The sequence below is a fragment of the Pseudomonas sp. F01002 genome, from assembly GCF_004402115.1.
Lineage (GTDB): Bacteria > Pseudomonadota > Gammaproteobacteria > Pseudomonadales > Pseudomonadaceae > Aquipseudomonas > Aquipseudomonas frigoris.
Window position 1 is genome coordinate 113,586 of sequence record NZ_SOPU01000032.1, and the last position, 56,211, is coordinate 169,796.

Sequence of the window (56,211 nt, forward strand, 5' to 3'; positions counted from 1 at the left end):
CCAGCTGCGCTTCCGCCACCGGGACGGCAAATGGCGGCGTTTCGACATCCGCGAACAGGCGCTGGCGCGGGACAAGCATGATCAGGTCACGCGGATCATCGGCGTGGCCAAGGACATCACCGATCAGATCGAAGCCAGTGAGTCCCTGCGCGACAGCGAGCAGCGTTACCGGATGCTCGCCGAAAGCATCAGCGATGTGATTTTCTCAACCGACAGCAAGTTGGCGCTCAACTACGTCAGCCCGTCGGTGCAAGCTGTGCTGGGCTACGACGCCGACTGGATTTTCCAGAACGGCTGGCAATCAACCATCGCCAACCCGCAACAGCTGACCGGTATTTACAACCTGATGGACCGGGTCAGCAAAGCGCTGAACAAACCCGACCAACTGGCGCTGTTGCGCAGTCAGGTGCAGACCCAGCTGTTTTTGTTCGACTGCCTGCGGGCCGACGGGCGCAAGATCCCTATCGAACTGCGGCTGGTGCTGGTCTGGGACGAACACGGTGCGTTCGAAGGCGTGCTGGGCGTCGGTCGTGACATCAGCCAGCAACGCCGGGCCGAAAAAGACCTGCGCATGGCCGCAACCGTATTTGAGCACTCGACTTCTGCGATCCTGATTACCGACCCGGCCGGCTACATCGTCCAGGCCAACGAAGCCTTCAGCCGTGTCAGCGGTTATGCGGTGGAGCAGGTGCTCGACCAGTTACCGAACATGCTGACCGTCGACGATCAGCAGGAAGCCCATCTGCGTTACGTGCTCAAGCAATTGCATCAGCACAGCACGTGGGAAGGCGAAGTCTGGCTCAAGCGCCGCAATGGCGAGCATTACCCGGCCTGGGTCGGGATCACGGCGGTGCTGGATGACGAAGGCGACCTGGCCAGCTACGTGTGCTTCTTCAGCGACATCAGCGAACGCAAGGCCAGTGAGCAGCGGATTCACCGCCTCGCCTATTACGACGCCCTGACCCACCTGCCCAACCGCACACTGTTCCAGGATCGCCTGCACACGGCGCTGCAATCGGCCGAACGGCAGAAGTCCTGGGTCGTGCTGATGTTCCTCGACCTGGACCGCTTCAAACCGATCAACGACTCCCTGGGCCACGCCGCCGGCGATCGCATGCTCAAGGAAATGGCCACGCGCCTGCTCGGCTGTGTCGATGATGACGACACCGTGGCGCGCATGGGCGGCGATGAATTCACCTTGCTGCTGCAACCGCGGGCCAACCGTGAAATTGCCTTGAACCGGGCGATTCATGTGGCCGAACAGATTCTCGCCAGCCTGGTGAAACCGTTCGTGCTTGAAGGCCGCGAGTTCTTCGTCACCGCCAGTATCGGCATCGCCCTGAGCCCTCAGGACGGTAACGAACTCAGCCAGCTGATGAAAAACGCCGACACCGCGATGTATCACGCCAAGGAGCGTGGCAAGAACAACTTCCAGTTCTATCAGGCCGATATGAACGCCAGCGCCCTGGAGCGTCTGGAGCTGGAAAGCGACTTACGACACGCCCTGGAGCAGGACGAGTTCGTGTTGTACTACCAACCGCAGTTCAGCGGCGATGGCAAACGCCTGACCGGCGCCGAAGCCTTGCTGCGCTGGCGCCATCCGCGACGCGGTCTGGTGCCGCCGGGAGACTTCATACCGGTGCTCGAAGAGCTCGGGCTGGTGGTGGATGTCGGCGACTGGGTAATCAGTGAGGCCTGCCGTCAGCTCAAGACCTGGCATCAAGCCAAGGTCCGGGTGCCGAAGGTGTCGGTGAACATTTCGGCCCGGCAATTCTCCGACGGCCAACTCGGGACGCGGATCGCCACCATCCTCAAGGAAACCGGCCTGCCGCCGGCGTGCCTGGAGCTGGAGCTGACCGAAAGTATCCTGATGCGCGAAGTCAGCGAAGCGATGCAGATTCTCGCCGGGCTGAAAAATCTCGGCCTGAGCATTGCGGTCGACGACTTCGGCACCGGTTACTCATCGCTCAACTACCTCAAGCAGTTCCCCATCGACGTGCTGAAAATCGACCGCACCTTCGTCGACGGCCTGCCGTCGGGTGAGCAGGATGCGCAGATTGCCCGCGCGATCATTGCCATGGCCCACAGTCTCAATCTGGCGGTGATCGCCGAGGGCGTGGAAACACACGAGCAACTCGACTTCCTGCGTGAGCATGGTTGCGATGAGGTTCAGGGGTATCTGTTCGGCCGGCCGATGCCGGCGAACCGGTTTGAGGCGCAGTTCAGCAATGATGCGTTGTTCATGTTCGACTGAGACTTTGTAGTGATGCAGGCGGCCTCTTCGCGAGCAAGCCCGCTCCCACAGGGGAACGCATTCCAAATGTGGGAGCGGGCTTGCTCGCGAAGAGGCCCTTCCAGGCGCCACATATCTGGTCATGAAGCCCACTTGTCTGCGACATGATGTCCTTTCATATGCCATCTAAAACCCATTGGGTTAGAATGCCCCCCTTTTCTGCCCCGATCCTTGAGGACCGCCATGTTCAGCCGTGATTTGACTATTGCCAAGTACGACGCCGATCTCTTTGCCGCCATGGAGCAAGAAGCTCAGCGCCAGGAAGAGCACATTGAGCTGATCGCTTCGGAAAACTACACCAGCCCTGCGGTCATGGAAGCTCAAGGCTCGGTACTGACCAACAAGTACGCCGAAGGCTACCCGGGCAAGCGCTACTACGGTGGTTGCGAGTTCGTCGACGTGGTCGAGCAACTGGCCATCGACCGTGCAAAAGAACTGTTTGGCGCTGATTACGCCAACGTTCAGCCGCACGCCGGTTCGCAAGCCAACAGCGCCGTTTACCTGGCCCTGCTGCAAGCGGGCGACACCATCCTGGGCATGAGCCTGGCGCACGGCGGTCACCTGACCCACGGTGCCAGCGTTTCCTCCTCCGGCAAGCTGTACAACGCCGTTCAGTACGGTATCGACGGCAACGGCCTGATCGACTACGACGAAGTCGAGCGTCTGGCTGTTGAACACAAGCCGAAAATGATCGTGGCCGGTTTCTCTGCCTACTCGCAGATCCTGGACTTCCCGCGCTTTCGCGAGATCGCTGACAAAGTCGGCGCTTATCTCTTTGTTGATATGGCTCACGTTGCGGGGCTGGTCGCCGCTGGCGTCTACCCGAACCCGGTGCCTTTCGCTGACGTCGTGACCACCACCACGCACAAGACCCTGCGCGGTCCCCGTGGCGGCCTGATCCTGGCTCGCGCCAACGCCGACATCGAGAAGAAGCTCAACTCCGCGGTATTCCCGGGCGCCCAGGGTGGCCCGCTGGAGCACGTGATCGCCGCCAAAGCGATCTGCTTCAAGGAAGCACTGCAGCCTGAGTTCAAGACTTACCAGCAACAAGTGGTGAAGAACGCCAAGGCCATGGCCGGCGTGTTCATCGAGCGCGGTTTCGACGTGGTCTCGGGCGGTACTGAAAACCACCTGTTCCTGCTGTCGCTGATCAAGCAGGAAATCTCCGGTAAAGACGCCGACGCCGCTCTGGGCAAAGCGTTCATCACTGTGAACAAGAACTCCGTGCCAAACGATCCACGCTCCCCGTTCGTCACCTCCGGTCTGCGCTTCGGTACTCCGGCTGTGACCACTCGTGGCTTCAAGGAAGCAGAGTGCAAAGAGCTGGCCGGCTGGATCTGCGACATCCTGGCGGACCTGAACAACGAAGCGGTGATCGACGCCGTTCGTGAGAAGGTCAAGGCCATCTGCAAGAAGCTGCCGGTATACGGCGCCTAATCAGCCCGCAGAACCGCAGCAATGAAAAAACCGGTCAGTGATGGCCGGTTTTTTTATGCCTGAACGTTCATGACGACCGGTGTAGGTGCTGCCGAAGGCTGCGATCTTTTGATTTTAGCGTCCGACAGACCGATGAAGAGCAAGATCAAAAGATCGCAGCCTTCGGCAGCTCCTACGGAGGACCCGCACCACTGGTCAGACCGGTCATGCCAATTTTGCTATTTTTACTTGTCATCCTGAAAAAACCCAGCGTAGACTGCGCCTGCACTGGACATACCGGTAAGACCACAATAATTAAGTCCTGAATCTGATGCGCGAAGCGCACGGCAGCCAGGACACCGACCAGGATTCCTCCCATGCTCAGATGGTGCTCGCGCTCAATCTTCCTCCAAGTGGTTCTCGGACTGGTGCTCGGCATCGTCTGTGGGCTGGCCCTTCCTGAATACTCCGCCCAGCTCAAACCTCTCGGCGATGGATTCATCAAACTGATCAAGATGCTCATCGGTCTGATCGTGTTCTGCGTAGTGGTCAGCGGCATCAGCGGTGCCGGCGACCTGAAGAAGGTCGGACGCATCGGCCTGAAATCCGTGATCTACTTCGAAATCCTGACCACCATCGCTTTGGTGATCGGTCTGGTGTTCGCCTTCAGCACCGGCATCGGCAGCGGCGCGAACATTCATCTGGATCAGCTTTCCGCTGCCGACATGGGCGACATCGCTCAGCGCGGTCAGCACATGCAAACCACCTCCCAGTTCCTGATGAACCTGATCCCGACCTCGGTAATCGGCGCCTTCGCGGAGAACAACATTCTGCAAGTCCTGCTGTTTTCGGTGCTGTTCGGCAGTGCGCTGAACCTGGTGGGCGAAGCAGCATCGGGTATTTCCCGGCTGATCAATGAGCTGAGCCACGTGATCTTCCGCATCATGGGCATGATCGTGCGCCTGGCGCCGATCGGCGTGTTCGGCGCCATCGCTTTCACCACCAGCAAATATGGCCTGGATTCGCTGCAGCACCTGGGCAGCCTGGTCGGCCTGTTTTACCTGACCTGCGTGGCGTTTGTGACATTGATTCTCGGCCTGGTGATGCGCCTTTCGGGCCTGAAGATGTGGCCGCTGCTCAAGTCCCTGCGCGAAGAACTGCTGATCGTCATGGGCACCGCCTCCTCCGACGCCGTGCTGCCACAAATCATGCGCAAGCTTGAGCATCTGGGCATTGGCAGTTCGACGGTCGGGTTGGTCATTCCTACCGGTTACTCGTTCAACCTGGACGGTTTCTCGATCTACCTGACCCTCGCCATCGTGTTCATCGCCAATGCCACCGGCACGCCGCTGGCCATGACCGACCTGCTGACGATTCTGCTGGTGTCGTTGATCACCTCTAAAGGCGCCCACGGGATTCCCGGCTCGGCGCTGGTGATTCTAGCGGCAACACTGACGGCGATCCCGGCGATTCCGGTAGTTGGCCTGGTGCTGGTGTTGGCAGTGGACTGGTTCATGGGCATCGGCCGAGCGCTGACCAACCTGATCGGCAACTGCGTCGCCACCGTGGCCATCGCGCGCTGGGAAAAGGACATCGATATTCAACGGGCGAACAAAGTACTTTCTGGCCAGGTGGGTTATACCTTCCAGCCGAGAAAGCCTGTCGGCCCGGCACATCAGCAGGAATTCTGAATAATCGCCGTGCCTGCCCACGGGCAGGCACGGTCATCAATCATTTTGGATGCTCATGGAGCGAACAGTGATCACCTCGTCAACCGTCGTCAATTCAGTCGTAGAGAAACTTCGGGCCGCTTTGGCCCGTGGTCAGTGGCGCTCCGGCGAGATGCTGCCGGGGCAGCGTGAGCTGGCCGAACAACTGGGCATCAGCCGCCCGAGCCTGCGTGAAGCGGTCATCGTGCTGGAAACTCTCGGCCTGGTGCGCTCCATGCCGGGTAAAGGCGTGGTGGTGCTGGAGGCCAATCTCAGCGACAGCCAAAGCCACGACAGCGCAGTCGCCGGTGCGAGCCTGGAAGACGTGTTGCAACTGCGCTACACCCTCGAGCCGTTCATTGTCGGCCTGGTGGCGCAGTCGATCAGCAGCAAGGAAGTCGGGCAACTGCGCCTGACCCTGATGGACATGCGCGAAGCACTGGAAGCCAACGACAGTGAAGCCGGCGTGAACGCCTACATCGCCTTCCACGAAGAACTGTTCACGCTGACGTCGAACCCGATTTTCCAGAGTGTGGTGCAACAGACCAGCAACGCCCTCAAGCAAAGCGCCGACGTGCTGCGCAACTCCCCGGAGCATTTGGCTGAGCGCCTTGAGGAGAACGAAGCCGTGGTGCGCGCTATTCGCAGCAAAAACAGCGCCCAGGCCAGCGCCGAGATGCGTCGGCACATCCTTCGGGAAGGCCAGCGGATGGGCATCGAATTGAATATTCCGGACGACAACCTCGTCAGTTGAGTCCGCTTCGAACTGGAGACAAGCCATGAACAGCTTCGCCTCACCGCAAACACTCACTGCCCTGCCATTCCCGCACCGGGAGGATGATCTCTATTCGCAGATCTTCGACGCTATTCTCGAACAGCGCATTGATGCGGCCAGTCGCTTTACTGAAGAAAGCCTGGCGCAGATGTTCAACGCTCGACGGAGTGACGTTCGCGGCGTACTGACGCGACTGTCCCATCAGCAGATCATCGTCCTTCGGGTCAACCATCGTCCGCGCGTCGCCGCGCTCGATAGCGAACAGACCCGGCAAACACTGCATGCACGGCGGCTGACCGAAATCACCTTGGTGCGGTTGGCCTGTCAGCGACCATGTCCGCAAGACTTGAAACACCTGCGTGCCTTGATCGACAGCGAGCGCCTGAGTGCAGAGCGTGGCCCGGCGATTCGGTTATCGGGGGATTTCCACTTGCACTTGGCTGAAATGGCGGGGAATGCCCCGTTGGCGCATTTTCTTGGCAGTTTGGTACCGCTGATATCGTTAGCGATTGCGCAGTTTGATGCGCTGGTGGAGGATTATTGCGTGTGGCAGGTGCACCAAGGAATTCTGGAGGCTGTGGAGCGTGGGGATGCCAAGAAGGCCGAGACATTGCTAAACCAGCACCTGGATTTTCTTGAAGAGACTTTACTGAACGCAGGACCGGTTCTGAGCCAGAATCGTGCTGCCGTTTAGATCGCCTTCGCGAGCAAGCCCGCTCCCACATTTGAAATGCATTTCCCTGTGGGAGCGGCGGTGCGACGATTCGACTTGCTCGCGAAAGCGCACTCAAGTGCACTGATAATCTCTGACTTTATTCAGCCGCCACTCGGGCAAACCCCTCACGGATTTTCTCTTCCGGCAAATCATCGGCAATGAACACGATCACGCTTTCGCGCGTTTCATCGTCGGCCCACTCCGTGTCCCAATCGAATCCGTATAACTTCAACACGCCCTGAAACACCATGCGCCGTGGCTCGCCAAGGATGTTCAACACGCCTTTGTAGCGCAGCAATTGCTTGCCATGATGTTCCAGCAGTTCGTTCATGAACTCGCTGAGTTTGTCGATATCCAGCGGCTTGTCGGTGCGCAGCACCAGACTCGAAATGCGGTCGATGGACGGCGCTTTGCTCACCGGGCGCAGGCTGACGCCGCCGCCAAGGTCGGCATTGAGATTGAAACCGCGCACGTCGAGCAATTCGGCCAGATCGATCTTGCCGTGCTCGACCACGCGGATCGGTGCGCGACGGTTGATCCGGGTCAGGCGCTCGCTCAGCGCAGTAAAGGTCGCCTCGTCCACCAGATCGCGCTTGCTCACCAGCAAGCGGTCGGCGAAACCGATTTGCGCCTGGGCGATGGTTTGAGTCAGGTGAGTGTCGGCGTGCGCCGCATCGACCAGGGTGATGATGCCGTCGAGGATGTAGCGCTCGCGCAGCTCTTCATCGATGAAGAACGTTTGCGCCACCGGTGCCGGATCGGCCAGGCCAGTGCATTCGATCACCAGACGATCGAAGGCGATTTCGCCGCTGTCCAGGCGCTCGAGCAGCAAGTACAAAGCCTTGGTCAGGTCGGTGTGAATGGTGCAGCAAACGCAGCCGTTGGACAGCGTCATCACTTGCACCGGTTCGTCGCCCAACAGTTGGGTGTCGATACCGGCGTCGCTGAATTCGTTCTCGATCACGGCGATTTTCAGGCCGTGTTCGGCTTTGAGCAGGTAGCGCAACAGCGTGGTTTTTCCCGCGCCGAGAAAGCCACTGAGGATCGTGACTGGGATGGGAGAGGACAACTGGAGTCTCCTGTTTCACAAAATTAGAAAGCAACACAAAACAAATGTGGGAGCGGGCTTGCTCGCGAAAGCGGTGTGTCATTCAACGTTAATGTCGACTGACACGACCTCTTCGCGAGCAAGCCCGCTCCCACAGGGATTGCATCAGCCAGGCTGTTGCATCAACAGCACTTCGGCCCACCCTTGCCACCGTAACGAGCTTCCTGGCGTTCCCGGAAGAACATCTCGTAGGTCATCACCGGTTTGTCCGGGTGTTTGGTTTGCATATGCTCGACGTAATTGTCGTAGTCGGGCATCCCGACCATCAGGCGCGCGGCCTGACCGAGGTATTTACCGAGGCGACTCAGGTCATTGAACATGCTGCAATCCTCGATTACGCATCCGGCAGCGCCTGGAATGGCGCTTCTTTATCCGTACGTTCTTTGCTGCCCCAGGCGGAAATACCGACCTTGAGCGCATAGAACAGGATACTGAATACCACGAACAGGAACAGCGCCGTCAGCGTTGCGTTGGTGTAGGCGTTGAAGATCACGTGCTGCATCTGCGTAATGTCCTTGGCCGGCGCGAGGATCTGACCGTTGGCCAGCGCATCGCTGTACTTCTTGGCCAGCGACAGGAAGCCGATCGCCGGGTTGGCATCGAACAGCTTGATGAAGCCGGCGGTGGTGGTGCAGATCAGCAGCCACACGGCGGGCAGCATGGTGACCCAGACGTAGCGCTGGCGTTTCATTTTGATCAGCACAACGGTGCCAAGCATCAGTGCGATACCGGCGAGCATCTGGTTGGAGATACCGAACAACGGCCACAAGGTGTTGATGCCACCCAGCGGATCGATCACGCCCTGGTACAGCAACCAACCCCACATCGCCACGCAACCGGCGGTTGCGATCAGGTTGGCGGTCCAGGATTCAGTGCGTTTCAGCGCTGGCACGAAGGAACCGAGCAAGTCCTGCAGCATGAAACGGCCGGCACGGGTACCGGCATCCACAGCCGTCAGGATGAACAGCGCTTCGAACAGGATCGCGAAGTGGTACCAGAACGCCATGGTGTTTTCACCCGGCAGGACACTGTGCAGGATCTGCGCGATACCAACCGCCAGGGTCGGCGCACCGCCGGCGCGGGCCAGCACGGTGGTTTCACCAATGTCCTTGGCCACCGCTAGCAGGGCTTCTGGCGTAATCGCGAAACCCCAGCTGCTGACGGTTTGTGCCACGGCCACTACGTCACCGCCGACGATCGCCGCCGGGCTGTTCATGGCGAAATACACGCCTGGCTCGATCACCGAAGCAGCAACCATGGCCATGATGGCCACGAAGGATTCCATCAGCATGCCGCCGTAACCGATGTAACGGGCATGGCTTTCGCTGGCCAACAGTTTCGGTGTGGTCCCGGAAGCGATCAGCGCATGGAACCCGGACACTGCACCGCAGGCAATGGTGATGAACAGGAACGGGAACAGACCGCCCTTCCACACCGGGCCAGTGCCGTCGATGAACTGGGTCAGCGCCGGCATTTTCAGCTCGGGCATGGTGATCAGGATGCCGATCGCCAACGCCACGATGGTGCCGATTTTCAGGAACGTCGACAGGTAGTCACGCGGCGCCAGAATCAGCCAGACCGGTAACGAGGCGGCCACGAAACCGTAACCGACCAGCATCCACGTAATCTGCACGCCAGTGAAGCTGAACGCCTTGGCCCAGACCGGATCAGCGGCAATCTGCCCGCCCAGCCAAATCGAACCCAGCAGCAATAGCACACCGACGATGGAGATTTCACCGATGCGGCCCGGGCGGATGTAGCGCATGTAGATGCCCATGAACATCGCGATCGGGATAGTCGCCATCACCGTGAAAATACCCCACGGGCTTTCAGCCAGGGCCTTGACCACGATCAGCGCCAGCACCGCGAGGATGATGATCATGATCAGGAAGCAGCCAAACAGCGCGATGGTCCCGGGGATGCGGCCCATTTCTTCACGGACTATGTCGCCCAGGGAACGACCGTTGCGGCGGGTGGACATGAACAGAACCATGAAGTCCTGAACGGCACCGGCCAGCACCACGCCGGCAATCAGCCACAGCGTACCGGGCAGGTAACCCATCTGCGCCGCCAGGACCGGACCGACCAGCGGCCCCGCGCCAGCGATGGCCGCGAAGTGGTGGCCGAAGAGGATATGTTTGTTGGTCGGCACGTAGTCCAGACCATCATTGTTGAGCACGGCGGGGGTGGCCCGTCGTGGGTCGAGCTGCATCACCTTGGTGGCGATGAACAGACTGTAGTAACGATACGCAACCAGATAGATGGCCACGGCGGCGACCACAATCCACAAGGCGTTGATCGCCTCGCCACGGCGCAATGCCACTACACCTAGGGCGCACGCCCCCAGGATTGCCAGCAGCAGCCAGGGTAGGTGGCGTAGCAGGCTATTATTATTTTTCATTTTATGATTCCAGCCAGGGTGGACAAGAAAGACAGCCATCTCGAGTTTAGCGCTAACGGCTGCAAAGGCCATCCCCCGACATGGGTTGAGCCATCACTTTGCTGGCAGCCTTTGACAATGCGGGTCTATAGTCAGCGAACATTTACGAGGATTGCGCCATGAGCGAGCACCCTGCCGATCGCCGCCGCTTCAAACGTATTGCGTTCGATGCCCGAACCGAGCTGAGCCAAGGTGAATTCGTCTGGCCGGTGAAGTTGATCGACCTGTCACTGAAGGGCCTGTTGATCGAAAAGCCCGAACCGTGGCTGGGGAATCGGGAGTGGCATTTCCTGGTCGATATTCATCTCAACGAGGACGTCGAGATCAAGATGGATGTGATGTTGACCCACGATGACCATGGCCAGCTCGGTTTTGTCTGCAAACACATCAGCCTGGAATCCATCGAGCGTTTGCGGCGGTTGATCGAACTCAACCTGGGCGACCCCGAGGAACTGGAGCGCGAGCTGGGAGCGCTGATCGAAGTCTGATGACTGGCACCATTTCAATGTGGGAGCGGGCTTGCTCGCGAAGGCGGTGTGTCAGACAACATCATTACTGAATGTCAGTCCGACTTCGCGAGCAAGCCCGCTCCCACAAGGAATGCATTTCACCCTGTTGCTATTCGAACAACGCGTCCAGCGCCTGTTCCAGACGTGTTACGGCAACAATCTGCAACCCCGGCGGCGCTTCTTTAGGCGCATTGCCTTTGGGCACGATGGCGCGTTTGAAGCCGTGCTTGGCGGCTTCTTTCAACCGTTCCTGGCCACTCGGCACCGGGCGTACTTCGCCGGAAAGCCCGACTTCGCCGAATACCAGCAGATCATGAGGCAGTGGCCGGTTGCGCAAACTTGACATGACCGCCGCCATCAGCGCCAGATCGGAGGCTGTTTCCAGCACCTTCACCCCGCCAACCACGTTGAGAAACACATCCTGATCGTGGGTCGGAATGCCGCCGTGACGGTGCAGCACCGCCAGCAACATCGCCAGACGATTCTGGTCCAGACCCAGCGTTACCCGACGTGGATTGGCCAGGTGACTGTCGTCCACCAGCGCCTGGACTTCCACCAGCATCGGCCGCGTCCCTTCCCACGTCGCCATGACCACACTGCCCGGCACTTCTTCTTGCGCACGGGTGAGAAAAATCGCCGAAGGGTTGGAGACTTCTTTCAGCCCCTTGTCGGTCATACCGAATACGCCCAGTTCGTTGACGGCGCCGAAACGATTCTTCACCGCCCGCAGCAAACGCAAGCGCCCATCGGATTCGCCTTCGAAATACAGCACCGTGTCGACCATGTGCTCCAGCACCCGCGGCCCAGCCAATGCACCTTCTTTCGTCACGTGACCGACCAGGAAAATGGCCGTGCCGCTCTGCTTGGCATAGCGCACCAGCAATGCAGCGCTTTCCCTGACCTGGGACACGCCGCCCGGCGCCGATTGCAGTTGCTCGGTGAAGATCGTCTGAATCGAGTCGATCACCATCACCTTGGGTTTTTCCTGCCGGGCGGTGGCGATGATGGTTTCGATGCAGGTTTCGGTCATCACCCGCAGTTGATCCTGAGGCAAGCCGAGACGGCGGGCGCGCATGGCGACTTGCTGCTGGGATTCTTCGCCGGTGACGTACAGCGCCGGCATGACTTTGGCGAGGTTGCACAAGGTTTGCAGCAGAATGGTCGATTTGCCGATGCCCGGATCACCGCCGATCAGCACCACCGAGCCGTCTACCAGACCACCGCCCAGCACCCGATCGAGCTCGCTGGAAGCTGTGGAAAAACGCGGGATTTCTTCGACGCTGACTTCGGCCAGGGTTTTGATTTGTGCCTGTTGACCGGTCCAGCCGGTGCGACCGCTGGGGGCTGCGGCACCACCGCTCTCCACCATGGTTTCGGTCAGGGTGTTCCAGGCCCCGCACTCACCGCACTGGCCAGCCCACTTGGGGAAGGTTGAGCCGCACTCGGTGCAGCCATACATGCGCTTGGCCTTGGCCATCTGAGCTCCCGGCAAAAACCGCGATGATAGCTCAGCTGGTGCGGATCAGCGCGGCTGAAGTTACCCAGCGGATCTTCAGTAGCAACTTGTTTAGCCCCTGGAATATATTCACCGCATCACTAATCATAAAAACTTGTACAACTTCCACCCCGACATATCCAACCAAATACTAGTCTTGCCTAGTAAAACAAAAATCGAAACCTGTACAAGTCTTAGCCATTTAAAACCCGAACGTACAACCCAACTATTAAGCCAACCTTATAATATGAACAGCCAAGCCAATGGCAATATAATGGCCTTCTGAAATTTAGCACAGCTAATTTGTTTGAGGAGCAAGTCTTTATACCCTGCAAACCAATCATATAAAAACTTCATGTACTGCATATTGCCTTGCATCAATCCAGTGATGCGAATACCCCTACTCTCTATAGTTTTATCCTGCACCTCCCTCCACTCGGCAGAGGCGAGTGATCGACGGATAAAATGTTCAGCGGGCGCGCTGAAGGCCTTAGTCCAAAGCGGCTATCCCGAGCAGAGTGATGGCAATTTCAAACTTTCTACCGCTGAGAAGGTCGGTAGCAGGCAAGCTCTGTAAGCAGGTGTTTCGAGCAGGATGCATCATGCTGATTTACACTGCGCTCACCAACCTCATCTGTAACAAGGAAATAACCTATGGGCGTGATAACTGAGTTCAAGGCCTTCGCGGTCAAAGGTAACGTGGTCGACATGGCCGTCGGTATTATCATCGGCGCCGCCTTCGGCAAGATCGTTTCATCATTTGTCGGCGACGTGGTGATGCCACCCATTGGCCTGCTGATCGGGGGGGTGGACTTCAGTGACCTGGCCGTCACGCTCAAAGCAGCCAACGGAGATATCCCGGCGGTAGTGATGGCGTACGGCAAATTCATCCAGAGCCTGATTGACTTCATCATCGTCGCCTTCGCGATCTTCATGGGCGTCAAAGCCATCAACCGCCTGAAACGCGAAGAGGCCGTTGCGCCAACGCTGCCGCCGGTTCCGACCAAGGAAGAAGAGCTGCTGGAAGAGATCCGCGATCTGCTCAAGGCTCAGAACAATCGGCCCTCAACAGGTCAGTAAAACAAGCGACGGCGCCCTTGAGACGCCGTTTTTTTTACCAGTAGTTTTCCACCGCCACTTGCCCGGGTCGTCGACTGAGGCTCAAGTGCATGTGGCGCTGTTTGAGCAATTTGCGCGTGTCATCGATCATCTGCGGATTGCCGCAGAGCATGACCCTTGAGTACTCGGCCGTCAGCGCCACGCCTGCCGCCCGCTCCAGCTCGCCATTTTCGATCAACGCAGTGATCCGGCCACTCAGCGCGCCATGATGCTGCTCGCGAGTGACGGTGGTGATGAACTGTAGCTTGTGCGCAAACTCCGCTAAATAGTCGCGCTGCGCCAACCCGCTGATGAGTTCCTGATAAGCCAGTTCCCGGGCTTCGCGCACGCTGTAGACCAGGACGATTCGTTCGAATTTCTCCCAGACCTCGAAGTCCTGCAGGATCGACAGAAACGGCGCCAGGCCGGTGCCTGTGGATAACAACCAGAGATCACGGCCGTCGACAAAGCGATCCAGCGTCAGGTAACCAAAGGCCTGACGTTCGACCAGCAGCTTATCGCCGACGCCCAGCCGACTCAGCTCACTGGTGAACTCCCCCCCAGGCACCACAATGGAAAAGAATTCGAGGAACTCGTCATAGGGCGACGACACCATGGAATAGGCCCGCCATACGGTGCTGCCGTCAGCCTTGGTAACGCCCAGCCGGGCGAATTGCCCTGCACGAAAACGAAAACCCGGATCCCGGGTGGTCCGCAGGGTAAACAGACTGGGGGTCAGCGACTGGACGTCGAGCAAGGTCTGGCGAGTGAATTTTTCTGCACTGGCGGTCATGGGGTGCTCCATTCAACAGATAGCCACAGTGTCCCGCAAAGCGGAGGGCTTAAACACCGGTGATTTGTAGTGGCTTTAGCCAGGGACTCATTCGCATTAATTTCATAGTACGACTTAACATTAACCACCCAGTTAACACACAAATCCAAAGCTGATTATTGTAAGCACGACATTTCGTTATCTATGCCAGTACTCCCTAAACGTTAGAACCAGATACTTGTTTAAAAATCGTAAACAAAGCCAAAAATTCTCAACACATACACAGGAAACATCCTACACTCGGTTCGTGCCGGATCTTGGATCCAAAAACGGCACCCCCAAGGAACGCCACACATGGAGAGACACTATGGAGAGGTGGAAGGAATCACAACTCAACCAATTATCGCGGGCAACGGAGATTGATATTGCCTACCGGATTTCACTGGGTTTCGCGAAAAATATAGGTTTTAAATTTTTCGCCTTTTCAACAACATACCCAACAAAAACTGACCACTTTAATACAGTCCAGCTCAACAACTACCCTACGGACTGGAACATTGAATATGAACAAAAAAATTTCAGCGCAATAGACCCAGTAGTGGCTCACTGCAATCACTCCAGATTGCCTGTCCTATGGAGCGAAGAACTTTTTTCCAAGACCCCGTGCTTGTGGGATGCGCTTGAGAAACAAGGATTGCAGCACGGCTGGTCACAATCGGTCCATGACGAGGACAGTGGTGTTTCCAGCATTCTGAGCCTGGCCAGAAGCCATTGCCCGATCACTGCGTTTGAACTGTATGAAAATCTCGGTTTTTCAGTGTTCATCGGGCGCCATCTGCATGCGTTGGTCACACAAACGCTGCCGAGGAAATCGACGAAGCCACCCGTGCCGCATTTGTCCCCCCGCGAGATCGACGTATTGAAACTGGCGGCTGACGGCAAGACTGCGTATGAGAGTGCCAGAATCCTTAACCTCAGCGCACGCACGGTCAATTTTCATGTGCAAAGCGCCATTCTGAAGCTCGGGGTCAATAACAAGATTTCGGCAGTCATCGCCGCAACCAAGGACGGTATTCTCAACAGCAGCGCGATACGCTGACCCAAAAAACCTGCAAGTAATCCAAAAGAAAAAAACGTACCATTTGCGGTCCTTCTTGAGTGATGACGTGTGAACCTTCACGACGCAGTACACTCGGACGGTCTCGCCCGCTACAACGCCCTTGGGCCGCGGGACACCTGTTGATGACCCCGTTGATTACCCAGAGCCCCGCCTCATGCCCTTGCTCGAAACACCCTTCGCCCGACTCGACCTGATCCGCCAGCCCGAGCAGCAGAACGAACCGTTGCAGGCGTTTGATGCCGCAGACGAATACCTGCTCACCCATCTGGCTGACCAACAGCCCACGGCCGACACTCGGGTTTTGGTGCTCAACGACAGCTTTGGCGCATTGGCCGCCAGCCTTGTGGGCAAGGTTCAAGTGACCAGCAGCGGTGACTCGTTCCTGGCCTTTCAGGGACTGGAAAAAAATCTGATCCGTAACGGCCAGGTATTTGATGCAGTGCCAAGCGTACCTGCCAGTGAAGCCTTTTCAGGCCCCTTTGACCGGGTACTGATCCGGGTGCCAAAAACCCTCTCCTTGCTGGAAGAACAATTGATTCGTTTGCAGGGTCAACTGGCGCCGGGGGCTCAGGTGATTGCTGCGGCGATGATCAAGCATTTGCCCCGCGCCGCGGGCGATCTGCTGGAACGCTACATCGGCCCGGTGCAAGCCTCGTTGGCGGTGAAGAAGGCTCGGCTATTGATCGCGACCGCTGAGGTCAAAGCACCCGTCGTGTCCCCCTACCCGACCCGTTATCGACTCGACGCCCCTGATATCGAACTGCTCAATCACGCCAATGTGTTCTGCCGCGAAGGGCTGGATATCGGCACGCGAGCGTTTTTGCCGCACCTGCCAAAGAACCTCGGCTCAGCGCGGGTTGCCGACCTCGGTTGCGGCAACGGGGTGTTGGCCATCGCCAGCGCCCTGCAAAACCCCGAGGCTCACTACACCCTCGTGGACGAGTCGTTCATGGCCGTGCAATCAGCAGCCGAAAACTGGCGCGCGGCGCTGGGTGACCGGGAAGTGGTTGTACGTGCCGGCGATGGGTTGGCGGGTCAGGAACCTCAGTCGCTGGACGTCGTGCTGTGCAACCCGCCGTTTCACCAACAACAAGTCGTCGGCGACTTCCTGGCCTGGCGCATGTTCCAGCAGGCCCGAGAGTCTCTGGTGGTAGGCGGCGCGTTGTACATCGTCGGCAACCGTCATCTGGGGTATCACAGCAAGCTCGCGCGGCTGTTCCGCGGCGTCGAGCAAGTGGCGGCCACACCTAAATTCGTGATCCTTAAAGCCCGCAAATAAGGGGCAAAAAATCAGTGGGTCGTCAGGCCCGCGGCATTCATGAACATGCGCATCAGGCTGGCCACGATGAACAGCGCCACAACGCTGCCGGTCCAGATCATCGCCAGCCAGCCGAGGCGCTGCCAGAGCGGCTTTTTCTCTGCTGCTTCGATTTCCTGCAAGGAATGTTTACCCGCCTTCATCGCAATCTCCTCTGAAGAAATGGCGCAGGTCTCAGCCCAGCGCCATTGTCGCGTGCTCTAGTGATAGCCATCTTCGTGGGTGACCTTGCCGCGGAACACGTAGTAGCTCCAGAAGGTGTAACCCAGGATGAACGGGATGATGAACAGCGTGCCCACCAGCATGAAGCCCTGACTTTGCGGCGGTGCGGCGGCGTCCCAGATCGAGATCGACGGCGGCACGATGTTCGGCCACAGGCTGATACCCAAACCGCTGTAGCCGAGGAAGATCAGCACCAGCGTCAGCAGGAATGGCGTGTAGTTCGCATTGCGAGCCACCGCGCGGATCAGACCGTACATGGTCACCAGCACCAGGATCGGCACCGGCAGGAACCAGAACAGGTTTGGCAGGGTGAACCAGCGAGCGGCAATCTCGGCATGGGCCAGCGGGGTCCAGATACTGACGATACCGATCACTGCCAACACCACGAAAGCCAGCGGTCGAGCCAGGTCATGCATCTGCTCCTGCAACTTGCCTTCGGTCTTCATGATCAGCCAGGTGCAACCGAGCAGCGCATAAGCCACCACTAGCGCCACGCCGCAGAACAGGGTGAATGGCGTCAACCAGTCCAGTGAGCCACCGGCAAATTGGCGATTGACCACCGGCAACCCATCAATGAACGCACCCAACGCAACGCCCTGGAAAAAGGTGGCGGCGACCGAGCCACCGATGAACGCCTTGTCCCAGAGATGGCGCTTGTCGTCCCTGGCCTTGAAGCGGAACTCGAAGGCCACGCCGCGGAAGATCAGTCCGATCAGCATAAAAATCAGCGGCAGGTACAACGCCGAGAGCACCACCGAATAGGCCAGCGGGAAGGCCCCGAACAACGCTGCGCCACCCAGTACCAGCCAGGTTTCGTTACCGTCCCAGACCGGCGCGACGGTGTTCATCATGACGTCACGATCGGTCTTACCCGGAATGAACGGGAAGAGAATCCCGATCCCCAAATCGAAACCGTCCATGACCACGTACATCATGATGCCGAAGATGATGATCACGGCCCAGATCAGCGGAAGATCAATACCCATGAGTCAAATCTCCTTTGTCAGGCTGGGGCTGTGGTCGCCGTCACCGTTGTCATCGGCGGCGGACAGCGGCCGGGCCGGTGTGCGTTTCTTGCCTGGACCGCCCTCGGGCGTTTCCTTGCCTTCGTCGATCTTCGGCCCTTTGCGCACCAGGCGCATCATGTAGCCCAGACCGGCACCGAACAGCGCGAAATAGACCACGACGAACATGATCAACGTGATGCTCATCTGCATGAAGCTGTGATTGGAGGACGCATCCGCCGTGCGCATCAGGCCATAGACGACCCACGGCTGACGGCCGATTTCAGTGGTGAACCAACCGGCGAGGATCGCGATCAGGCCGGATGGCCCCATCCACAACGCCAGGTACAGGAACGGCCGCGAGGTATAGAGCTTGTCGCGTTTACGCAGCCACAGGCTCCACAGACCGGTGAAGATCATCAGCATGCCCAGACCCACCATGATCCGGAACGACCAGAACACAATGGTCGAATTCGGCCGGTCTTCAGGCGGGAATTCCTTGAGTGCCGGGACCTGTTTGTCCAGCGAGTGCGTGAGGATCAGGCTGCCCAGGTACGGAATCTCTACCGCGAATTTGGTCTTCTCGGCTTTCATGTCCGGCCAGCCGAACAGGATTAGCGGAGTCGGTTCATCACCGACGTTTTCCCAGTGGCCTTCAATCGCGGCGATTTTCGCCGGCTGATGCTCAAGCGTATTCAGCCCGTGGAAGTCACCGATGACGGCCTGAATCGGCGCCACGATCAAGGCCATCCACATGGCCATCGAGAGCATGGTGCGGATCGCCGGGTTGTCCTTGCCGCGCAGCAAATGCCAGGCCGCCGAGGAGCCGACGAAGAAGGCAGTCGCGACGAACGCTGCCGTGGCCATGTGCATCAGGCGGTACGGGAACGACGGGTTGAAGATTACTGCCAGCCAGTCCACCGGAATGACCTGGCCGTTGACGATTTCGTAGCCTTGCGGCGTCTGCATCCAGCTGTTGGAAGCGAGAATCCAGAAGGTTGAGATCAGTGTGCCGATGGCGACCATGACCGTGGCGAAGAAGTGCAGATTGCGCCCGACCTTGTTCCAGCCGAACAGCATGACACCGAGGAAACCGGCTTCGAGGAAGAAAGCGGTGAGTACTTCGTACGTCAGCAGTGGCCCGGTCACGGAGCCGGCGAAGTCCGAGAAGCGGCTCCAGTTGGTGCCGAACTGATAGGCCATGACGAGCCCGGAGACCACGCCCATGCCGAAGTTGACCGCAAAGATCTTCGACCAGAAGTGGTACAGATCGCGGTACGTGTCGTTATGGGTTTTCAGCCACAGGCCTTCGAGCACCGCCAGGTAACTCGCCAGGCCAATGGTGATGGCGGGAAATAGAATGTGAAACGAAATGGTGAACGCAAACTGCATCCGGGCGAGATCAAGTGCCTCCAAACCGAACATAAGTCTTCCTCTGTCAGGTAATACCGGCTGAAGGCTTGCGGCCTACACCCACTGCCCCCACGGATATGGAGTGTGGCGAATTTGAATTCGTTCTTTTTTTACAAACATCACAACGTAGGGAGTCTGGCCAACAGGCCTCCGGATCATTTCCACGGACGGTCTTGATCTGGATCAAGCAACGTTAAAAGAGTAGTCCCATTTTTGACGATGGACGGTGTGGTCTTTTGCCGCGTGACAGGTTGCCTCACCGCTACGGTCATAGGCAGAAACACATACCTCTGTGGGAGCGAGCTTGCTCGCGAAGCGGTGTGTCAGGCGACAGATGAGTGACTGATACGCCGCCATCGCGAGCAAGCTCGCTCCCACAGGGGGATTTCCGCGTTTTCGAGATCGGTGTCTAGCTAACGAAATTTCCCAGCCCTGCAACTTTTGGTTACAGCTTGGTGATAATCTCGACCCTCTCCTCGCTCAAGACCTGCCCTCAGATGCCCAGCCAAGCGCCCTTGCTGTTACGTCATCACCGCCCTTTTATCGCGTTCTGGCTGGCTCGGGTGTTTACCGCCAGCGGCTTTCAGATGCTCACGGTGGCCATTGGCTGGAACCTCTACCAACTGACCGGCAATGTGCTCGACCTGGGCCTGGTCGGTCTGGTGGAATTCGCCCCGCGAGTGCTGTTCATGCTGCACACCGGGCATGTCGCGGACCGCTATGACCGGCGCAAGGTCGCGGCAATCTGTCAGTCCCTGCAAGCGTTGATCGCCCTGTCGCTGGCCATCGGTAGCGCGACCGACAATGTCACCCGGGAGATGATCTTCATCCTCGCGTTCCTGCTCGGTGCCGCCCGCTCCTTCGAAATGCCGACCACTCAGGCTCTGTTGCCGAGCATCGTGCCCAGCGCGCTGTTCCCCCGCGCGGTCGCCGCCGCCCAATCCGCACAGCAATCGGCGACTATCGTTGCCCCGGCCCTCGGTGGGTTGCTTTACGCCTTCGGCGGCGTCTGGGTCTATGGCCCGACGGTAATCCTCTACATCATCGCCTGCCTGCTGATGCTCAACCTGCCTGCACGGCAGACACCGCTGAACAAGGGCAAGGCGACGCTGGAATCGTTGCTGGCGGGCATCCGCTTCATTCGCAGTCGTCCGGACATTCTCGGGGCGATTTCTCTGGATCTGTTTGCCGTCCTGCTCGGTGGCGCGACGGCGTTGCTGCCGGTGTTCGCCAAGGACATTCTGCTGACCGGCCCTTGGGGCTTGGGCCTGCTGCGTTCAGCGCCGGCAGTCGGCGCGCTGCTGATGTCGCTGTACCTGGCGAGATTTGCCGTGGAACGCAAAGTCGGACAGGTCATGTTCACCGCCGTGGGCGTGTTCGGTGTCGCGACCATTGCGTTCGGCCTGTCGACCTCATTCTGGTTTTCCCTGGCGGTGTTGGTGGTGTTGGGCGCGGCGGACATGATCAGCATGGTGATCCGCGCCTCCTTCGTGCAACTGGAAACCCCGGATGAAATGCGTGGCCGGGTCAGTGCCGTGAACGGTTTGTTCATCGGTGCTTCGAACCAGTTGGGCGAGTTTGAATCCGGCTTGACCGCCCACTGGTTCGGCACCGTGCCAGCGGTGGTCATGGGCGGTATTGGCACGTTGGTGGTGACCGGGGCGTGGATCAAACTGTTCCCGACCCTGGCTAACCGCGACCGCATGCATGTGGCGGTGGAAGAAGTGAAGGCTTGAAGAGGTTTGCCTATCACGCTTTTGCCGAACTGGTGCAATACGCAGATAGTGCATCAGGTGTAATGTATCGCCTTACACTCGTCCCATGATCAAATCCTTTCAGCACAAAGGCCTTCGTGGCTTCTATGAAACAGGTTCGACTCGTGGGATCCGCGCAGACCATGCGAAGCGTCTGTCTCGAATGCTTCAGTTCATGGACCGCGCAACGCTACCTGGCGACCTGGACCTTCCAGGATGGCGATTACACCCACTCAAGGGAGAGTTGACCGAATATTGGTCACTGAGCGTTTCGGGGAACTGGCGAGTTATTTTTCGTTTTATCGGTTCAGACATCGAACTGATCGACTATCTGGACTACCACTGAAAGGAGGCAGGACATGCCCATGCACAACCCGCCACACCCTGGCGAAACCCTTTTGATGGATGTATTGCCTGAACTTGGCATCAGCGTCACAGAGCTGGCCCGGCACCTGCGATTTGCGCGCCCGCATCTATCGCGAGTGCTGCATGGCCACGCGCCGATCAGTCCTGATTTGGCGGTACGCCTGGAGAGGGCTGGAATTGGTAAGGCCAGAATGTGGTTAGGCGTTCAGACTGACTACGATCTCTGGCAAGCGGAGCAGCGTGAGCAACCGATCATCGAACCCATTGCCGTCCACGCCTGACACTCTCTAAACCACCAACTCCCCCGCCACCGCCGCTCGCCTGGCTTTGCCGCAGAGTTGCTCCACCAGCGTCAGGGCGAATTGCAACGCCGCCCCTGAACCTTGTGCAGTGATGCAGTTGCCATCGACCACCACCGGTTGATCGACGAAGTTGCACCCCAACAGTTGATGGCTGGCCGATGGCAGGCAGGTCATGCGCCGCTGACGCAGTACGCCAAAGGCTTGCAGCGCCAGCGCCGGGGCCTCGGCGATGCCGGCGAACAGGCGCCCGGCCGCCGCCTGATCCTTGATCAATTGTTGCAGGGGTTGATGCGCCGCCAGATGTTGCGCCCCTACGGCACCGCCGGGCAGGACGATCAGATCGAACGGCTGGGCCAGCACGTCTACCAGCATCGCATCGGACGTCACTCGGGTGCCGCGCGCGCAGGTGAGCATGCGCCGTCCCTCGATGCTGGCCACCACCACTTCAACCTTGGCACGGCGCAGCACATCGATCAAGGTCACTGATTGCAGGTCATCGATGCCCTCGGCGAGGGTAATCAGAGCTCTAAAGGTCATGGGCGCAGTCCACTGGATGATCTTTAAAGCGTAGTCAGCTTTCCTGCCCCTTGTTCGAACCGGCCGTTACTTGATGTAAAGCTGCGTCGACAGCGTATTGCCGGGCGCGTTGATCGACGTGTTGCTGAAGGTGAACGTGCCTTCCTGCTTGCCTGCCAGATCGAAGACATACAAATAGCCGACGGTTTTTCTCCCGACGGTGCACTCAGTCAGGTTGCCATTATCGAAAGCACAGATAGGGGTCCGGGTGCCGTTCACCTCAAAACCATCCAGCCCAACATGCGCGCTACGACCGTAACCGACTTCCAGCACGTAGACCTTGATGTTCGGTCCGCTGTGATTGCAGCGGGTTTGCTCTTGCCCCTGCGCAATGTCTTCAAAGCCGCAGCCCGGCGACTCGACCTTGAGTACCTTCACCTGACTCAGCGGCGCCGCCGATGCAGCCGAAGCGGTGTGTGCCCCCAGGAACAAGGCGATCGCCATTGCAAATACGGCAATCAGACGTTTATTCATGCAATACATAAGTCTCCCCCAAAATCAGCGCGCAGTATGGCGCACTTGGCTTTACCGCAAAACATCGACGACGATCGCAGCCATAAGCAGCCATAGCCCCACGCGGCTGGTATGATGCGCGGCTTTTTCCGACCCTCAGAAAATTACCAGGCGCCAGCAGCGGTCTGTGCTTTGCTGTTGAGGTCGATACATTCACGGCGCCTTGCGCGCCACGGGGAGCAGACATGCTGGAAAGGCTGTTTCAACTCAAGGCACACAACACCAACGTGCGGACCGAGATACTGGCGGGCGTCACGACCTTTTTGGCCATGGCCTACATTCTGTTCGTCAACCCGAGCATCCTCGGCGAGACCGGCATGGACAAGGGCGCGGTGTTCGTCGCCACGTGTCTGGCAGCCGCCATCGGCTCCACGGTGATGGGCCTGATCGCCAACTACCCGATCGCTCTCGCCCCGGGAATGGGCCTGAACGCCTTCTTTACCTACACCGTGGTCCTGCACATGGGCCACACCTGGCAAGTGGCGCTGGGTGCGGTATTCATCTCGGCAGTGCTGTTTTTCCTGCTGTCGATCTTCCGCATCCGCGAATGGATCATCAACAGCATCCCGTTGCCGCTGCGTTCGGCGATTGCCGCCGGTATCGGTCTGTTCCTGGCCCTGATCGCCCTGCATAACGCGGGCATCGTGGTGAGTAACCCGGCAACCATGGTCGGCCTCGGCGATTTGAAACAACCGGCCCCGATCCTTGCGACCCTCGGCTTTGCCCTGATCGTGGCGCTTGAAGCGCTTAAAGTGCGCGGCGCGGTACTGATTGGCATTCTGGCGGTGACCATCGTTTCGATCCTGATGGGTTTCACCCCGTTCGGCGGCGTGATGTCGATGCCGCCGTCCCTGGCCCCGACCTTCCTGCAACTGGACATCAAGGGCGCCCTGGACATCGGGCTGGTCAGCGTGATCTTCGCCTTCCTGTTCGTTGACCTGTTCGACAACTCCGGCACCCTGATCGGCGTCGCCAAGCGCGCTGGCCTGATGGGCAAGGACGGCCACATGCCGAAAATGGGTCGCGCCCTGATCGCCGACAGTACCGCGGCCATGGCCGGTTCGCTGCTGGGCACTTCGACCACTACCAGCTACATCGAATCCGCAGCCGGCGTGAGTGCCGGTGGCCGCACCGGCCTGACCGCCGTTGTCGTGGCGATTCTGTTCCTGTTGGCGCTGTTTTTTTCGCCATTGGCGGCCAGCATTCCAGCCTTTGCTACCGCGCCTGCACTGCTGTTCGTCGCGGTACTGATGACATCCGGCCTGGCCGAAATAGACTGGGACGACATCACCGTCGCAGCACCGGTCGTGGTCACTGCTCTGGCCATGCCGTTCACTTATTCCATCGCCAACGGCATCGCCTTCGGTTTCATCTCCTGGACCGCGATCAAGTTGCTGTCCGGCCGCGGCCGTGAGCTGAACCCGGCACTGGTGATTCTGTCGATTCTGTTCGTGATCAAGTTGGGTTGGTTCAACGCATGACTTTTGATTCCAAGGCTTACGCCGTTCAGCTCGAAGAGAAGGTCACGCGCCTGCGTGACCTGTTGGCCCCGTTCGGTGCGCCAGAACCTGCGGTGTTCGACTCGCCGCTGCAGAATTTTCGCCTGCGCGCCGAATTCCGCCTGTGGCGCGAAGCCGGTGAGCGTCACTACGCGATGTTTTCCCAGGAAGACAAGCGCACGCCGATCCTGATCGAAGAATTCCCGATCGCCAGCCTGCGCATCAACGAGTTGATGCCGCAACTGAAAGCGGCATGGCAAGCCAGTGCGGCTCTTAGCCACAAGTTGTTCCAAGTGGAGTTCCTGACCACCCTGGCCGGCGATGCGATGATCACGCTGTGCTATCACCGCCCGCTGGACGAGCACTGGCATGCGGCAGCGTCGAAACTGGCAGCTGACCTGAACGTCAGCGTCATCGGCCGCTCCAAGGGCAAACGCGAAGTGATCGGTCACGATTACGTGGTCGAGCAGATGGACGTCGGCGGTCGCACCTTCAGCTATCGCCAGCCGGAAGGCGCGTTCACCCAGCCCAACGGCACCGTGAACCAGAAGATGCTCAACTGGGCTTACGACTCACTCGGTGATCGCTCCGACGATTTGCTGGAGCTGTATTGCGGCAACGGCAACTTCACCTTGCCGCTCGCGACGCGCGTACGCAAAGTGCTGGCCACTGAAATCAGCAAGGCGTCGGTCAATGCCGCGTTGAGCAATCTCAGCGAAAACGCTGTGGATAACGTCACCCTGGTGCGCTTGTCCGCCGAGGAGCTGACCGAAGCCCTGAACGAAGTTCGTCCGTTCCGTCGTCTGCACGGTATCGATCTGAAGAGCTACGAGTTCGGTAGCGTCTTCGTCGATCCGCCTCGCGCCGGCATGGATCCGGACACCTGCGAGCTGACCCGTCGCTTCGACAACATCCTCTACATCTCCTGCAACCCGGAAACCCTGGCGGCCAACATCGCCCAGTTGCACGACACCCATCGCATCACCCGATGCGCAATGTTCGACCAGTTCCCGTGGACCCATCACATGGAATCCGGGGTCTTGTTGACCCGCCGGTAATTGTCAGTACCAGATATAAACCAGCCGTCATCACGACGGCTTTTTTGTGCGTGCTTAAAGGGGGATATCTGTCTTGCGCGGACGCCCGCCCTTACGGCCATTCGCCCGCGCAGCCTCTGCTTTGGCGGCGCTACTTTGGCGACCATTGCGCGAGGCGATGACCGACGCGGCCATATCCATCAGCGGCTTGCTGGCCGAAACCATCCCGGCGATGGAGACCTGCAGATCCTTGCCCTCGTGGCAAAGGGCTGTCCCGGAAAAGCCGACTTTCAGGTCTGCGAAATCCTCGACGTCGAAATCATCGAACTCCGGATAGTGCCGCACGGGCAACAGCACGCCACTGCCATCAATGAAATTGACCGCCAGGCGCGGTTCCACAAAGGTCACCGAAGTCGCCCGCAAACCGCCTTTGTGACGCACTTGGCCACGCTGGATGGCTTCATCCAGCACGGCTTCGGTTACGGGCCGATCCACCAACATTTTTGCTGTTATCGTTTTCATAGTTCGATCTCCACGCCCTCCGGAACGCCCATCAGCGCCAGTAGGGTCTTGTTCGTCTCGGGCTCATAGCAAGCCGAGCCAATCATGCAGGTCGTACTGGCGACCCTTTTTACCACCACGACTTCGCTGGTTTGCCAGTCCCATATCTGATGATCGAGGCAGACCGTGTGCAGCTTGTCCCACCAGATACACCGAGCGCGGCGCAAATGAGCGGGTTGTCCGAGCGCGTGACGCAACCCTTCCAGCACCGCCACAGGTGGCCTGCGAGAATGAGGAACCACGTCCCACAGTTCGACACTGTTGTGCCAGAAGCTGAATTTGAAGCGCGCACTCCAGGTTCCGGCATCCACATGTGCATGCGGCGGGCAGTGCTCATCGCGCAACATGATCACCATTGAAAACCCTTTGTAGCTGAATAATCTCATGCTAACCCATCCGTTAGGTTAATGAGCCCGAAGACCCGACACTCCCTGGAAAAACCGATAACTGGCGCTGTGTTGAATCATCACTGCGACTTTTGAGACTAGCGCCAAGGCTCGGCTCGAGCCGGTGGAGAACACCGCAAAATGGTAAGCAATCCTTTCCTCGTGCCTACAAAAAGCCGTCCCGAGGACGGCTGTCTTGGCTTGTCAGGGAATCAACCCGACTGGTTTTTTCGATACTCGGTGGTGGTGATGCCCGCATACCCCCAGTTATCCGTGTCGACTTCCTCGATCACAATGTGGGTCAGCTCCGGAGGCTTACCGAGGACTCGCTGCAAGGTGTCGGTGATTTCAGCGATGACCTGGGCCTTCTGCTCCCGGGTCACACCATCGCGGGTAATACGTACGCTGACGAAAGGCATGCTGGTTCTCCTGTTTGCTGATTAAGAAAGGCTTAGTGCTTGCCGCTGCTCATCACCAACTCTCTGTATCTGTGTGCAGGCATCTGATAAATACTGACTCACACACTTCATTTGATCCCCGGTGTAATCAATCATGCAGCGACAATTCGACGATCTTCAGCTGGGCAGCATCGAACTGTTTTGTCTGGCCGCTGAAGCCGGCAGCTTTACCGCCGCCGCGCTGGTGGCTGGTGTGACGCCGGCAGCCGTGAGCCGTTCGGTGTCGCGCATGGAGGAACGCCTGGGCGTGCGGTTGTTCGCCCGCACCACCCGCAGCGTCAAACTGACCGACAGTGGTCGGCGGTATTACGAGGAATGTCGCCAGGCGCTGGCGCAACTGGTCGAGGCCCAGCGCGAGGTCATGGGCCAGCAGCAGCCGTCCGGCACCTTACGCATCAGCATTCCCACCACCTATGCCCATCACCGGATTTTGCCGTTGTTGCCGGCATTTCGGGCACGCTTTCCAGCGGTGAAGGTCGAGTCGCACATCAGCAATCGCAACATCGATTTCGTCGGCGAAGGCTATGACATGGCGATCCGCGTGCGGGCGATTCCGGATTCCGGCCTAATCGCCCGACAGTTGGAAGACGCCGCGTTGGTGATGATTGCCAGTCCTGATTACCTGAAGCACGCGGGCATTCCACAAACGCTGGATGATCTTAAACAGCACGAGTGCATCCAGTACGAATTGCCCAGCAGCGGTCGGCGGATTGCCTGGCTGTTCAACGACAATGGCGTGCACCGGGAGATTCTGGCCGGGGGCAATCTCAGTTGTTCCGACGATGTGCTGGGCGGCGTGACCCTGGCCAAACACGGGGCGGGATTGTTTCAGACCTATCGCTTCATCGTCGAAAACGAACTGGCAGATGGTTCGCTGGTGGAAGTGCTCAAGCCGTATGGCGGACGCTCGCGACCGTTCACCCTGCTCTACCCGCAAACTCGCCATATGCCGTTGCGTTTGAGGGCGTTCATCGATTTTCTGGTGGAGCATCTGCCCCGCTGAAAAGCCGAAACCGTCCGATCACCGCACACATTAACCCTGAGAACCGCCTCTTCAATTGACCAAATTAACCAGCTAGTACAATTTATCTCCACAGGCTGAAACCCTCGGCCAATGCCAAAAATAATAAGTGGAGAGACTCCAATGCCCCCTATCGTTCTGGTGCTCAACGGCCCGAATCTGAACCTGCTCGGCACCCGTGAACCGGCGACTTACGGCCACGAAACCCTGGCCGACATCTCAGCGTTGTGCGGTCGTGCCGCCGAAGAGTTCGGCCTGGCGGTGGAGTTTCGCCAGACCAATCATGAAGGCGAACTGCTCGACTGGATTCACGCCGCGCGCGGCCGTTGTGCCGGGATCGTCATCAATCCAGCCGCCTGGACCCACACCTCGGTCGCGATCCGCGATGCCCTGGTCGCCAGCGAATTGCCGGTGATCGAAGTCCACCTGTCCAACGTTCATGCCCGCGAGCCCTTCCGCCACCACTCTTTTGTGTCGGCCATCGCCACGGCGGTGATGGCCGGTTTCGGCAGCCACGGCTATCGCCTGGCGCTGGAACATTTCAGTCAACGTTTGAAGGGGTGAAGGCCGTGACTCAGACCAACGCTGTACTGGCCGGACTGATCGGCGCCGGCATCCAGGCTTCTCGCACCCCGGCGCTGCACGAGCATGAAGGCGATGCCCAGGGTTTGCGTTACCTCTATCGCCTGATCGATCTGGACCAGTTGAAACTCGACAGCGGCGCCCTGTCCGACCTGTTAATAGCCGCCGAGCGGATGAATTTCACTGGCCTGAACATCACCTTTCCGTGCAAGCAGACGATCATCCCGCTGCTCGACGAGTTGTCACCAGAAGCCCGCGGTATTGGGGCGGTGAACACGGTTGTGCTGAAGGACGGCAAACGCATAGGCCATAACACCGATTGCCTGGGTTTCGCCGAAGGTTTCCGTCGTGGCTTGAAGGGCGTTGCCCTTGAGCGCGTCGTGCAAATGGGCGCCGGTGGCGCTGGCGCGGCAGTGGCCCATGCCCTATTGAGTGAAGGTGTACAGCTGCTGAACATTTTTGACGTGGACATCAGCCGTGCCCAGAGCCTGGCGGACAATCTCAATCAACATTTCGGCGTTGGCCGGGCTGTGGCGGGTCATGATTTGCCGAGCACCTTGGCCCAGGCTGACGGTCTGGTGAACACTACCCCCATGGGCATGAAAAAACTGCCGGGCATGCCCGTACCGATGGAACTGCTGCGAGGTGAGTTATGGGTGGCGGAGATCGTTTACTTCCCGCTGGAAACCGAACTGCTGCGCAACGCCCGCGCGTTGGGTTGCCGAACGCTGGATGGCGGCAACATGGCCGTGTTTCAGGCGGTGAAGGCGTTTGAGTTGTTCAGCGGCGTGGTGCCGGATGCGCAGCGGATGCTGGAGCATTTTCAGAGCATGAATGGTTAAACATCAAAAGATCGCAGCCTGCGGCAGCTCCTACAGTGGATGGCGTACATTCTGTAGGAGCTGCCGCAGGCTGCGATCTTTTAAAATGAATCAAGCCTGCAGATACCGCAAAACCGACTCGCAAATCATCTCGCGATGACGCTGCTTGATGCTTTCGTCCGGCAAGTCGACCTGAAAGATCTCACCGAAAGTATGGCGGTTCGACACGCGATAGAAACAGAACGAGCTGATCAGCAGATGCACATCCAACGGATCGAGCCCGGAGCGGAACACACCTTCCTCAGCACCGCGACGCAAAATCTCGCCCAGTGAATCGAGGATGGTGTTGTTCATCGCCTTGATCGCATCGGAGCGCTTCACGAATTCAGCGTTGTGAATGTTCTCGATGCTGACAATCCGCACAAAATCGACGTTGCGATCATGGTGGTCGAAAGTGAATTCCACCAGCCGCCGAATCGCTTCCACCGGCGCCAGTTCGGTCAGGTGCAGACGGTTTTCGGTGCTGCGGATATCGCCGTAGAGCTTCTCCAGCACCTCGACGTAGAGCTGTTCCTTACTGCCGAAGTAGTAATAGATCATGCGTTTTGAGGTGTGGATGCGCTCGGCAATCGCATCGACGCGAGCGCCGGAAAGCCCCTGCTGGACGAACTCGACAATCGCCTCTTGAAGGATATTTTCGCGGGTCTTTTCCGGGTTGTTCTTGCGACTCTTGCGCGGCTCGACAATCGGTTCGTCGGGCGCGGCGGAGAGTTCTGAAGTTATCGTCATTGCGGGCTCACGGCCATCACTGCACAGGTTGTGCGATTATGGGCCGCGCCGCACAGTGAAGGAAGTCGCGCGGCGGCGGTTTGTACCCGTGTTTACGATTTTCCTACAACTTTGCCTGACGTACGGCACCGCTTCGAGACTTGGCCATGGCCGCCAGTCGCACCGCGACGTTGGCTGCTCCGTAACCTGCGTAGCCATTCTTGCGCTGGATAATTTCAAAGAAGAACCGCCCTTCAAACGGTTCGGTATACACATGGAACAGCTCGCCACCTTGGGCATCGCGGTCGTAGAGCACGTTGTAATAGGCCAGTTCGCTGAGGAACTCGTCGTCGAAATCGAACCGCGCGGCGAGGTCATCGTAGTAATTGAGCGGGATATCCAGCAGCGGTACGCCCGCCTCCTTGGCCCGGCTGACTTCGGCAAAGATGTCGTCGCAATCGAAGGCGATGTGATGCACACCGGAGCCGCGATAACTCGACAGCGCGTGTGAGATCGCGGTGTTGCGGTTCTCGGAAATGTTCAGCGGCAGGCGGATCGAACTGTCCCGGCTGCGCAGCGCCCGACTCTTCACCAGGCCGTACGGGTCAGGCAGCACCACTTCATCGTCGGCCTCAAAATCCAGCAGGCTTTTATAGAACAGCACCCAACTGTCGAGGCTGTCGGCCGGCAGCGCCATGGCCATATGGTCGATGCGCTTGAGGCCGCCACTGGCCACGGCAGTGGGTTGCAGGTTGAAGTCGGTGCCATAGACATCGGCGTCCTGGTCCACCAGATAAATCAGGCTGCCATCCGGCGCGCGCACCGCAGCGAGTTCCAGTTCATTGGGGCCGACCAGTCCGCGATACGGCTGACCTTTGTAAGCCACGGCTCGGGCAAGAGCGCTGGCGCTGTCCTTGACCCGCACGGCGGTGGCGCACAGCGAGGGGCCGTGAGCCTCGAAAAAACTGTGGGCGAACGAGTAAGGCTCGGAGTTGAGGATCAGGTTGATATCCCCCTGACGCAGCAGGCTCACGCTCTTGGAACGATGTTGCCCTGCCTTGACGAAGCCCAGCCGCTCCAGCCAATGGGACAGCTTGGCGCCAAGGCTTTCGTCCACGGCGAATTCAAGAAACTCGATGCCGTTGTACTCGCTGGCCTTGGGCGTCTCGAACAGAATGTCGGGGTTGACCGTTGGTTTGGTTTCCTGCGCCAGCCGCTCGTGGGTTTTCTCTTCCAGGTACAGCAACGACCGCAAACCGTCGGCAGCATTGGCCCGTGGCGGCGCGGCGCGGAAGCCGTCGTTGAAGATCTCCAGCGACAACGGCCCGGTGTAACCGCTCTTGATGATCGGCGCGAGGAAACCCGGCAGATCGAATTCACCCTGGCCCGGGAAACAGCGGAAATGCCGGCTCCACTCCAGCACGTCCATGGCCAGGATCGGCGCGTCGGCCATTTGCACGAAGAAAATCTTGTCGCCGGGAATCTCGGCAATCGCGCTCGGATCACCCTTGAGCGACAGCGTGTGAAAGCTGTCCAGCAACACGCCGAGGTTTGGATGATCAGCCTGACGGACGATGTTCCACACCTGTTGATAAGTGTTCACGTGGCGGCCCCAGGCCAGCGCTTCATAGCCGATCCGCAAACCACGAGCACCGGCGTGTTCGGCCAGCAGGCGCAAGTCGTCGACTAAAATCTGCTCATCGCCGATGGCGTCGGCCGAGGCGTTGCTGCACACCAGCACCAGGTCCGTGCCCAGTTCCTGCATCAGGTCGAACTTGCGCTCGGCCCGCTCCAGGTTGCGCGGCAGGCGGTCGCGGCGGCAGCCCTCGAAATCCCGGAAGGGTTGAAACAGCGTGATCGCGATCCCGAGATCGGCGCACATCTGTTTAATTTCCCGCGGGCTGCCGTCGTAGTAGAGAAGGTCATTCTCGAAAATCTCTACCCCGTCAAAACCGGCGGCGGCGATGGCTTCAAGTTTTTCCGGCAGGGTACCGCTCAAGGACACGGTGGCAATGGAACGCTGCATATTTCGACTCCGGTGGTGGAGACAATCTTGTTAGGGGCATTGCACGCTTTGCTTTTATGTAGGAGCTGCCGAAGGCTGCGATCTTTTGATGCTGGTTTTTAAGATCAAAAGATCGCGGCCTCGTTTCACTCGACAGCTCCTACAGGGATCGCGTTTATCTTGGAGTGAATTATTGGGTGCAAGATCCCGCACAGCAATTCAAAGTGTACTACCCGGTTAGTTTTGCGTGCGATTATCGAACACAATGCCCCTCGGCGAATTGACGATTTTTCGTCCACTGCGCAACATCAACGCCACATTGGGTCCGGCCGTAAACAACAGGACCCGGTTACCAAAGACCCAGAACACCACATAAAAATAATCGGTGGCCTACATGACTCCTTCTCAAAGCTCTCCCGTGGAGCGTTCCTCCATGACTCCTGCCACTGGCGGCATCGGCGATAAAATCCGCGGCGCCATGGCGGTCGGCAAAACCCGTTGGGGCATGCTGGCGCTGGTGTTCTTCGCCACCACCCTGAACTACATCGACCGCGCCGCCCTCGGCGTGATGCAGCCTATCCTCGCCAAGGAAATGAGCTGGACGGCGATGGACTACGCCAACATCAACTTCTGGTTCCAGGTCGGCTACGCCATCGGTTTCGTGCTGCAAGGCAGGTTGATCGATCGGGTCGGCGTCAAGCGCGTGTTCTTCTTCGCCGTGCTGCTCTGGAGCCTGGCGACCGGCGCCCATGGCCTGGCCACTTCGGCCGTTGGCTTCATGGTCTGCCGATTCATTCTGGGACTGACGGAAGCCGCCAACTACCCGGCGTGCGTGAAGACTACCCGGTTGTGGTTCCCGGCCGGCGAACGCGCCGTGGCCACCGGCATTTTCAACGCAGGGACCAACGTCGGTGCGATGTTCACCCCCATGTTGTTGCCGCTGATCCTCCATGTCTGGGGCTGGCAGGCCGCGTTCCTGTGCATGTCGGCACTGGGCGGGATCTGGTTGCTGTTCTGGGGCTTGAAGTACTTCAACCCGGAAGATCACCCGAGCGTTAAACAATCGGAATTGGATTACATCCAGAAGGAAGTAGAGCCGGAACAATCCCGCGTACCGTTCTCGAAAATCCTGCGCATGCGTGGCACCTGGGCCTTCGCCCTGGCTTACGCGATCACCGCGCCGGTGTTCTGGTTCTACCTCTACTGGCTGCCGCCGTTCCTCAATCAGCAATACAACCTGGGGATCAACGTGACCCAGATGGGTATCCCGCTGATCATCATTTACCTCACTGCCGATTTCGGCAGCGTCGGCGGCGGGATCCTGTCCTCGTTCCTGATCGGCCGTGGTGTCAACCCGATCAAGGCGCGGCTGATGTCCATGTTCCTGTTCGCCTGCTGCATCGTCGGCGTGATCATGGCGGCGGGCTCGAGCAGTCTGTGGGTCGCGGTGTTCGCCATCTCCCTGGCCATCGGTGCGCACCAGGCCTGGACCGCGAACATCTGGAGCCTGGTGATGGACTACACGCCTAAACACATGATGAGCACGGTGTTCGGCTTCGGTGGCATGTGCGCGGCTATCGGAGGGATGTTCATGACCCAGTTGGTCGGCCACATTCTGACGGTCACCAACAACAACTACACCGTGCTGTTCACCATGATTCCGGCGATGTACTTCATCGCGCTGATCTGGATGTACTTCATGGCACCGCGCAAGATTCCTACCGTCACCCCGTAAAACCCCTCCCCCGGCAGGCCTGATTCCAGGCCTGCCCTGCTTCTCTCACCGACGACTCTGCTGCCAGGCTGCTGCCAACCCGCTGCAGCAAATTACCGCGATCCCGACCACCGTGGTCAGCGTCGGCGTGTGAGAAAACAGCAACCAACCCAACAAACCAGCAAAGACAATCTGGCAATAACCGAACGGCGCCAACAACGCAGGGGCGGCGTGACGGAAGGCTTGCGTCAGAAACAGGTGAGCCGTCATCCCGCAGGCGCCCAGCGCCACCATCATGAATCCATGGCCCAGGCTGGGGACTTGCCAAAAGAATGGCACCAGCGCGCTCATCACCAGCGTGTTGCACAGCCCGGCGAAGAAGTTGCTGGTGGTTGGGCTATCGATGTTGCTGAGCTTGCGAGTGAGCAACTGATAGAAGCAGAAAAACAGTGCCGAGCAGAGCGGCAGCAACACCGCCGGGGTAAAGAGTTCTCCGCCGGGATGGACAATGATCAACACGCCGATGAATCCACAAATCACCGCAATCCACTGGCCACGCGTGACGTGCTCGCGCAGCAGTGGCACCGACAGCGCAGTCACCAGAACCGGCGCAAGAAAGTTGACCGCCGTGGCTTCGGCCAAGGGGATGTACTGTAAGCCGGTGGTGAAAAACAGACTGGTGCCCAGCAGGCACAACGCCCGCAACAGCTGAAGTAACGGCCGTTTGGTTCGTAGGACACCCAGCCCGGATTGCGGCAGAAAAATCCCGGCCATGAGTAAGGTGTGAACCAGATAACGGGCCCAGACCACCATGACGATCGGATAGAACCCTGAGAGGTATTTCGACAGGGCGTCGTGACTGGAAAACAGGAAGGTCGCAACGACGATCAGCAGAATCCCTTTGAAGGGTTGGTTTACGCCGGAGAGCGGAGTGCTGACGGTCATGTGGTTTTCCTTGTGCTTCGCGAGTTCCAATAACTTAGAACCCGGTTCCAGATTCTCACATAGCCACACAGTAAAAGTGGGCGAACAACGCACACGATTTGCAGAGCAAGGATTTACTGCCGTTAGTTAAACATCTCAGACGCCAGACTTGCTGCTGACAACTCTTCGGTAATTTTCAACAACAGTGGCGCCAACTCATGTAGTCGAGCCCCCGGCATCCGCGCGCTTGGGCCAGCAATACTCAATACGCCGATTACCCGCCCATCACTTGGGTGCCGCACCACTGCCGCAATCGCTGAAGTGCCCACAGCCGAACTTTCCTCGACCCAGGCATAGCCCTGCTCCCGCGCCAGCCGCAGCCGTTCCAGCAATTCAATGTTGGAACGCGGAGCGTTCGGCCCGAGGTCTTTGGGCCGTTCACCACCCTGGCGCTCTACCAGCGACAAGGCTTCAGCATCGCTCATGCACGCCAACCAGGCATGGCCTGATGCGGTATAAAACAATGGCGCGTCGCGGCCCATGTCCGGGTCGTAACGCAACCCCGAACGGGCGCCCTGGGATTTGGCAATCCAGATCTGCCGTTCACCTTCGATAATGCCTAGACGCACCAGTTCTCCGGTTTCATGGGCCAGACGATCAAGCACCGGCTGCACGATATCGGCGCCGCTGCTCGACAGATAGCGGAACCCCATTGCCACCAGTTTGGTTGACAAGTGATAGCGCAAATTCTCTGGATTCTGCCGCACGTAGCCCAGGCGAATCAGCTCGGCGAGTAAGCGGTGAGTCGCGCTTTTTGGAATGTCGAGTTGCTCTGCCAATGCCTGCATCTGCAGCCCGCGGGGGTCACTGGTGAGGCTTTCCAGCACACTGAAAACACGTTCGATCTGACTGCCGGTCATGGGAGGGTCCACACTAAATTTTCCAGATTCTAAAAGACAAACCAAGTAATGCGAAATCTGGAACCCACAGTCCGGCAACCGTGCTCGACAAATAATTTCCGATACAGGCCGTCGCCTGCCCGATAAAAACCCGTCGCCTGAAGGAATTAGATGGGTTGTCCGTGTTCAATACGAGTCTGGAGTATTCCCGGCAACCCACCACTGGTTGCCGGGAAGGCTCCTGCGCGCAACAAAAGATGGACGACCGGACTGGCGCCGCTCCCACTCAGCAGCAACACTCATCCCCACGGACATTCAGAGGGTTCCCACATGCTATGGAAAAAAGGCCGACGCAGCGACAACGTGGTCGATGCCCGTGGTGATGATTCTGGCGGCGGTGGTGGCGGGATGCGCTTCGGTGGCGGCAAGGGCCTGAGCCTGATGGCAATTATCTTGATCGTCGGGATCGGCTGGATCACCGGCCAGGACCCGATGCAAATCCTCGGGCAACTGACCGGGCAAATGAGCGAGCAATCGGCACCGGCCCCGACTCAAACCCGCAAGGCACCGCCGGCCACTGATGAAGGAGCCGAGTTCGTGCGCTCGATCCTCGGTGATAGCGAGGACACTTGGGGTCAGATTTTCCAGCAGGCCGGTCGTCAATATAAGAACCCGACCCTGGTACTGTTCAGTGGCCGCGTCAACTCGGCGTGCGGCCTGGCCTCTTCGGCGACCGGCCCGTTCTATTGCCCGGCGGACCAGAAGGTCTACCTGGACATGAGTTTCTTCCAGGAAATGTCCCAACGTTTTTCCGCTGCTGGCGACTTCGCTCAGGCCTACGTGATCGCTCACGAAGTCGGACACCATGTGCAGACCTTGCTCGGCGTTTCAGCGAAAATTCAGACCGCCCGCCAACAGGGTCGGCAGATGGAAGGCGACGGCGGTTTGCTGGTACGCCAGGAACTGCAGGCCGATTGCCTGGCCGGAGTCTGGGCCAACAATGCGCAGAAACGGCTGAACTGGCTGGAGCCCGGTGACATCGAAGAAGCCTTGAACGCCGCCAACGCCATCGGCGATGACCGCTTGCAACAGCAAGGTCAGGGTCGTGTGGTGCCGGACTCGTTTACTCATGGTACGTCGGCGCAAAGGGTGCGCTGGTTCAAAACCGGATTCGCGCAAGGCCAGGTCGGCCAGTGCGATACCTTTGCAGCGAAAAACCTATAAATGAATAAGTGGCTGTTAACTCTACTGATCACCTGCGCAAGCGCCCAGGCTGCCGAGCATGCGGTCAAGGAGGTCAGCCCCGGACGCCTGCTGCTGACTGCAGGTGAAATCGCGGTGGGCATCGGCCCGGCGCCGAAGAAAATCGAACGCGTGCTGATCATCATCCATGGTCGATTGCGCAATGCCGATACCTATCGCCAGAGCGCCGAGCGCGCGGCCGAACAGGCCGGGCAAAGCGCGACCACCTTGGTGCTCGCCCCGCAATTTCTCAATGAAACCGACATCTCGGCCCATCCCGTGGCTGACAGCGTATTGCGCTGGCAGGGCAATGACTGGATGGCGGGCGGTTTATCCACCGCTCCGTTTTCCCTGAGTTCCTACGCGGCGCTCGACGAAATCATCGCCCGAATCGGCGATCGAAAACAGTTTCCGGACGTGAAGCAGATTGTCATTGCCGGTCACTCCGGTGGCGCTCAGGTGGTGCAGCGATACGCGTTGCTGGGCCACGATCAGCCAGCGCTCAAGGCGGCCGACATACAGGTGCGTTACATCATTGCCAACCCGTCGTCTTATGCGTATTTCGATGAGCGACGGCCGGCGGCGTTCAAACACGCCGGTTGCCCGAATTTCAATCGCTGGAAATATGGACTGGTGGATTTACCCGCCTATGCCGTAGGGCAAACCGCCAAGCAGTTGGAGGAAAACTACGTCAAACGCGATGTCGTTTATTTACTCGGGCAGCAGGACAGCGACCCGAAGCAGCCGGCGCTGGATAAAAGCTGTGAGGCCCAAGCTCAGGGAGCCAATCGATTGGCTCGTGGGCGTAATTATTTTGCTTATCTGAAGCGGCTGCATCCTCAAGGTTTGAATCAGCAACTGATTGAAGTGCCAGGGGTCGGGCATGATGGGGATGGGATGTTTAACTCGCCGCAGGGGCAGAAAGCGTTGTTTCAATAAAAGCAAAAAGATCGCAGCCTTCGGCAGCTCCTACAGATGTACACGATTCCACTGTAGGAGCTGCCGAAGGCTGCGATCTTTTGATTTTGAATCTCAAGCCGAAAGCATCTGCCGCAACACCACACAATCCGCCGCATGCCAATCCGCCAACTCAGGCCAGGGATTATCCGGCAGGTTCACCAACACCGTCCGCGCCCCTGCCGCCCGACCGCAATCCAGATCAAAGCGGTAGTCACCGACCATCACCATCTCACTGGCAGGGACATTCCAGGCCTGGGCCAATTTCAGCAAACCACCGGGATGCGGTTTTGGCGGTGCTTCATCTCGACCCAGCACATCCTCCACCGCAAAGCAGTCGGCCAAGCCGATCGCCTCCAGCGTGACGTGCGCCAGTTCGCGAGCATTGCGCGTGAGAATTCCCAGGCGATAACCGCGCCCGGCCAGTTCACGCACCAGTTCTACTGCGCCCGGTGCCGCTTTCGAACCCAGCGCCAGGTCCCGCTCGTGTTCCAGCAACCACGCATGTTTGGCTGCGGCTTCATCGGCCGGGAGCGCGGCGAGGTGGCTGAGGATGTCGTCTTCGGCAGGAATCGCCAACGCCACGCGGATCGCCGCGAAGTCATGCACGGCCACCGTCAGGGTGCCGTCCATGTCGAACACCCAGTGCCGCACCTCGGCCAGGCTCATGCCCAATCCTTGCGGTGGCGAATCAGGCCTTCCTGCGTGACCGACGCCACCAATTGCCCGGCGCGGTTGAACACGCTGCCACGGGAGAAACCGCGCGAGTTGCCCGCCCAAGGACTGTCCATCGCATACAGCAACCAATCATCGGCACGTAGATCCTGATGGAACCACAGCGCGTGATCGAGACTGGCAACCTGCATGTCTTTCTGCCAGACCGATTTGCCATGGGGCTGCATCGACGTGGTCAACAGGCCGAAATCCGAGGCGTAGGCCAGCAAGTATTTATGCAGTGCCGGAGAATCGGCCAAGGCACCGTCGGCGCGAAACCAGACGTACTTGATCGGATCGGACGGCTGCGGGTTGTAGGGATCTTTCTCGGTGATCGGTCGGAACTCGATCGGTTTCGGGCACAGCAACTTTTCACGCATGTGCTCGGGAATCAGGTGCGCACGCTGCTGAGCAAGCTCCAGCTCTGACGGCAGGTTTTCCGGGCCGACCACGGTTGGCATCTCGGACTGATGCTGGAAGCCTTCTTCGTCGTACTGGAACGACGCACTGCAGGTGAAAATCGGGTTGCCCTTCTGGATCGCCGTCACCCGGCGCGTGCTGAAACTGCCACCGTCGCGCACCCGATCAACCTGATAAACCACAGGCAATGCGGAATCGCCGGGACGCAGGAAATAACCATGCATCGAATGCACGTGGCGCGCTTCTTCGACCGTCTGACTGGCCGCCGACAGGGACTGCCCGATCACCTGACCACCGAACAGCTGACGAAAACCCAGGTCCTGGCTGCGGCCACGGAACAGGTTTTCTTCAATCGGTTCCAGGGTCAGCAGGTCAACCAGATCATCCAACACTTGGCTCATTCAGACTCTCCTCACACAACGCATGCCGCGCAGTCTTGGCTGCGACGGTCGATTCAATTTCTGGCCAGGGCCCATGGGAGCCATTGTAAACGTCCGTGCCGGCTTATCCATGCAAGGTTTGCAGCCATTGTTCACGGGTGATGCGGTACAGCGCATGGTGACGCAGGGGATGATCGGCCGCGAGCATCGGGTGGTCGAAATCATCGGCTGAATCATGGTGCATGCCGATGGCCTGCATGACTTTCTGCGACGGCATGTTGGTTTCGGTGGTGAAGGACACGACTTCTTTCAGCGCCAACCGGTCAAACCCGCAGCGCAGAGCGGTCCACGCCGCTTCACTGGCGTAGCCAAGCCCCCAGTGCTCGCGGGCCAGGCGCCAGCCGATTTCGGTGGCCGGGGTAAAGCGCGCGTCGAAGCCGACCTCTGCGAGCCCGGTAAAACCGATAAATGCCCCGGTGTCCTTGCGTTCCAGCGCCCAGAGACCGAAGCCATGTTCGGCAAAATGGCCACGAATCCGTCCGATCAGCGAAGCACTTTCCAGCCGACTCAAGGGCGCCGGAAAATATCGCATCACCTGTGGATCGGCGCACATCGCCGCAAACTCCGGCAAATCCTCATCGCGCCACTGCCGCAACAGCAGTCGCGCGCTCTCGAGTTCCAGTATCGGTTCCATCATCTCCCCCTTCCCATGCCGCAAGTCTACAACGCTGGTAGGATCCGTCCTTCATTCCTACAGGCTTTCTTAGATAAACCCGTCATGCCCCTGCCCCTGATCTACCACGAAGACTACAGCCCCGAGTTCCCGGCGGATCATCGCTTCCCCATGGACAAGTTTCGCCTGCTGCGCGATCACCTGGTGGACAGCGGGCTGACCCGGGACGCTGACCTGCTGCGCCCCGACCTCTGCCCGCCAGAGATTCTCGCGCTCGCACATGACCCTGCGTATATCGAACGCTACATGGGCGGCGAGTTGTCCCGCGAAGACCAGCGGCGCCTCGGCCTGCCGTGGAGCGAAGCCCTGGCCCGGCGCACAGTACGTGCGGTTGGCGGCTCGCTGCTGGCGGCCGAGCAGGCGCTGGAACATGGTTTGGCCTGTCACTTGGCCGGAGGCACCCATCACGCGCATTACGACCATCCTGCCGGGTTCTGCATCTTCAATGACCTGGCCGTGATCAGCCATTTCCTGCTGGAAAGCGGCCGGGTGAATCGGGTACTGATCTTCGACTGCGATGTGCATCAGGGCGACGGGACTGCACGGATTCTGCACAACACCCCGGACGCGGTGACCGTTTCCCTGCACTGCGAGAAGAACTTTCCTGCACGCAAGGCCGAAAGTGACTGGGACATTCCACTGCCCATGGGGATGGGCGATGCCGATTACCTGAAGGTGGTGGACGATGCGCTCAACTATTTGCTGCCGCTCTACCAACCTGACCTGGTGTTGTACGACGCCGGTGTCGATGTACATAAAGATGACGCGCTCGGCTACCTGAAACTGACAGACGAAGGCGTTGCCGCTAGGGATGAAAGCGTGATGCGTCATTGCCTGGGCCGGGATATTCCGGTGGTCGGGGTGATCGGCGGCGGCTACAGCAAGGACCGCAAGGCGTTGGCGCGCCGTCATGGAATCCTCCATCACAGCGCGCAGCGGGTCTGGCAGTCATCAGGTTGTCATTGAGGTGTGAGTCTTTACCCACAATGCCTGTGGAACTGCCTGTGGATAACCTGAGTGAAAGGTCCTACAGGCCATGCTGCATATAGCCTGTAAAGGGGTGGTTGTTTTTTAACCAGCCATTTGAAACGACACAGTTCCAATGTGGGAGCGGGCTTGCTCGCGAAAGCGGTGTATCAGTCGACATCAATGTTGCATGTTAAATCGCTTTCGCGAGCAAGCCCGCTCCCACATAGATCTGTGCTGGTAGAATGCGCGGCTTATTCCGCCATACCGCAGCGCTTCCCATGACCCAATCTTCCGTCACTCACTCCCCCCACGTCGCCATCATCGGCGGCGGCCCTGCCGGTTTGATGGCGGCTGAAGTGCTGAGCCAGGCCGGGATCAAGGTTGATCTGTACGACGGCATGCCTTCGGTAGGGCGGAAATTCCTGCTGGCCGGCGTGGGTGGCATGAACATCACCCATTCCGAAGCCTACCCGGCGTTTCTGTCACGCTACGCCGAACGCGCTCCGCAGATTGCACCGCTGTTGCGAGGTTTCGGGGCCGAAGCGTTATGCCAATGGATTCATGAGCTGGGCATCGAAACCTTTATCGGCAGCTCCGGGCGAGTCTTTCCTACAGACATGAAAGCCGCCCCCCTGTTGCGTGCATGGCTCAAACGTCTGCGAGACAGCGGCGTCGTTATCCACACCCGTCACCGCTGGCTCGGCTGGGATGACCGCGGTGGATTGCGCATCGACAGCCCCGAGGGCGAAAAAACCGTCAAACCTGACGCAACCTTGCTGGCCCTCGGCGGCGGCAGCTGGTCGCGCCTCGGATCGGACGGCGCCTGGATGCTGCCACTGGAACAACGCGGCGTAGGACTCGCGCCGCTGCAACCGAGTAATTGCGGCTTCGAGGTGCAGGCCTGGAGCGAGTTGATGGTCAGCAAATTCGCCGGCGCACCGCTGAAAAACATCGCCATTGGCCTCAATGACGACGTGCCGCGGCTCGGGGAATGTGTGATCACGGCAACCGGGATTGAAGGCAGTTTGATCTACGCCTTGTCGGCGCCGATCCGCGAAGTCATTAATCAGCACGCCTCGGCAACCATTCACCTCGACCTGTTGCCGGGCAGGCCTGTGGATAAGGTTCAGGCTGCACTGAGCAGACCACGCGGTTCACGCTCCATGGCTAAACATCTGCACAGCCAGCTCGGGATCGATGGTGTGAAAGCGGCGTTGCTGCGCGAACTCACTCCGGCCGAATGCTTCGCCGATCCGGCGCTGCTGGCCAAAGCGATCAAGGCGCTGCCACTGACGTTGGTGAAAACCCGCCCACTGGACGAGGCCATCAGCAGCGCGGGGGGTGTGATGTTCGAAGCGATGGATGAACGTTCGATGCTCAAGCAACTGCCTGGCGTGTTCTGCGCGGGGGAAATGCTGGATTGGGAAGCGCCGACGGGGGGCTATCTGCTGACCGCGTGTTTCGCCAGTGGGCGCGCGGCGGGGTTGGGGATGGTGGAGTGGTTGAAACACAAGGGCTGAGGACTGAGGCGCGGCCATCGCGAGCAAGCTCCCCACATTCGACCGAGTTCTTCCAGAAAGAATGCAGTTAATGTGGGAGCGGCGGTGCGGCGATCCGACTTGCTCGCGAAGGCGGCCTAACAGACGTCGCGTGTTTTCAAGGCTTCTTCTTACGCGGCCCAGTATTGAACACTGGCACCTTCCGCACAGGCTTGATCGAAGGCTCCGGCGCCGACGCATCACCGCTCTCAACCCACTTGCCCAGATTGCGTTTACCACCACTGGAGGTCTTCGGCTTCTTCGGTTTTTTCGGCTTTTTGACCACCTGACCGCTGGCATCGGTATCCGGCACCCGGTGCTCAGGCTCGAAGTCATGCTCCATCTGGCGAGGCAATGTCTGACGGGTCAACGTCTCGATGGCCGACAGCAGATTCACTTCATCGGCGCAGACCAGCGAAATCGCCTGCCCGGATGCACCCGCGCGTCCGGTACGACCGATCCGGTGGATGTAGTCCTCAGCCACGATCGGCAGGTCGAAGTTGACCACCAATGGCAAATCTTCGATATCCAGACCACGGGCCGCAACGTCGGTGGCCACAAGAATCTGCACTTCACTGGCCTTGAAACGGTCCAGTGCACGCTGGCGGGTTGCCTGAGGTTTGTCGCCGTGGATGCCGTCGGCATTGATGCCCAGGCCCTGAAGCTTTTCCACCAGTGCGTCTACGCCGTTGCGGGTCTTGGCGAACACCAGCACCTGCTTCCACTTACCCTTGCGCAGCAAATGGATGAACAGTTCCGGCTTGCGCTTCTTGTCGACCGTCACCACCCATTGCTTGACGGTGTTGGCGGCCACGTTGCGCGGGCTGACTTCGATGCTCAGTGGATCGTTGAGCATTTGTCCGGCCAGCAAGCGGATTGCGTCGGAGAAGGTCGCGGAGAACAACAGCGTCTGACGTTGCTTGGGCAACACGCGGTAGATATTCCCCAGCTCCTCGGAGAAGCCCAGATCAAGCATGCGATCGGCTTCGTCCAGAATCAGGGTTTGCAGCTGATTGAACTTGAGGGCCTTCTGGCGATACAGGTCGAGCAAACGACCCGGTGTCGCCACCAGCACGTCAACACCCTTGCGCAGCTTCATCATTTGCGGGTTGATGCTGACGCCGCCGTACACCGCGTAAGTGCTCAACGGCAGGTTCTCGGCGTACTGACGCACGGCTTCGTGAACCTGTTCGGCCAATTCGCGGGTCGGCACCAGGATCAGTGCGCGCACCGAGTTAGACGCCACTTTCGGCCCTTCCATGGCCAGCAATTGCAGGAGCGGCAGCGCGAAGCCGGCGGTCTTGCCAGTCCCGGTCTGGGCGGCGGCCATCAGGTCGCGACCGGCCAGCACCGCCGGAATGGCTTGCGCCTGAACCGGCGTCGGGGTCTGGTAGCCGAGCGTCTCGAGAGAGCGCAGCAAGGGTTCGATCAGGCCAAGGGTGGCGAAAGTCATGGGATTACCGTAGGAAAATTCAGCGCAGTTGTGCAAAACGAGTGTGCAATGGCGCGCAGTTTACCCTAATTCACACGGGATTCTGTCGGCACCGCTACGGCAGGTTGAACGGGAGTTCGACGCCACTGCGGCAACCCGATCAACACCACGGCACTGATGATCACCAGCATCGCCAGTCCTTCTTCAATACCAATGGTCTCACCGACAAACACGATCCCCAGCAACACCGCCACCGCCGGGTTGACGTAGGCATAACTGGTGGCCGCCGCCGGCCGCACGTTTTTCAACACATACATATAAGCGTTGAAAGCGATGATCGAGCCAAAGAAAGTCAGATAAGCCAGGGCCGCCCAACCTTCGATCGGCGGCATGGCTTCCAGATGCTCACCACTCAGTGCACTGCCGATCAACAGGACCACGCCGCCCACCAGCATTTCCACAGCGCTGGCCATCGCGCCCTGGGGCAGCGGCAGGTGTTTGCTCCACACCGAACCGAAGGCCCAGGAAGCTGCCGCGAAAATCAGCAATAAGGCGCCCAGCGGGCTCGATTGCAGGTTAGAACCGAGGTTGAGCATGGCAATGCCGATCAGCCCGAGCACAATCCCGGCCCATTCGAGACGGGTATTACGCGCGCCCCAGAAATATCCGCAGAGCAAGGTAAACAGCGGCACCGTCGCCACCGCCAACGCCGCCACACCCGAGGCGACGCCCGTGTGCTCGGCCACGCTCACCGCGCCGTTACCAAAGCTGAGCAGCAAAATCCCGATGATCCCGGCGGCTTTCCACTGCGCCCAGGTCGGTGCCGGCGCCCCGCGCCAGCGCAGGAACGCATACATCAGCGTCCCGGCAATCACAAAGCGAATCCCGCCGAGCATCAATGGCGGCCAGTACTGCACGCCGATGCGAATGACTAGATAGGTCGAGCCCCAAATCACGTACAACGCGAAAAAGGCAGCGATCAACGGTAAGGGAAAACGACGTAAGCCAGGCATGGGTCAGCTCGTAGGCAAGACAAGTGAAAGGCTATTCTAGAAAGGCCAGCGGCTTAAATTAAGTTACAAAACCTGTTTATAGCGCCGGTACACTTTTCAAAACACGGAGATTGCCGTTATAAACCGTGCTTTCGAAAGTCAGTCATTTTTCAGGAATACCACGATGGACAAATACGACCGCATGCTCCTCAGCGCCCTGTTGGAAAACGGTCGTGCGTCCTACGCCGACCTGGCGCGCAAAGTGAACCTGTCCGCCCCGGCCGTAGCCGAGCGCGTCGCTAAACTGGAAGCCTGCGGGGTCATCACGGGTTACCAGGCGAAAGTCGACATGGCCAAGCTTGGCTTGCCGATCCAGTGCGTGATCGAACTGCGCTTGAACCAGCACGGCAACCAGAAGGCCTACGACGACCTGATCAAAATCCCACAACTAACCGAATGCCACCGGGTGACGGGTGATCCGTGCGTGATCATGCAAGCGGCGGTCGGGTCGATGCCGGAGCTGGAAGAGTTGATCAACCGGATCGCCAAGTTCGGGTTCAGCAAGACGTCAATTGTGTTGTCGAGCGCGATAGAGAAGCGCGTGCCGTTGGGGCAGTTGGAAGGGAATGGTAAATAGCGATCCCGTAGGAGCTGTCGAGTGAAACGAGGCTGCGATCTTTTGATTTTGCTCTTTAAAAACAAGATCAAAAGATCGCAGCCTCGTTTCACTCGACAGCTCCTACAGAAGTTCAGCGGTATCGTCAGAATCCGCGAACGCCGCTATATCCGGCGCCCAACAAACACGGCATATCTTTTAAACGAACCCATGGTTCCGTCCGCCAATGCAGCAGACTCAACGTGCCTCCTGCCCATTCCATCAAGCGCAAACTCGGCGCCTGATTCGAAGCAACCCCGCCACTGTCCCGCAGCATCGGCACCACGTGATGGGTCAGCCAACGCCGCAGATTCCGGTTCTCCGGGCAGTAGTGATAGACCAGCATCGCGTATACACCGGACTCACTCAGCATCAATGTCTCTTGAGGTTCGTCGCTTCCGGACAAACACACCATCCGACGTTGATCGGCGTCGAGCTTGAGGGCTTGCCGGCCGTTTATATCCACGCCCATTAACCGGCCGATATCGCGGGCGCAGAACCACGCCTCAGCATGCAGTAACAGTGCTCGCAGCTGGATGTGATGGCGGATGAATGTTTTGGGGATGAAGTGAGCTGCGCTCGCAACTGATTGCGCAGAGTCTTCAGGGGGATTGGGGGTAACTTTGATCATGGCGAATCTCCTGAGAAAGTGGGAGCTGCCAGCATCACTTGCAGATGATGGGTGGCAGCTATGCGCGGGTCTGCAAGACCGAGTAGGAGACCACCCCGGCAGACCCGAAGGTCTCCCGCACACAGCTACCATAAATCGATGGTCGCTCATTAAAGCGACGCGATTATAGGTGCGCCGGTGGTCTCATAACAAACTGTCGGCGGGCTTGCAGACCCGGTCGCTGAATTGGCAGCGACGTTGGAGAGGTTATCGATGCCACAGGTACGGGGCAAGACGGACAAATTCCTAATATTGGGTAGGAGCGATCGTCACATCAGAGTCATCGTTAAACACCCTATAAACCTGCATCGCGAGCGCGTGCCGTCGGGGGATGTGAAAGGAAAAATGGTTCTTCTGTAGGAGCTGTCGAGTGAAACGAGGCTGCGATCTTTTGACTTTGCTTTGTAAGAAACAAGATCAAAAGATCGCAGCCTCGTTTCACTCGACAGCTCCTACGGGTGTCAGGGTGTTCGGGGGTGCGGTGTTTTCAGAACCCGCGATGCCGCTTCAGATGCTCATTGATCTTCGCCGCTGGCACTTTCTGCAAGCTGACGAGCAGATCATGCGACAACTCGCGCAACCCATGCTTCTGCCGCAACTCCTGGGCCAAATGCGCCGTCAGATTGGCCGCCATCTCGGCATCGGCCATGGCCCGGTGAGCTTTACCGGTGTGGGGCTGGTTGGCGAACGTGGTGAGGGTGCCGAGTTTGTGGTTCGGCGCGGCGGGCATCAAACGGCGGGCGAGTAGCAGCGAGCAGGCAAAGTTCTGCAAGCGTGTGCGCTTGATGCGACCGAGCTCAAAGTCCCAGAACTTCTGGTCAAACGCGGCGTTGTGCGCCAGCAGCGGTGTGATGCCGACGAATTCGTTGACCTCATTCATCACCTGCTCGGCCGATGGCGCGGTGCGCAGCATGGCGTTGCTGATGCCGGTGAGTTGCTCGATGAAGGCCGGGACGCGCACGCCGGCATTCATCAGGCTTTGGTAACGCTCGACGATGCGCCCCTGTTCAAGGATCACCACGGCAATTTCCGTGGCCCGGCAGCTGCTGCTCGGGGAGATCCCGGTGGTTTCAAAGTCGATGACTGCTATACGTTCCAAACCTGTTTCAACTCCGTAAAAATCAGTTCTTGAGCAGCAACGCGCCTTCGATCGGCACGTAGCGGCTGGCGGCGCGGATCAGCGAGTTGGCCGTCAGGCCCGGCACGCCGTAGGCCACGGCTTGCACCCCGTGCTTGGTGATGATGCGCTCCAGCAACATGTCGAAATCACCGTCACCGGAGGCCAGCACCACTTCGTCGACATGATCGGCGGCGTCCATGATGTCGAGGGTGATGCCCACGTCCCAGTCGCCTTTGGCCGAGCCATCGCTGCGCTGGATGTAGGGCTTGAGCTTCACGACGAAGCCGAGGTTGCGCAGGATCTGCTGGAATTGCTGTTGTTTGCTGTCGCCGCGATCGATCGCGTAGGCATAGGCCTCGACGATCTCGCCCTGTTTGCTGATATCAGCCCACAGCGCGGCATAGTTGAAATGGCAACCATAGGCCTGACGCACGGTGTAATAGAGGTTCTGGACATCGGCGAACACTGCGATTTTTTTCACCGGTCATCCTCGTTGGCGCGCCGGAGCGCGGGCAGGATCAGGCACCAGGCCCGAAAAGTTGCCCAGTATGCCAGCCTGAAGGATTGTTCCGCGAATAATCGGCCCGAAGCGCCATAGCGCTCCGGACGAATGGCGTATCAGACGAAGGAATCGTCGTCGCCGCCGAAGAACGATGAGCTGTCATCGCTGTAGTCGGCGTCGGTAAAGCCGCCCTGATCATTGGTGTTGTCAGCCACGCGCTGATCTTCGCCCGAGCCGTTGTCACCACTCTGATCGTTGACCTGAGCCGGTTCTTCCTTGATCACTTCAACCACTTCCGGCTGCTGATTGTGATGGAACAGGCTGCTGATGCCTTGCGCCAGCATCACACCACCGGCCACGCCGGCGGCAGTTTTCAGCGCACCACCGAGGAAGCTGCTGCCGGCAGGCTGTTGCGGGGCGTAATTCTGCTGAGACGGCGCTGCACCGAAGTTTTGCTGAGGTGGCTGCGAGTTGAACGACGGCCGCGCCGGTTCACGCCAGCCGCCACCGCTCGATGCGGGTGGACTTTGGGTCGGCGCTGGCTGCGGATCACGGGAACCGCCACCGAAGATGCTCGACAAGAAGCCACCGCTGCTCGGCGCCGCAGCCGCTGGCTGAGCCTTGGCCGATTGCAGTTCGGCCTGCAATTGCTGGACTTGCTGGGCGAGTTGTTTGTTCTGTTCGTCGAGGCTCTTGATGGCTGCCTCTTGCACCAGAATCGCCTGGGTCATGAAATAGCCTGCCGCGGGCTGGCGAGTCAGGTGTTCCTTGATCCGCGCCTCGGCCTGGGCGTCGCGCGGGGCTGAGTCCGTTTCGGCCTGTTGCAGCCGGGAAAACAGTCCATCGATCAGGGTTTGTTCTTCGCTGTTCATGGCGACCTCGTAGATTGCCGGGAATATCGTCGCCCTTATCCACTGTGGATAAGGTGCTCATCCGTAATGGAGGCTGATGCAGGATGTTTCAATGGTCTTTACCGAACGTTTACGTTTGCGCCCCAAAGCGCTTCATCGGTTAAAGTGGGCCACTGCTTCCAACCTGCGATACCGACTGATGAATTCGTTCGATGTGCTGCGTGACTCTCTGTATTTCTTCAAGCGCAATCTGGGCCAGATCGTGCGGCTGTGCCTGCCGCTGGTGATCCTTGAGGCGCTGTTGCAACAAGTGGTCGACCATTCCACCGAGCCGGACAGTTTTCCTGGCATCAGCGTGATCGTAGGCCTGCTGGTTTATCCGCTTTACACCGCCGCGCTGATTCTGTTTCTCGATGCCCGCAGCCGCGGCGAATCACCGCGCAATCGCGACCTGCTGGCGAGGGCCGCCTACCTGTGGCCGCGCTTCGCCTTGCTCACCGCGCTCAACACCCTGCTGATCCTGATCGGCCTGTCGCTGTATTTCCTGCCGGGCATCTGGCTGATGGTGACCCTGGCGTTTGGCGAGTACCTGCTGGTGCTGCGCGGCCTGGCGCCACTGGCGGCGATGAAGGAAAGCCTGCGCCTGACCCGCGGCCACTTCCTGCGCATTCTGGTGTGCATTCTGTGTGTGATGGGCCCGTTGTGGGTGCTCAAGGGCGCGACGCTTGCGGTCTATCCCGAACCGCAGAACCCGGTTATTTCCCTGCTGATCGACAGCGCCCACAGCTTCCTGCAACTGTTCGTCAGCGTGGTGCTGTTCCGCTTGTTTATGCTGATTGATGATGTGCCCGAGAAAATTGACGGGGCGCTCTGACCGCTCTACCCGTGCGCTTTAGCCCGTCTGTCGGTTATGCTCGGGCTCAACTTTTGTAACGCTATAAGCCGAGCCATGACCCGTCTACTGCGCTACACCCTGCTGGGCCTGTTGATCGTGACCGGCCTGATTGCCTTGCTGATCTACGACCTGACCTGGCGCCCCGAAGTCAAGGAAGCCTTACCGGTCAGTTGCAACGCCCAGGCACCGACGCTGGTGCCCGGTCAGGCGCTGAAGGTGATGACCTGGAACGTCCAGTACCTGGCGGGAAAACGCTACGTATTCTGGAATGACCTCGCGGCCGGCAATGACGAAAAACCCACTCCCGAAGACATGGCCTTCAGCCTCGATGAAGTGGCCCGGGTGATCCGCGACGAGCAACCGGACGTCGTGCTGTTGCAAGAGCTCGATGACGGCGCCAAGGCCAGCGATTACCAAAACCAGTTCAAGCTGCTTCAGGAGCGAGTCGCGGACCTGTATCCGTGCAGCGCTCACGCCTTCGACTGGAAAGCCGACTTCGTGCCTGAGCCGCACATTTTCGGCAGCGTCGGCCGGCAACTGGCCACCCTCAGCCGCTACCGGATCGAACATGCCGAACGCCTGCAGTTGCCGATCGCACCGACCAATTTCATCAACCGTCAGTTCAAACCGAAAAACGCCTTGTTGGTCACCTATCTGCCCTTGAACGACGGCGGTCAGATAGCGGTGTTCAACACCCATCTGGACCGCGTCATCCAGCCTGACGAAACGCTGCAATCTCAGGTAACGGCGGTCACCAAAGTCCTCGACAAGCTCGAAAGCCGAGGCACGTTGTGGTTGATCGGTGGGGACTTTAACCTGTTGCCGCTGGGGCAATATCGACGCCTGCCCGACGAGCAACGCACGCCCTACTCCGCCGACAGCGCGCTGCATGTGCTGTGGGACAAATACCCGATGATCCCGACCAACAACGAAGCCAGCGGCATCGACCGGGCACGGTGGCTGACTCATTACCCGAATGATCCGGGCTTGAACGGCCCGGACCGGACTGTCGACTACCTGTTCTACAGTCCGCGGATCAAACGGGTCGAGGCGACGGTGAGACAGGACGATACCTTGCGGATCTCCGATCACTTGCCGGTGATCGCAAGGTTCCTGCTGCCGGCAGCACCTTAACCTCGGTTAAACGCAAAACCTGTGGGAGCGAGCTTGCTCGCGATGGCGTCGTGTCAGGCGAAATCAATGCTAAATGACACACCGCTTTCGCGAGCAAGCCCGCTCCCACAGGGATTGTGTAGGCTCAATGCTCCTCCTCCAGCTCGTCGTGCAATAACCCGAAGATCTTGCGCTTCATGTCGATGAACGAGCGCTCCATGACCATGTCCAGGGTCCGTGGGCGTTCGATCGGCACGTCCAGAATCTGCTTGATCCGCCCCGGCCGTGCGCCCATCACGTAGACCCGGTCGCCCAGCAGAATCGCCTCGTCGATATCGTGGGTCACGAACAACACAGTCTTCTTGCTGTTGCCCCAGACCCGCAATAACAGCTGCTGCATTTGCAGACGCGTCTGGCTGTCGAGCGCGCCGAAGGGCTCGTCCATGAGCAGGATTTGCGGGTCATTGGCCAACGCTCGAGCAATCGCCACGCGCTGCATCATGCCGCCGGACAGCTGCTTGGCGTAGTTGTCGGCGAACCCGGTCAGGCCGACTTCATTGACGTAGTAATCGACGATCTCCTTGCGCTGGGCGGCGGCCATACCGCGACGCTTGAGGCCGAACTCGACGTTCTGCCGCACCGTCAGCCACGGGAACAGCGTATAGCTCTGGAACACCATGCCGCGATCCGCACCCGGCCCTTGAACTTGCTGGCCACCGACGTAGATCTCGCCTTCCGTGGGCTCATTCAATCCGGCGGTGAGGTACAGCAAACTCGACTTGCCGCACCCCGAAGGCCCGACCAGTACAGCGAATTGCTGATCCGGCACTTCGAACGACACCTGATCCAGCGCGGTGAACACTCCACCATCGGGCTTTTGATAGCGAAGACTGACCTTGTCCACTTGCAGCCGTGGCGCGGCGTGCACCGGGGCGGCCTGTGACGTGACGAAACGAGGGTTGACGGCGCTTACTGAGCCCATGCGGCGATCCTCAGACGGAGAAAACGGAACAGTTGATCGGTGACCAGGCCCAGCAGGCCGATGATCGCGATTGCCAGGAAAATCACATCCACCTGAAAGCCGCGCATGGCTTTAAGGCTCAGGTAACCCAAGCCACTGGAAGCCGCGACCAGCTCGGCGACCACCAGGTAAGTCCAGGCCCAGCCCATGGTCACGCGCAAGGTGTCGAGCACACCCGGCAACGACGCCGGGGCGATCACATGCAACACCGCATCGCGGCGGGTCGAACCCAGGGTGTAAGACGCGTTGATCAGGTCCTTGGAGATGCCTTTGGACACGTCCGCGATCATCACCAGTTGCTGGAAAAACACACCGAAGATGATCACCGAGACCCGCTGTTCCAGACCGATGCCAATCCACAAAATGAACAGCGGCACGAACGACGTCACCGGCAGGTAGCGGATGAAATTGACCATCGGCTCGAGGAACGCCTGAACGATGCGAAAGCTGCCCATCAGCAATCCCAACGGCACCGCCACCAGCGACGACACGATGAAACCGACCATCACCACTTCGAGGCTGGCCCACACATGCAGGCCGAGCGTGCCGTCGCGGCTCAGGCGCACGGCGGCCTCGACCACCGCGCCCGGTGTCGGCAGGAACATGCCCGGCACCACGCCACCGTAAGACAAACCGGCCCACAGGCCGACCAACAACACCCAGGCCAGACCGCTCGCGCTCCAAATCACCGACACCGGCAAACCGGTCTTGGGCGTGATGCAGCGGCTCAGCCATGAATTGCGCTTGAACATACGGACCTCCTAGAGCGGGCTGACGAAGCGGTTGTCGATCAGGTCGTCATTGCTGACGTTGTAGGGTTTTCCCTGCAATTCGCTGGCGGTCTCGTTGGCCAGTTTGATCAGCGGTTCGCTGTCACCCGGTTTGCCCGGCGAGCCAAGAAGTTTTTCGCTCATGGCCTGATCGTAGAAACGCACGCCTTGCGCGGCTGCGGCCAATTCCTTCGGATCGGCGAGGTAACCGCCAACGCCTTTGGCCATGATTTTGTAGGCTTGCTCCGGGTGATCCTTGGTGTACTGGACCGCCTTGTACAGACCGGCCACCAACGCCTTGACGTCTTCCGGCTGTTTCTCGATGACCGTGCAGTTGAGCGCGACCACGTCGACAATCACACCCGGCGTGCTACTGCTGTCGATCAGCACCTTGCCTTGTTGCTTGCTGCGAACCATCGACAGGTGCGGTTCCCAGGTCACCGCAGCTGGCACGCGACCGGCGATGAACGCGGTGGCGGCGTCGTCAGCCGTCATGTTCTGCACGGTGATATCGCTCATGGTCATACCGTGTTTTTTCAGCAGGTACGACAGCCAGAACTGCGAGGTCGAACCTTCGTTCACCGCCACGGCCTTGCCCTTCAGCTCCTGCAGACTCTTGACGTCCTTGCCGACCAAAACACCGTCGCCACCATGGCTGTCATCCAGTGCGGCCACTGCTTTGAAGCAGAATTGCGGACGGTACTTGAGCACTTCGTCGATGGTCGACGCCGAGCCCGACAATTCGCCCGAGGCCTGCGCGGCCATGTACATCGAAGCCTCTTCGACGACAGGCAATTCGACGGTCAAACCGTTTTCCTTGAAGTAGCCCAGATCCTGAGCCAGGTAGAGCGTGCCGTAACCGACCCACGTGGTGTGGCCGATAGAGAGGGTGCCGGCCTGGGCGCTGGTGGCGACCGTCGCGGCGATGGCGGTGATCGCCAGTGGATGTGCGAAGCGGGTTAGCAAGGACTTGATCATGGAGCACTCCCAAAGCTGTTGATTTAGTTTTGTCATGGGCAGTACGGCCAGCGGCCATGGAGAAGAGCTGCCACCTGAGGTCTCTGATGGACCTTTCGGTGAGCAGCGTTTGGCTGACTGACGAGGTCGATGTTGGCCCAAGGCGGGGAATAGGAAAATTAGGAAATATGTCGATGGGAGTGATGAAAAAACTGGGTAGCGTGCGCTGTAAAAGGGCGCTGCGGGCGGGGGTGCACGGGGTGGGTGCAAACAGTGAAAGGTGTGTTGAATGAACTATCGCATTCGCGAGCAAGCCCGCTCCCACATTTGATCAGTGTCGTGCACAAACTCTGTGACCGACATAGATCAACTGTGGGAGCGGGCTTGCTCGCGAAGAGGTCTGGAAGAGCGCTACAAGATCAGAGCCGACCGTATTCCTGCGCAGTACGATCGACCGCTTTCAGGGTTTTGCCAATCAGCTCATCAACCTCTTCACGACTGGCAATCAACGCCGGCGCCATGATCATCCGCCCCAGCGTCGAGCGAATAATCACCCCCTCCTCAAATCCAATCGTGCGACAACGCCAGGCGATGTCGCCTTCATTGGCAAAGCGCTTGCGACTGGTTTTGTCCTCCGCCAATTGCAGCGCTGCCACCATGCCGACACCCTGAATATCGCCCACCAACGGGTGATTTCCGAACACCTCGCGCAAACACTGTTGCAGGTACGGCCCGATGTCATCCTTGACCCGCGTCACCACCCCTTCATCGCGCAATGCCGTGAGGTTGGCAATCGCCACCGCGGCTGCCACCGGGTGCCCGGAGTAGGTCAAGCCGTGGGCAAACACCCCGCCCTGCTCCACCAATACCTGAGCCATTTTCTTCGACAGAATCAGTCCACCCATGGGGATGTAACCGGAGGTCAAACCCTTGGCGATCGACAGCGTGTCCGGCTCGAAACCGAAGTGCTCGTGGGCGAACCATTCACCGGTACGACCGAAGCCGCCGATCACTTCGTCGGCGCACAACAGCACATCGTACTTGCGGCAGATCCGCTGAATTTCTGGCCAATAACTCTCGGGTGGAAAGATCATCCCGCCGGCACCCTGGAACGGTTCGGCGATAAACCCGGCGACCTTGTCCGCGCCCAGTTCGAGAATCTTCGCTTCCAATTGCTGCGCCGCCCGCAGGCCAAATTCAGCCGGCGACAGGTTGCCCTCGTGGGCGAAAAAGTACGGTTCATCGATATGTTCGATGTCCGGAATCATGCCGCCCATTTCGTGCATGAACTTCATGCCACCGAGCGCCGTCGCCGCCAGGGTCGAGCCGTGGTAACCGTTCCAGCGACCGATCATGATTTTCTTCTCGGGCTTGCCGAGAATAGTCCAGTAACGACGCACGGTGCGGATCAGCACCTCGTTGGCCTCGGAGCCGGAGTTGGTGTAGATCGCGTGGCTGTAGTGCCCCGGCAGCAGGCTGAACAGCAGCTCCGAGAGCTCGATCACCTGCGGGTGGGTGGTGTGGAAAAACATGTTGTAGTACGGCAATTGCTCCAGTTGCCGGGACGCAGCGGCGGCCAGGTCCTTACGCCCGTAACCGAGGTTGGTGCACCACAGCCCGGACATGCCGTCTAGGTAACGCCGACCATCGTTGTCCCACAGGTGCAGGCGCTCGCCACGGACCATCACCCGAGGCCCTTCATCGTTGAGCGCTTTTTGATCGACGAATGCGTGGATGTGGTGCGCAGCGTCGGCGGCCTGGTAGTCGCGGGTTTCACGTGGTGTGGTCATCGCCAGTTCTCCGTTTTGTTATTAGCGGCTGTTATGAGCGCAGTTGAAACCAAGTGGTCTTCAACTGGGTGTATTTATCGAATGAATGCAGCGACAGGTCGCGGCCGAAACCGGATTGTTTGCCGCCACCGAAAGGCACGGTCACATCCAGCGCGTCGACACTGTTGACCGACACGGTGCCCGCTCGCAATTGCCGCGCCACGCGGTGGGCGCGATTGAGGTCGTCAGTCCACAGCGACGCGGCCAAACCGTAGACGCTGTCGTTGGCCAGTTGCAAGGCGTGGGCTTCATCATCGAACGCCGTGACCGCCAGCACCGGGCCGAACACTTCATCGCGAAACAGCGGCATGTCCGGCGTCACGCCGGTGAAAATGGTCGGCTGAATGAAGTTGTCGGAGCCATTGAAAATCGACTGTCGACCGCCAAAGAGCTTTGTCGCGCCTTGGCGCTCGGCCTGCTGGATGAACTTCATGATGCGCGCGGTCTGGCGGCTATCGACAATCGCCCCGGCACGGCTCGACGGGTCCAGCGGATCACCCGGCTGCCAACGTTCGGCGTGCCCCTTGAGACGCTCGACGAACTCGTCGTGGATCGAACGCTCCACCAGCAACCGCGAGTTGGCCGAGCAGACTTCGCCCTGATTGAAGAAGATCCCGAACGCGGCTTTCTGCGCCGCCAGATCCAGATCCTGACAATCAGCAAACACCAGATTGGCGCTCTTGCCGCCGCACTCCAGCCACACCTGTTTCAAGTTCGATTGCGCGGAGTACTGCATGAAATATTTGCCGACTTCGGTGGAGCCGGTGAACACCAGACAATCAACATCCGGGTGCAAACCGAGGGCTTTTCCGGTCTGCTCGCCGAGCCCCGGCAACACGTTCAACACGCCTGCTGGCA

At 59.1% G+C, this 56,211-nt stretch carries 56 protein-coding genes (2 of these 56 running past the window's edge); 25 read left to right on the plus strand and 31 right to left on the minus strand.

Annotated features, from left to right (window positions below; translation table 11 throughout):
* The 5 genes from E3W21_RS25910 to E3W21_RS25935 all read left to right on the plus strand — a co-directional run.
* Positions 1–2,254, plus strand: partial view of a bifunctional diguanylate cyclase/phosphodiesterase gene (locus E3W21_RS25910; RefSeq protein ID WP_134422352.1) — the 3' portion only. Its footprint begins 1,604 nt before the window's first position; only the last 2,254 of its 3,858 coding nucleotides appear in the window; its start codon lies off the left edge, out of view; its stop codon occupies positions 2,252–2,254.
* A 222-nt stretch (positions 2,255–2,476) separates the two neighbouring features.
* On the plus strand, positions 2,477–3,730 hold the full coding sequence (gene glyA, locus E3W21_RS25915) for a serine hydroxymethyltransferase (RefSeq protein ID WP_123367763.1): 1,254 nt from the start codon (positions 2,477–2,479) through the stop codon (positions 3,728–3,730).
* 356 nt (positions 3,731–4,086) lie between these two features.
* Entirely contained in the window at positions 4,087–5,400 is a 1,314-nt protein-coding gene (locus E3W21_RS25925) for a C4-dicarboxylate transporter DctA (RefSeq protein WP_134422356.1), read from the plus strand.
* A gap of 67 nt (positions 5,401–5,467) precedes the next feature.
* Positions 5,468–6,172 (plus strand): FadR/GntR family transcriptional regulator, encoded by a 705-nt coding sequence (locus tag E3W21_RS25930; RefSeq protein WP_008154237.1) that lies wholly within the window; start codon positions 5,468–5,470, stop codon positions 6,170–6,172.
* Positions 6,173–6,197: 25 nt separating this feature from the next.
* Entirely contained in the window at positions 6,198–6,887 is a 690-nt protein-coding gene (locus tag E3W21_RS25935; RefSeq protein ID WP_134422358.1) for a GntR family transcriptional regulator, read from the plus strand.
* 118 nt (positions 6,888–7,005) lie between these two features.
* Here E3W21_RS25935 and yjiA read toward each other — a convergent pair whose 3' ends face one another.
* The 3 genes from yjiA to E3W21_RS25955 all read right to left on the minus strand — a co-directional run bounded on the left by yjiA (position 7,006) and on the right by E3W21_RS25955 (position 10,417).
* On the minus strand, positions 7,006–7,977 hold the full coding sequence (gene yjiA / locus E3W21_RS25940; RefSeq protein WP_134422360.1) for a GTPase: 972 nt from the start codon (positions 7,975–7,977) through the stop codon (positions 7,006–7,008).
* 161 nt (positions 7,978–8,138) lie between these two features.
* Entirely contained in the window at positions 8,139–8,336 is a 198-nt protein-coding gene (locus E3W21_RS25950) for a YbdD/YjiX family protein (RefSeq protein ID WP_008154232.1), read from the minus strand.
* 14 nt (positions 8,337–8,350) lie between these two features.
* Positions 8,351–10,417, minus strand: coding sequence for a carbon starvation CstA family protein (locus E3W21_RS25955; RefSeq protein WP_134422362.1), 2,067 nt, complete (start codon positions 10,415–10,417; stop codon positions 8,351–8,353).
* 158 nt (positions 10,418–10,575) lie between these two features.
* Between E3W21_RS25955 and E3W21_RS25960 the strand changes: the two genes are divergently transcribed.
* Positions 10,576–10,944, plus strand: a complete 369-nt coding sequence (locus E3W21_RS25960; RefSeq protein WP_134422364.1) for a PilZ domain-containing protein — start codon at positions 10,576–10,578, stop codon at positions 10,942–10,944.
* Between the two features lie 130 nt (positions 10,945–11,074).
* On the opposite strand, the gene radA is transcribed toward E3W21_RS25960, so the two are convergent.
* Positions 11,075–12,442, minus strand: coding sequence for a DNA repair protein RadA (gene radA / locus E3W21_RS25970; protein WP_134422366.1), 1,368 nt, complete (start codon positions 12,440–12,442; stop codon positions 11,075–11,077).
* Between the two features lie 672 nt (positions 12,443–13,114).
* Between radA and mscL the strand changes: the two genes are divergently transcribed.
* A complete protein-coding gene (gene mscL / locus E3W21_RS25975; protein ID WP_134422368.1) occupies positions 13,115–13,540 on the plus strand; it encodes a large-conductance mechanosensitive channel protein MscL in 426 nt (141 codons plus the stop codon).
* A 34-nt stretch (positions 13,541–13,574) separates the two neighbouring features.
* On the opposite strand, the gene E3W21_RS25980 is transcribed toward mscL, so the two are convergent.
* A complete protein-coding gene (locus E3W21_RS25980; RefSeq protein ID WP_134422370.1) occupies positions 13,575–14,351 on the minus strand; it encodes a ferredoxin--NADP reductase in 777 nt (258 codons plus the stop codon).
* 346 nt (positions 14,352–14,697) lie between these two features.
* Between E3W21_RS25980 and E3W21_RS25985 the strand changes: the two genes are divergently transcribed.
* Both E3W21_RS25985 and E3W21_RS25990 read left to right on the plus strand, forming a co-directional pair.
* Positions 14,698–15,429, plus strand: coding sequence for an autoinducer binding domain-containing protein (locus E3W21_RS25985; protein WP_129441047.1), 732 nt, complete (start codon positions 14,698–14,700; stop codon positions 15,427–15,429).
* A gap of 175 nt (positions 15,430–15,604) precedes the next feature.
* Complete coding sequence (locus E3W21_RS25990; RefSeq protein ID WP_134422372.1) at positions 15,605–16,729, plus strand: methyltransferase; 1,125 nt, start codon at positions 15,605–15,607, stop codon at positions 16,727–16,729.
* Between the two features lie 11 nt (positions 16,730–16,740).
* On the opposite strand, the gene E3W21_RS25995 is transcribed toward E3W21_RS25990, so the two are convergent.
* The 3 genes from E3W21_RS25995 to E3W21_RS26005 are packed head-to-tail and all read right to left on the minus strand — an operon-like array spanning position 16,741 to position 19,419.
* A complete protein-coding gene (locus tag E3W21_RS25995) occupies positions 16,741–16,911 on the minus strand; it encodes a DUF2474 domain-containing protein (RefSeq protein WP_082555883.1) in 171 nt (56 codons plus the stop codon).
* A 57-nt stretch (positions 16,912–16,968) separates the two neighbouring features.
* Positions 16,969–17,976 carry a cytochrome d ubiquinol oxidase subunit II gene (gene cydB / locus E3W21_RS26000; protein WP_134422374.1) on the minus strand — a complete coding sequence of 336 codons (1,008 nt, stop codon included), beginning with the start codon at positions 17,974–17,976 and terminating at the stop codon, positions 16,969–16,971.
* Between the two features lie 3 nt (positions 17,977–17,979).
* Positions 17,980–19,419 carry a cytochrome ubiquinol oxidase subunit I gene (locus tag E3W21_RS26005; protein ID WP_129441043.1) on the minus strand — a complete coding sequence of 480 codons (1,440 nt, stop codon included), beginning with the start codon at positions 19,417–19,419 and terminating at the stop codon, positions 17,980–17,982.
* A gap of 485 nt (positions 19,420–19,904) precedes the next feature.
* Here E3W21_RS26005 and E3W21_RS26010 point away from each other — a divergent pair, with 485 nt between their 5' ends.
* The 3 genes from E3W21_RS26010 to E3W21_RS26020 all read left to right on the plus strand — a co-directional run bounded on the left by E3W21_RS26010 (position 19,905) and on the right by E3W21_RS26020 (position 21,808).
* On the plus strand, positions 19,905–21,143 hold the full coding sequence (locus E3W21_RS26010; protein WP_134422376.1) for an MFS transporter: 1,239 nt from the start codon (positions 19,905–19,907) through the stop codon (positions 21,141–21,143).
* A gap of 85 nt (positions 21,144–21,228) precedes the next feature.
* Positions 21,229–21,507, plus strand: a complete 279-nt coding sequence (locus E3W21_RS26015) for a type II toxin-antitoxin system RelE/ParE family toxin (protein WP_134422378.1) — start codon at positions 21,229–21,231, stop codon at positions 21,505–21,507.
* Between the two features lie 13 nt (positions 21,508–21,520).
* A complete protein-coding gene (locus E3W21_RS26020; protein WP_134422380.1) occupies positions 21,521–21,808 on the plus strand; it encodes a HigA family addiction module antitoxin in 288 nt (95 codons plus the stop codon).
* 6 nt (positions 21,809–21,814) lie between these two features.
* Here the strand turns inward: E3W21_RS26020 and E3W21_RS26025 are convergent, their stop codons facing one another.
* Entirely contained in the window at positions 21,815–22,366 is a 552-nt protein-coding gene (locus E3W21_RS26025) for a DJ-1 family glyoxalase III (protein WP_129441039.1), read from the minus strand.
* A 66-nt stretch (positions 22,367–22,432) separates the two neighbouring features.
* The gene (locus E3W21_RS26030) at positions 22,433–22,888 is read right to left on the minus strand and encodes a DUF4879 domain-containing protein (RefSeq protein ID WP_134422382.1); all 456 of its coding nucleotides are present in this window, start codon (positions 22,886–22,888) and stop codon (positions 22,433–22,435) included.
* A 215-nt stretch (positions 22,889–23,103) separates the two neighbouring features.
* Between E3W21_RS26030 and E3W21_RS26035 the strand changes: the two genes are divergently transcribed.
* On the plus strand, positions 23,104–24,399 hold the full coding sequence (locus E3W21_RS26035; protein WP_129441035.1) for an NCS2 family permease: 1,296 nt from the start codon (positions 23,104–23,106) through the stop codon (positions 24,397–24,399).
* A complete protein-coding gene (gene trmA, locus E3W21_RS26040) occupies positions 24,396–25,475 on the plus strand; it encodes a tRNA (uridine(54)-C5)-methyltransferase TrmA (RefSeq protein WP_134422384.1) in 1,080 nt (359 codons plus the stop codon). Before E3W21_RS26035 ends, trmA begins: the two co-directional genes overlap by 4 nt.
* 54 nt (positions 25,476–25,529) lie before the next feature.
* On the opposite strand, the gene E3W21_RS26045 is transcribed toward trmA, so the two are convergent.
* From E3W21_RS26045 to E3W21_RS26055, 3 genes are all read right to left on the minus strand, one after another.
* Positions 25,530–25,976, minus strand: coding sequence for a DUF2442 domain-containing protein (locus tag E3W21_RS26045; RefSeq protein WP_134422386.1), 447 nt, complete (start codon positions 25,974–25,976; stop codon positions 25,530–25,532).
* Positions 25,973–26,401 carry a hypothetical protein gene (locus tag E3W21_RS26050; protein WP_056744643.1) on the minus strand — a complete coding sequence of 143 codons (429 nt, stop codon included), beginning with the start codon at positions 26,399–26,401 and terminating at the stop codon, positions 25,973–25,975. The genes E3W21_RS26045 and E3W21_RS26050 overlap by 4 nt, the downstream gene beginning before the upstream one ends.
* Before the next feature lie 212 nt (positions 26,402–26,613).
* Entirely contained in the window at positions 26,614–26,820 is a 207-nt protein-coding gene (locus tag E3W21_RS26055) for a 4-oxalocrotonate tautomerase family protein (protein WP_129441029.1), read from the minus strand.
* A 133-nt stretch (positions 26,821–26,953) separates the two neighbouring features.
* On the opposite strand from E3W21_RS26055, the gene E3W21_RS26060 reads away from it, so the two are divergent.
* The 3 genes from E3W21_RS26060 (at position 26,954) to E3W21_RS26070 (ending at position 29,304) form a co-directional block, all read left to right on the plus strand.
* Positions 26,954–27,862: a LysR family transcriptional regulator gene (locus tag E3W21_RS26060; protein ID WP_134422388.1), complete on the plus strand. Its 909-nt coding sequence runs from the start codon at positions 26,954–26,956 to the stop codon at positions 27,860–27,862.
* Between the two features lie 141 nt (positions 27,863–28,003).
* On the plus strand, positions 28,004–28,444 hold the full coding sequence (gene aroQ / locus E3W21_RS26065) for a type II 3-dehydroquinate dehydratase (RefSeq protein ID WP_008084592.1): 441 nt from the start codon (positions 28,004–28,006) through the stop codon (positions 28,442–28,444).
* Between the two features lie 5 nt (positions 28,445–28,449).
* Positions 28,450–29,304 carry a shikimate dehydrogenase gene (locus E3W21_RS26070; protein ID WP_134422390.1) on the plus strand — a complete coding sequence of 285 codons (855 nt, stop codon included), beginning with the start codon at positions 28,450–28,452 and terminating at the stop codon, positions 29,302–29,304.
* Positions 29,305–29,394: 90 nt separating this feature from the next.
* Here E3W21_RS26070 and E3W21_RS26075 read toward each other — a convergent pair whose 3' ends face one another.
* Positions 29,395–30,072: a TetR/AcrR family transcriptional regulator gene (locus E3W21_RS26075; RefSeq protein ID WP_134422392.1), complete on the minus strand. Its 678-nt coding sequence runs from the start codon at positions 30,070–30,072 to the stop codon at positions 29,395–29,397.
* A 103-nt stretch (positions 30,073–30,175) separates the two neighbouring features.
* Positions 30,176–32,077 (minus strand): 3-dehydroshikimate dehydratase QuiC, encoded by a 1,902-nt coding sequence (quiC, locus tag E3W21_RS26080; protein WP_134422394.1) that lies wholly within the window; start codon positions 32,075–32,077, stop codon positions 30,176–30,178.
* A 412-nt stretch (positions 32,078–32,489) separates the two neighbouring features.
* Between quiC and E3W21_RS26085 the strand changes: the two genes are divergently transcribed.
* Entirely contained in the window at positions 32,490–33,791 is a 1,302-nt protein-coding gene (locus E3W21_RS26085) for an MFS transporter (RefSeq protein WP_256661656.1), read from the plus strand.
* Positions 33,792–33,836: 45 nt separating this feature from the next.
* Here E3W21_RS26085 and E3W21_RS26090 read toward each other — a convergent pair whose 3' ends face one another.
* Positions 33,837–34,715 carry a DMT family transporter gene (locus E3W21_RS26090; RefSeq protein WP_008149189.1) on the minus strand — a complete coding sequence of 293 codons (879 nt, stop codon included), beginning with the start codon at positions 34,713–34,715 and terminating at the stop codon, positions 33,837–33,839.
* 122 nt (positions 34,716–34,837) lie between these two features.
* Entirely contained in the window at positions 34,838–35,614 is a 777-nt protein-coding gene (locus E3W21_RS26095) for an IclR family transcriptional regulator (protein WP_134422398.1), read from the minus strand.
* A 309-nt stretch (positions 35,615–35,923) separates the two neighbouring features.
* Here E3W21_RS26095 and E3W21_RS26100 point away from each other — a divergent pair, with 309 nt between their 5' ends.
* Positions 35,924–36,817, plus strand: coding sequence for a neutral zinc metallopeptidase (locus E3W21_RS26100; protein WP_134422400.1), 894 nt, complete (start codon positions 35,924–35,926; stop codon positions 36,815–36,817).
* On the plus strand, positions 36,818–37,774 hold the full coding sequence (locus E3W21_RS26105; protein ID WP_134422402.1) for an alpha/beta hydrolase: 957 nt from the start codon (positions 36,818–36,820) through the stop codon (positions 37,772–37,774).
* A gap of 93 nt (positions 37,775–37,867) precedes the next feature.
* Here E3W21_RS26105 and E3W21_RS26110 read toward each other — a convergent pair whose 3' ends face one another.
* From E3W21_RS26110 to E3W21_RS26120, 3 genes are all read right to left on the minus strand, one after another.
* On the minus strand, positions 37,868–38,461 hold the full coding sequence (locus E3W21_RS26110; RefSeq protein WP_134422404.1) for an HAD family hydrolase: 594 nt from the start codon (positions 38,459–38,461) through the stop codon (positions 37,868–37,870).
* Positions 38,458–39,327: an acyl-CoA thioesterase II gene (gene tesB / locus E3W21_RS26115; protein WP_129441008.1), complete on the minus strand. Its 870-nt coding sequence runs from the start codon at positions 39,325–39,327 to the stop codon at positions 38,458–38,460. The genes E3W21_RS26110 and tesB overlap by 4 nt, the downstream gene beginning before the upstream one ends.
* 103 nt (positions 39,328–39,430) lie before the next feature.
* The gene (locus E3W21_RS26120) at positions 39,431–40,000 is read right to left on the minus strand and encodes a GNAT family N-acetyltransferase (RefSeq protein WP_134422406.1); all 570 of its coding nucleotides are present in this window, start codon (positions 39,998–40,000) and stop codon (positions 39,431–39,433) included.
* An 84-nt stretch (positions 40,001–40,084) separates the two neighbouring features.
* On the opposite strand from E3W21_RS26120, the gene E3W21_RS26125 reads away from it, so the two are divergent.
* Complete coding sequence (locus E3W21_RS26125; RefSeq protein ID WP_134422408.1) at positions 40,085–41,005, plus strand: histone deacetylase; 921 nt, start codon at positions 40,085–40,087, stop codon at positions 41,003–41,005.
* A 281-nt stretch (positions 41,006–41,286) separates the two neighbouring features.
* The gene (locus E3W21_RS26130) at positions 41,287–42,528 is read left to right on the plus strand and encodes a TIGR03862 family flavoprotein (RefSeq protein WP_178084150.1); all 1,242 of its coding nucleotides are present in this window, start codon (positions 41,287–41,289) and stop codon (positions 42,526–42,528) included.
* A 136-nt stretch (positions 42,529–42,664) separates the two neighbouring features.
* Here E3W21_RS26130 and E3W21_RS26135 read toward each other — a convergent pair whose 3' ends face one another.
* Both E3W21_RS26135 and yedA read right to left on the minus strand, forming a co-directional pair.
* Positions 42,665–43,999, minus strand: a complete 1,335-nt coding sequence (locus E3W21_RS26135; RefSeq protein WP_129441001.1) for a DEAD/DEAH box helicase — start codon at positions 43,997–43,999, stop codon at positions 42,665–42,667.
* Between the two features lie 65 nt (positions 44,000–44,064).
* A complete protein-coding gene (gene yedA, locus E3W21_RS26140) occupies positions 44,065–44,991 on the minus strand; it encodes a drug/metabolite exporter YedA (protein WP_134422412.1) in 927 nt (308 codons plus the stop codon).
* Between the two features lie 163 nt (positions 44,992–45,154).
* On the opposite strand from yedA, the gene E3W21_RS26145 reads away from it, so the two are divergent.
* Positions 45,155–45,607, plus strand: a complete 453-nt coding sequence (locus E3W21_RS26145; protein ID WP_008149219.1) for an Lrp/AsnC family transcriptional regulator — start codon at positions 45,155–45,157, stop codon at positions 45,605–45,607.
* Between the two features lie 124 nt (positions 45,608–45,731).
* Here E3W21_RS26145 and E3W21_RS26150 read toward each other — a convergent pair whose 3' ends face one another.
* The 4 genes from E3W21_RS26150 to E3W21_RS26165 all read right to left on the minus strand — a co-directional run bounded on the left by E3W21_RS26150 (position 45,732) and on the right by E3W21_RS26165 (position 48,789).
* Entirely contained in the window at positions 45,732–46,256 is a 525-nt protein-coding gene (locus E3W21_RS26150; protein ID WP_134422414.1) for a Bro-N domain-containing protein, read from the minus strand.
* A gap of 526 nt (positions 46,257–46,782) precedes the next feature.
* Complete coding sequence (locus E3W21_RS26155; RefSeq protein ID WP_134422416.1) at positions 46,783–47,394, minus strand: PolC-type DNA polymerase III; 612 nt, start codon at positions 47,392–47,394, stop codon at positions 46,783–46,785.
* A gap of 22 nt (positions 47,395–47,416) precedes the next feature.
* Entirely contained in the window at positions 47,417–47,896 is a 480-nt protein-coding gene (locus E3W21_RS26160) for an NYN domain-containing protein (RefSeq protein ID WP_008149222.1), read from the minus strand.
* A 137-nt stretch (positions 47,897–48,033) separates the two neighbouring features.
* Positions 48,034–48,789 (minus strand): DUF2076 domain-containing protein, encoded by a 756-nt coding sequence (locus E3W21_RS26165; RefSeq protein ID WP_134422418.1) that lies wholly within the window; start codon positions 48,787–48,789, stop codon positions 48,034–48,036.
* A gap of 178 nt (positions 48,790–48,967) precedes the next feature.
* On the opposite strand from E3W21_RS26165, the gene E3W21_RS26170 reads away from it, so the two are divergent.
* Both E3W21_RS26170 and E3W21_RS26175 read left to right on the plus strand, forming a co-directional pair.
* The gene (locus E3W21_RS26170) at positions 48,968–49,642 is read left to right on the plus strand and encodes a YciC family protein (protein ID WP_134422420.1); all 675 of its coding nucleotides are present in this window, start codon (positions 48,968–48,970) and stop codon (positions 49,640–49,642) included.
* 75 nt (positions 49,643–49,717) lie between these two features.
* Positions 49,718–50,797 carry an endonuclease/exonuclease/phosphatase family protein gene (locus E3W21_RS26175; RefSeq protein WP_134422422.1) on the plus strand — a complete coding sequence of 360 codons (1,080 nt, stop codon included), beginning with the start codon at positions 49,718–49,720 and terminating at the stop codon, positions 50,795–50,797.
* Positions 50,798–50,921: 124 nt separating this feature from the next.
* Here the strand turns inward: E3W21_RS26175 and E3W21_RS26185 are convergent, their stop codons facing one another.
* The 5 genes from E3W21_RS26185 to E3W21_RS26205 all read right to left on the minus strand — a co-directional run.
* Positions 50,922–51,758, minus strand: coding sequence for an ABC transporter ATP-binding protein (locus tag E3W21_RS26185; protein ID WP_134422424.1), 837 nt, complete (start codon positions 51,756–51,758; stop codon positions 50,922–50,924).
* Complete coding sequence (locus E3W21_RS26190; RefSeq protein ID WP_134422426.1) at positions 51,746–52,549, minus strand: ABC transporter permease; 804 nt, start codon at positions 52,547–52,549, stop codon at positions 51,746–51,748. Before E3W21_RS26190 ends, E3W21_RS26185 begins: the two co-directional genes overlap by 13 nt.
* A gap of 9 nt (positions 52,550–52,558) precedes the next feature.
* Positions 52,559–53,545 (minus strand): ABC transporter substrate-binding protein, encoded by a 987-nt coding sequence (locus tag E3W21_RS26195; protein WP_134422428.1) that lies wholly within the window; start codon positions 53,543–53,545, stop codon positions 52,559–52,561.
* Between the two features lie 398 nt (positions 53,546–53,943).
* Positions 53,944–55,314 (minus strand): aspartate aminotransferase family protein, encoded by a 1,371-nt coding sequence (locus E3W21_RS26200; protein ID WP_134422430.1) that lies wholly within the window; start codon positions 55,312–55,314, stop codon positions 53,944–53,946.
* A 31-nt stretch (positions 55,315–55,345) separates the two neighbouring features.
* Positions 55,346–56,211: the 3' portion of an aldehyde dehydrogenase gene (locus E3W21_RS26205; protein WP_134422432.1), read on the minus strand. The gene runs 628 nt beyond the window's last position; 866 of the gene's 1,494 nt are visible here — the last part of the coding sequence; the start codon falls outside the window, past its right edge; its stop codon occupies positions 55,346–55,348.

Coding starts and splice junctions, on each gene's coding strand:
- E3W21_RS26195 (WP_134422428.1), bottom strand. CDS start 53,545: ATGATCAAGTCCTTGCTAACCCGCTTCGCACATCCACTGGCGATCACC.
- yedA (WP_134422412.1), bottom strand. CDS start 44,991: ATGCCTGGCTTACGTCGTTTTCCCTTACCGTTGATCGCTGCCTTTTTC.
- E3W21_RS26105 (WP_134422402.1), top strand. CDS start 36,818: ATGAATAAGTGGCTGTTAACTCTACTGATCACCTGCGCAAGCGCCCAG.
- E3W21_RS25985 (WP_129441047.1), top strand. CDS start 14,698: ATGGAGAGGTGGAAGGAATCACAACTCAACCAATTATCGCGGGCAACG.
- quiC (WP_134422394.1), bottom strand. CDS start 32,077: ATGCAGCGTTCCATTGCCACCGTGTCCTTGAGCGGTACCCTGCCGGAA.
- E3W21_RS26110 (WP_134422404.1), bottom strand. CDS start 38,461: ATGAGCCTGGCCGAGGTGCGGCACTGGGTGTTCGACATGGACGGCACC.
- E3W21_RS26135 (WP_129441001.1), bottom strand. CDS start 43,999: ATGACTTTCGCCACCCTTGGCCTGATCGAACCCTTGCTGCGCTCTCTC.
- E3W21_RS26020 (WP_134422380.1), top strand. CDS start 21,521: ATGCCCATGCACAACCCGCCACACCCTGGCGAAACCCTTTTGATGGAT.
- E3W21_RS26060 (WP_134422388.1), top strand. CDS start 26,954: ATGCAGCGACAATTCGACGATCTTCAGCTGGGCAGCATCGAACTGTTT.
- E3W21_RS26100 (WP_134422400.1), top strand. CDS start 35,924: ATGCTATGGAAAAAAGGCCGACGCAGCGACAACGTGGTCGATGCCCGT.
- E3W21_RS25925 (WP_134422356.1), top strand. CDS start 4,087: ATGCTCAGATGGTGCTCGCGCTCAATCTTCCTCCAAGTGGTTCTCGGA.
- tesB (WP_129441008.1), bottom strand. CDS start 39,327: ATGAGCCAAGTGTTGGATGATCTGGTTGACCTGCTGACCCTGGAACCG.
- E3W21_RS25960 (WP_134422364.1), top strand. CDS start 10,576: ATGAGCGAGCACCCTGCCGATCGCCGCCGCTTCAAACGTATTGCGTTC.
- E3W21_RS26185 (WP_134422424.1), bottom strand. CDS start 51,758: ATGGGCTCAGTAAGCGCCGTCAACCCTCGTTTCGTCACGTCACAGGCC.
- E3W21_RS26150 (WP_134422414.1), bottom strand. CDS start 46,256: ATGATCAAAGTTACCCCCAATCCCCCTGAAGACTCTGCGCAATCAGTT.
- E3W21_RS26025 (WP_129441039.1), bottom strand. CDS start 22,366: ATGACCTTTAGAGCTCTGATTACCCTCGCCGAGGGCATCGATGACCTG.
- E3W21_RS26190 (WP_134422426.1), bottom strand. CDS start 52,549: ATGTTCAAGCGCAATTCATGGCTGAGCCGCTGCATCACGCCCAAGACC.
- glyA (WP_123367763.1), top strand. CDS start 2,477: ATGTTCAGCCGTGATTTGACTATTGCCAAGTACGACGCCGATCTCTTT.
- E3W21_RS26045 (WP_134422386.1), bottom strand. CDS start 25,976: ATGAAAACGATAACAGCAAAAATGTTGGTGGATCGGCCCGTAACCGAA.
- E3W21_RS25950 (WP_008154232.1), bottom strand. CDS start 8,336: ATGTTCAATGACCTGAGTCGCCTCGGTAAATACCTCGGTCAGGCCGCG.
- E3W21_RS25955 (WP_134422362.1), bottom strand. CDS start 10,417: ATGAAAAATAATAATAGCCTGCTACGCCACCTACCCTGGCTGCTGCTG.
- E3W21_RS26005 (WP_129441043.1), bottom strand. CDS start 19,419: ATGTTCGGTTTGGAGGCACTTGATCTCGCCCGGATGCAGTTTGCGTTC.
- E3W21_RS26170 (WP_134422420.1), top strand. CDS start 48,968: ATGAATTCGTTCGATGTGCTGCGTGACTCTCTGTATTTCTTCAAGCGC.
- E3W21_RS26085 (WP_256661656.1), top strand. CDS start 32,490: ATGACTCCTGCCACTGGCGGCATCGGCGATAAAATCCGCGGCGCCATG.
- E3W21_RS26050 (WP_056744643.1), bottom strand. CDS start 26,401: ATGAGATTATTCAGCTACAAAGGGTTTTCAATGGTGATCATGTTGCGC.
- trmA (WP_134422384.1), top strand. CDS start 24,396: ATGACTTTTGATTCCAAGGCTTACGCCGTTCAGCTCGAAGAGAAGGTC.
- cydB (WP_134422374.1), bottom strand. CDS start 17,976: ATGGGTATTGATCTTCCGCTGATCTGGGCCGTGATCATCATCTTCGGC.
- aroQ (WP_008084592.1), top strand. CDS start 28,004: ATGCCCCCTATCGTTCTGGTGCTCAACGGCCCGAATCTGAACCTGCTC.
- E3W21_RS26130 (WP_178084150.1), top strand. CDS start 41,287: ATGACCCAATCTTCCGTCACTCACTCCCCCCACGTCGCCATCATCGGC.
- E3W21_RS26030 (WP_134422382.1), bottom strand. CDS start 22,888: ATGTATTGCATGAATAAACGTCTGATTGCCGTATTTGCAATGGCGATC.
- E3W21_RS26075 (WP_134422392.1), bottom strand. CDS start 30,072: ATGACGATAACTTCAGAACTCTCCGCCGCGCCCGACGAACCGATTGTC.
- E3W21_RS26145 (WP_008149219.1), top strand. CDS start 45,155: ATGGACAAATACGACCGCATGCTCCTCAGCGCCCTGTTGGAAAACGGT.
- E3W21_RS26095 (WP_134422398.1), bottom strand. CDS start 35,614: ATGACCGGCAGTCAGATCGAACGTGTTTTCAGTGTGCTGGAAAGCCTC.
- E3W21_RS26035 (WP_129441035.1), top strand. CDS start 23,104: ATGCTGGAAAGGCTGTTTCAACTCAAGGCACACAACACCAACGTGCGG.
- E3W21_RS25990 (WP_134422372.1), top strand. CDS start 15,605: ATGCCCTTGCTCGAAACACCCTTCGCCCGACTCGACCTGATCCGCCAG.
- mscL (WP_134422368.1), top strand. CDS start 13,115: ATGGGCGTGATAACTGAGTTCAAGGCCTTCGCGGTCAAAGGTAACGTG.
- E3W21_RS26055 (WP_129441029.1), bottom strand. CDS start 26,820: ATGCCTTTCGTCAGCGTACGTATTACCCGCGATGGTGTGACCCGGGAG.
- E3W21_RS25935 (WP_134422358.1), top strand. CDS start 6,198: ATGAACAGCTTCGCCTCACCGCAAACACTCACTGCCCTGCCATTCCCG.
- E3W21_RS25995 (WP_082555883.1), bottom strand. CDS start 16,911: ATGAAGGCGGGTAAACATTCCTTGCAGGAAATCGAAGCAGCAGAGAAA.
- E3W21_RS26200 (WP_134422430.1), bottom strand. CDS start 55,314: ATGACCACACCACGTGAAACCCGCGACTACCAGGCCGCCGACGCTGCG.
- E3W21_RS26125 (WP_134422408.1), top strand. CDS start 40,085: ATGCCCCTGCCCCTGATCTACCACGAAGACTACAGCCCCGAGTTCCCG.
- E3W21_RS26090 (WP_008149189.1), bottom strand. CDS start 34,715: ATGACCGTCAGCACTCCGCTCTCCGGCGTAAACCAACCCTTCAAAGGG.
- E3W21_RS26165 (WP_134422418.1), bottom strand. CDS start 48,789: ATGAACAGCGAAGAACAAACCCTGATCGATGGACTGTTTTCCCGGCTG.
- E3W21_RS26010 (WP_134422376.1), top strand. CDS start 19,905: ATGCCCAGCCAAGCGCCCTTGCTGTTACGTCATCACCGCCCTTTTATC.
- E3W21_RS26015 (WP_134422378.1), top strand. CDS start 21,229: ATGATCAAATCCTTTCAGCACAAAGGCCTTCGTGGCTTCTATGAAACA.
- E3W21_RS25980 (WP_134422370.1), bottom strand. CDS start 14,351: ATGACCGCCAGTGCAGAAAAATTCACTCGCCAGACCTTGCTCGACGTC.
- radA (WP_134422366.1), bottom strand. CDS start 12,442: ATGGCCAAGGCCAAGCGCATGTATGGCTGCACCGAGTGCGGCTCAACC.
- E3W21_RS26120 (WP_134422406.1), bottom strand. CDS start 40,000: ATGGAACCGATACTGGAACTCGAGAGCGCGCGACTGCTGTTGCGGCAG.
- E3W21_RS26175 (WP_134422422.1), top strand. CDS start 49,718: ATGACCCGTCTACTGCGCTACACCCTGCTGGGCCTGTTGATCGTGACC.